This is a genomic window from Prolixibacteraceae bacterium, from assembly GCA_019856515.1.
GTDB lineage: Bacteria > Bacteroidota > Bacteroidia > Bacteroidales > Prolixibacteraceae > Halosquirtibacter > Halosquirtibacter xylanolyticus.
This window is the reverse complement of sequence record CP082230.1, coordinates 1,441,788-1,499,458: the sequence shown is the minus strand read 5'-3', so window position 1 is coordinate 1,499,458 and position 57,671 is coordinate 1,441,788. Positions and strand designations below refer to the sequence as shown.

Below are 57,671 nucleotides of genomic sequence, written 5' to 3'. Positions count from 1 at the left end.
TTATTTCATTATGCATCTTAATTATCCTGCTACCGATGTCTTTCCCTAAGGCGTAAGCATCCATAAAAACAGTCAACCCTTTCTCTGTGGTGGCAAGGCGAACCATAATGGTGCTATCATTCTTAATTTCTGCTGAATAATCAAGATGGGTGGGAAGAACCTTATTCTTGGAGAGGGCTGGAAGAATTTGAAAGTTTCGGGTGGAAATAAGCGTATCATGGATGGCATTAATCGCCTCTATTACTAATTTGTATTTGCCACATTTCCATTTATTGAGATGATCGATTGCCAACGTGTATTTGCTGTCAGAATTTAAATCCTTTTCGTAAATAGGCTCCTCTTTTTGTATATCCCAATGCTGCTCCTCCTTCTTGTACTTATATTGAGGGAAAAGTTTGGTAAACGTCTTTTTCGGAATGGTGACAGTATCAGGAAAACTCCAATGACGTGTAAAATAGACTTTCTCTGCAGTAGGTGCTGGATAAATACGAACGTTTACCTTGGTGTTAATTGGACTCCCATTACTGTTTCTTGTTGCAATATTGAATTTTAGAGGACGGTCCTGGTAATGGTCATTTTTTACGTCGCAGGAAGTGGCAATATCCTTATCGCTAAGAGTGACGCTTTTTGTTTTTTCGTGCGTTTCGCCATTTTGGTCCGTCACTTCGACAGTTACATGGTATGTGTCGTTACTTTTAGATTTTTTAAAGTGATAGGAGGGAGTGGCCAAGAATGCAACAGTAAATTGACCATTTTTATCTGTGGTAGCAGAGCTTGTTGATAATGATTCATCTTCATCCACTGACCAATATGAATATGGTGCAACTCTTTTTATAGAATACTTTACAGAAGCATTGATTATTGGTGTTCCGTTAAGTGATGTAGCAATCCCATTCACTCTTGCCGAATCGTTGGCAGTGACAAACTGTTTTATAGGATTAAATTTAATTTTAAAAGTGGGACGTTTGTAAGATTCAACAGAAAAGGTAACGGTTCGTTCCGTTTGATTATCGTTCAGAAAGTAGCGCCTTTGTTTAGAAGTGTCCTCATCGCTCGATTTTATCGTCAGCCTATATTGTCCATTTTTTCGATTCATAGGGAGCTGAATACTGTCATGAACACTACCAAATTCATTGGTTCTAAGATGTACCGTTTTTACCTTATTTTTTTCCGCATCAGTTAATGTAATGAAAACCGATTCGTTGGCCACAACATGTCTATTTATCTTATCATTATTGCTGTTTTGTGATGCTTTGTGAAGAATTCCCTTGAAATAAACCATCTGTCCAGGACGATATATCGATCTGTCTGTAAATAAGCTCAGCAAGGTCTTGTTTCTATAGTACTTTTCATCTGGATTGGAGATATACCTGTAATTGTTATATTTATTTATAACATCAAGTAGGGTATCTTTCTTATAGGAGGTGCTTAGTTCCGCGGAATAATAACTTCTATCCAACAATAAGTCGCAATACCATAGCCCTTGTTTATTTGTTTTTCCGTTATCTTCTAAGACCTCTTTACCGCCACTTCTTCGCAGCGTTAAATAGAGGGATGCTTTCGAGATAGGGGAGCCATTCTGTCTATCGCATACGCGTATAAATACGCTGTCTTCCTTAGCAATGGTGTGAATAGATAACCTGCTTACCACAAGACGACTATGGTCAAGAATGTTGTCTCGATTTAATGGAGAGGAAGACTTGGAGGTGATGACAAGATGTTTCCCTGGTTCTAGAGCTGGAATGATAAGCTCTGTCGAATTTTCTTCATAGTTTTTCTTGAATGGAAGAGCGTATGTTTTCTTTAGAATTGGCTTCTGAACCATATAATCAACATAGAAAAGGGAGTCCAAATTATCTGTCTTTAGACTTTCGGGAAAAGGGTAGATGGATATCGTGATAGAATCCATATTGCGATATGTTACTTTCGCTAGTGACGGTTGACCAGGATAAACAATACCATCTACTAACAACGAAGCACTGGGTGACGTAATCTCTTCTTTTTTACGGATCGCTTTTAGTGTAATGTCTGTGTTGTTATTATTTGACACAATAGCTTCATATAGTTTCACTATCTTTAAACGATCTATTAGATGATCGTTATAAAAATTTTCCCAGGTCAGTTTATTGGTTAGAGTATATTTAATGTAATCTTGTGAAGGAGTAGAATCATCGTTAACCATCTGTTCTAATATCTCAATATATTCTTCATCGTTATCAAGAATATTATTTGCGAATTGCAGTCTATCGATATCAAGCTTTGTTGTTTGATATTGTGTTATCCTTGGTTGTTTGTAGAGCTTTTGATAAATGATAAATGCTTTTAAAACAGTCGTCTTTTGTGATGCTTTGGTAAACGAAAAATTACAAAAAGTTGTTTTATCTCCCATTAATATCGAATGGTATTCGGATTTAATGGATTGTGTTTTATAATGATCTTTGTAGTAGTCTATGATATGATGGGCAAAAAAACCATAAAGTGTCCTATACGATTTGTTTGAAGCGCCTTCTGTTTTTAGTAGATCGATATATTTATTAAGAGATTGCTGCATCAAAAGATGGGCAGGTTCTAATGAAGCCTCATATTGCTCTTCAATCTTTTTACGAATTAAATCATTAGACCATAAATTGAGATTATCAATTTTACCATCGGTAATATTATCTTTTTTCTTCCTTTTCCAATAATAATGGTCATAGTACTTCTCCAATAAATTACCATACACATAGTGTAAAAGTTGTTTGGTCGGAAAGGAAGCACCTGCTATCTCGATCTCTAAATCTTTTAACACCTCAATGAGGTTTTTGTCATTAACAAGTAATGCAAATTTCGATTTATAGATAAATGCTTTGATAATCTGATCTGGTTGATCATTTGACCTAGCTGAAGTTAAGATCTTTTCAACCAATTGCTCAGCATCTTTAACCTGTCCTTTTAGTTCATATTTCTCTACCTGTTTCCATGTGGCTAAAGTTGAATTTTGTGCATACGAGAACGAGAAATGGAATAAAATGAGTAAGAGTAGAATATGTTTTTTCATATAGATTTGTTTAGTGTCGTTCATGTTAGTAGTTTTCAATCAAGGTATTGAATTAATGCAAATTAAACAATAAAGTTAAAATGTATGTAGATTTGGTGGGGAAATAAAAATTTATTGTAATTGATCGATATGATATTTCTTCACAGGTCACTGCAAATGTTTAAATAAAAGCATCTTAACGATGCTTTTATTGAGGAGTAATTATTCTCTATTACCATTACCATTACCATGATAATGGTAATATAATTACTTCATGTTTTCATATAATCCGTCAATATAGGTTGGAACTGTAGTGTAATCGGATCCGTCGGGTAGTGACTTTAAGTCATAATCATAATCTTTTTGTCTAAAATAATCCTTCTTATTGATGAACAGCTTTTGTGTTGAGATGAGTTTGTTTGCTACATAGTTTGCAGCAGCAGGAAAACCATACCTGCCTGGTTTGGCATCATACTTTGTGCCAACAGGCTGTACTCTTCCTGTAGAACACCAATTCGAATTATGTCCAAAACCCAAACAATGACCTATTTCATGTGCAAATAGAGCCATCGGTCCCTTCTCATAATAGTAGTCTGGTAGAAAATAAACATCCTCATTCAAAATCTTATCTCCATATTTTAAGGTCTCATAAGGGACACCAACAAACTCACATCGGTGGAATCTTCGAATCGAATTAGCCCACAAACTCAGAGGTCCTCCTTTACCTGCACCTCCACCATATGATGCACCTCCTCGTGCAATACCAAGATCAAGGTGAAAGTCATTACGAAGGTTCTTAAGTACCGCATCCACTGCTTCATGATCATCTTGGTATGTTGTGCCCATATATTTTGTTCCCCAAGTAAAACCACTCCCTTTGTATACATAGGCATTCTCAGCTTGGTCTTTATCATATACAGGATTTCCATCTGTACAGTAATAATACCGTTGCTTTTTAAGAATATCTTCAAACTCTTGTTGCGAAAAGATATAAGCTGTATTCATAATGGCACTAAGCCATAACCGAAATTGAACTGGACGAGCACTGCAAACACCATTCTCCTCTGCCAACTCAATGGTTTTACCAAATTTACGATGCAGATTAATTCTCCAATCACAAGTTATATTTTTAAGAATATTCATCTTCTCATTATCAGGTTCTCCTATAAATGAGAAATTATAGAAGGATTGGTTCTCATGAGATGTCATCTTAAAATTATCTGGCAAGGTGACAACCTTAAAATCTAAATTATAGAACTTACGTTTTCCATCTGCCATCGGATATTCGACAACTGTTTCCGATAATCCTGGTAAGTTCTTTATCCGGCCTAATATTATTTGAGTTTTGTATATATTCATTGTGATATATACATTCTCCATCTCCATAGGGATCATATTCGTAATCTTAAAATGGCCTTGATCAAGATGGTTAACAAAAATAGATTCTGAGATCCTAAAATTATAATTGGATGCGATATCCCATGTTTCTCCATCATTAATAATGTGGTGAAAAGGAGCTGATTTAAGATCTTCTATTTGTGAATAGTCTTTGGGTGTCTCTTGTGGCTCTGATTGACATCCTGCCAGTAAAAGAGTTATTATAATAATTTGATATAGTCTGTTGCACATAATAGCTATAATGTATATTTTTTAGATTCAGAGTGGTCTCTCACAAGGCTTTAGTGCCTTCTACATCGTCTCAACCACCCATTGAAGTTATTATTGGGTTTTAATTGTCATTCTATATTCTGAGATATCGTAGATATTTACTCCTCCCTCATTGTCATTCACAATAAGTTGATTTTCAAATATTGATGGGGATATGTTTTTATTGGGATCAATCAACGAGTTCGACTTCTCCTCACAATAGAATACAGGTAATGACGATCCGTTGGTGATATTCTTGGGATCGAAGAAAATAAGATAGTGCTTTCCACTATCTTTCAAACGCATGAAAGCATGATTCTCATTAGTGAGTCCAAAATCAAACGAAGTTGGTGATATTGGTAACTCTAATGATTTACCACTACTGTATACCTTTGTGATAGTATTAACTAAAGTGAGATTCTTATCATACACATTTATCTTGTACTTATCGGCAATTAATAGATAATTACCCATTACTTCTATCTTATGTGGCTCACAGAATAGATTTGATTTTTTATTGTCGATGGGATCATACATACTGTTTTTTACCCCTAGTTGCCCTTGTGCTACCATAAGGTCTCCATCTTCTTGGGGTTGTGTGAAGTCAGTGGTCTTAAAAATAAGAACACGATGTTCCTCTGGTATTATGGAAAAGACCTTATCTTCGAAAATCGCTACTCCTCTACTGTCTTGTAGTGACGCTTCTTCTCCAGATACATCAACATATTTTCCTTTTATTACTTTAACTAAAGAAAGGGTATTACTGTCCAGTATCCTTATATATGAATATCCACTAAAAGTGGCGATAACACTGTTTTGATAAAAATCTAGATCGTAAAAAGTACTCCAACTACTCATCTGGTTCATGATCACGATTTTTCCTGTCTCTGCATCTATCTTAAGAAGTTGACAATCTTTCCCTTTGCTTTCCAACTCATTGTAATTGGTTCCGTAATAATAGTAGCCTCCATTATAATAGAATTTATTCTTAAACCCTTTAGGGCCTAGTTCTTCTCCATTGTATGTGGTTGATATTTTGAGATTCTGTTGAAACTGAATGTCAATAAAATGTTGTGCGCTTGAATCATTATCAGGAGTACTGTCTGTACATCCCGAAATAATTCCTGCGAGGCTAAGGAGTACGAGGTAACGCAACTTGCTCAATGTTCTTTTTTTCATGAAAAATATTTTACTGTTTGACGAATACTTGAATGGGGATAAGAGTAGACGTTTTAAGTAATACCACTTCAATTTTTAAATGAGAGATAAATCATTTCCAAGACATCTTGTCTGGGTATTGTAAAAGCATCACCTATTGTGGGAGATTTTTTACAATATTGTTTAACTAAGATAGTACTTGAAAAATGTGGCTTATCTGAATACCGTATTGATGCAATATGTTAATTAAAAATATGACTTGAATGATTAGAATGCAATAGCATATTAGCTGATGGGGTATTTGAAATTTATTTATGATAAATTATTGCTATATGTAAACTGTTTTTAATGAATAGGATAGTTTTATTATTTATCGCATTTTTTGTTCTTGCATTTAGTATTAATTAACTGATGCCGTTACTTTATCAGAGTATTTGTATATTTGAAAAGTGAACCAATAGTGATAAAAGATTACTATAACGAATAGTAATCTTTAGCAAAAAGCGTTAAACCGATTTTTGTCTCAAATTTTAATTGGTATCATTACATGGATCAAATTATTCTTTGGCGTTTGAATAATTGATTTTTTTGGTTTTATACCTTCGAACATATCTTAAGATAGTTTGTTGTTATATTTGATTAAGAAACCATACCTTTTTACAGTAAGAAGGATGCCACTCTTTTATGGATTGTTGTTGTTTGTATTTTGTAGCTTCTGTTGAAGTTGGCTTATAAGAGTGTTGGGATGAGATCTTTTCTGTTGGTATGGTTTCCTTTTTTTATTTTAAAATTGACATGAATACCATTGCATGATTGGTATACTTCCCTTTTTGTCTCTTCCTTCTCTTCGTAAACCCTATTATTGCAAGCAATATCATTATCTTATATGAACTGATCGACACTTTTATTCTATGTGAATCGAATATAGAGCTGTGTTTAATATCAATAATTTATGATGGATTTATATCTAGTTTTGTGCTAGTCGTATTTCTTTTGTATTTTCAATGTGCAATAAAACTTAAATAACTATGAAGCAACTTTTTTTATTGATATTACTATTCTCAACTTTGACCTCTGTAATAAAGGCCCAAACACTTGAGGAGTTTAAAAAGCAACAGAGACAAGAGTTGAATAAATTTGCGAAAAAAGAGCAACAAGGAATCCAATCAGAACAAGATAAATATCTTCAATATAAGATGGAAGCATCAGCGGCTTTTACAAAATATTTAGAAGAGGAATGGAAAGCTTTCAATACTTTTAAAGCAAACCCTATACCTGAGAGTGTTGAGCCTGAACAGATTCCTGTTGCCCCAAAAAGACAACGAAAAAAGAGAACGATACACAGAGAACATGTCGATAAAATATTAACCCCTCTTACAACACTCAAAGCGCATAAGGAAGAGGTTATTCTAACTCTCCCTTTATCACAGGGTGTTGACAAGGAAGGGATGGCTATCAGTGAAATCCCAACATATCGATTCTCTTTTTATGGGGCTGATCTGCAGATCCAGATCCCTAATGAGTGGCGGAATGTCAAAATAGATGCCCCTTTCTCTTCGAAAATGATCTCTAACTGTTACAGTAAATGGAGTCGTCTCGACATCGAGGCGATAAAGGATCAAATGGAAGCTTTTCGTTTTCAATATAACCTGAACGATTGGGCATACTATATGCTGCTATCTAAGGTTGCTGCCACTCTGTTTGAGAACCAACCGAACATGACTGCAATGTGGACGTGGTTTGTGTTGTTAAACCAAGAGTATGATGTGCGCATTGCATACGACCATAAGGTCGTCACTCTTTTGATACACACAGATGTGGAAGCCTACCGTCTACCTTATATGATGTTAGATAACAAGCGCTATTATGTTACAGCCAATAAAAATGGGGAGTGGTATACCTACAATAAACAATACGATGGGGCTAAGAATGCGATCAACCTGACCTTCTCACAGCCTGTAAATCTGAATCAAGATATGGTAAATCGTGAAGTGAACTTTAAATACAATCGGAAGCCATATCAGTTTCACTTTGCCTACAACAAGAACTTGATTGATTTCTACAACGACTACCCATCCATAGCCGTTCAGGAATATTTTATCACTCCCACCACCGAACAGATGCAAAAAGAGATGGACAACCAACTAAAACCGATCTTAGATAATATGGATTCCGAACAAGAGAAACTTTCATTCTTACTCTCTTTTGTTCAAGAAGGTTTTCCTTATAAAAGAGATGTCGAACAGTTTGGTAAAGAGAAGTATTTCTATGTGGAGGATATGTTTGCCTACCCTTATAGTGATTGTGAAGATCGTTCCGTTTTGTTATCTTATATGGTTCGCCATTATATGAGAATGCAAACTTTAGGTGTATGGACACCTGGACATATGTTTGTTGCAGTCGGCCTCGACCCATCCAAAGGTGATATCGTATACTATAATACAAAGCAATATACCGTATGCGATCCAACCTATCTTGGGGCAAAGGTCGGACAGGGCATGCCTGATGCTATGAAATCAAAAATGTCACTAATACCTTGCCCTTAATACAAATGAATATTCCCATGGTAAGAAGAGTACCATGGGAATACAGTCTATCTAAGGTATAATAAAATCAGTAGGATACGTTTTTATTAATCCTACCCTTTGGGCTTCACTAAAAAGATACTGTATCGCATCTGAACCTTCTCTTCCTAAGTCTTTAGTAAAATCATTTACATAGAGCTCAATGTGTTTCCTCATTACCGATGGATCCATCTCTTGTGCATGTGCTTTAATAAACGGCATGGTATCTTCTGAATGATCAAATGCATACTGTACACTTCGTGCCATAACACGATCAATCTTTTGTTGCAAATCCAAGTCAAAAGATCGTCGTGTAACAATTCCACCTAATGGTATAGGATGTCCTGATCGTTCTTCCCATAAAGCCCCCAAATCAGCGATCTTATGAAGGCCTCTCTCGTGATAGGTAAAACGATTCTCGTGGATAATTGTTCCCGCCTCGATCTCATCTTGTAATAGTGCATTCTCAATATCAGAGAAGAGCATCTCCTCTTTATTCTGTATCTCGGGATAGGCAATGGTCAACAATAAGTTGGCTGTCGTATACTTGCCAGGTATAGCTACCCTTCCCGTTTTTAAATCTACCGATGATTTGTGTGAGATAAGCAGTGGTCCATTTCCTCTCCCAAGTGCACTTCCTGCTTTCATCAAACGATAAGAGTCTGTTAGGTAACAGAAGGCATGATAACTCAATTTCGTAATGTCTAGTTGGCCTTGGAATGCCAAGTCATTTAACTCTTCTACATCGGCCATATGAACATCAAAAGAGAGTCCTTCTGTATCAATCTTCTGGTGCACCATAGCATCAAATATAAAGGTGTCGTTTGGACACGTGGAGAAGCCTAAAGTAAGTCTCATATCATCTATTTATTTACCCAAAATATCAACGTTGGGATTTAAGTTGTTTAACTAAAGAAAGAAAATGGGTTGCCAGATTTCTCTTCGCTAATGGGATATCCCATTTCGTGAAGTCCCGCTTTTCTACCCTATTAGAGATGGTTCGTAACTCAATATATGGAACCCCTTCTTGTATACATACATACGAAACTGCTGCACCTTCCATCGACTCGATATCTGCCTCCTGTTGTGCCATCACGTTGCGAATAGACGCTGTTGTGCCATGAGAACTATTAGAGGTAATGGAAGAGACCTCCCTTAGCGGGAGTGTAGGAGAGGTGTTGGGGTTTTGTAGCTGCCCATCTGTAAAAGGAAATTGATCTTTATCTTCGAATTTTAACTCAAATACAGATAAAAACCCATGCGGATCAGCAACTCCCCAATCCACAAATGTTTGGGTATTAACGATAACACCATCACCGAGCTTAATGTCATCATTAAAACTACCTGCGATACCTACATTCAATACCCAGTCTGGCTTTGGTAGGGATGATAATACTCTTTTAGTCAGTCGATAGGTTGTTGGATGAATCCCAACTCCAGTAATCAATACTTCAATCGTAAGCCCTGGACATCCATCTATCAGATAATATCCCTTATCTTTAGATCTCTTTAGCCCTTCATATATATACTCAAGCTCCAATGTTGTTGCTGCAACCAGTAGAATATGCATAACTCTAATGTTTATGATAGTTCTTTCTCTTTTCCAAAATCGAAAGTAATAAACTTTCACCATTTCTTTCTTGTATCGACTAAAATATATTGTGCACAACGATCCATGGGAGCATTAATATCTCTTATGTTTCTATATCATCATTTTTACTGATCGTTATAAGATATATTTCTATAACTATTGAAATATTTTTAACTTACCTCTTGATATGAGATATATAGAAGAGTTAATAAAAAAGGCCCAAGTTCTAAAGGCTCCATCTGATAAGGTTTTAGTCATCTCTGGTAGCCCTCGAAAAGGAGGCAATAGTGATATTGTTGCCAAACAAATCATTGAAGGATTAGAGAGTGAAGACATTGACGGTGCACATATCAATTTAGGAGATATTAATTTCTCTGGTTGTATTGGTTGTGAAAAATGCAGAAAAGACAAGGTTTGTTCTAGATTAATAGATGGAATGACAACACTATATCCTGAGATAATGAACTCAAGAGGATTGGTGCTGATCTCCCCAGTCCATAACTATAATGTCACTTCGTGGATGAAAGCTTTTATTGATAGAATGTACTGCTTTTATGAATTTGATAATAAAACCAGACCTCGTGAGTGGAGCTCTCGCTTAGGTGAGCAAAATAGGAAAGCCATCGCGATTGCTATCTGTGAACAAAAAGATATTCATGACATGGGCTTTACATTAGAAGCCATGGAGAGGCCTATGGAAGCATTAGGTTATGAAATCGTGGATTCGTTACCTGTCTTTAAATCTTTCGAGAAAGGCGCTGTGCGTAAACAAAATGAGATCATGGCAAAAGCATATGAATTAGGAGTTAAACTAGGAAAGCAAATGTAATGACCTTTCAGGGAAAGTTGTAACATTATAACAATAAGGTCTGCATTCCATTCCTAACAAAATCTTTAATGAAACAACCACCGAAACCATTTTATTTGACTATCCAACCCTACAACTAGCCCCGAACGGGGTGATTGAACTTAGCCCAATGGCTCATGCTTATGTTGCGCGGTAGCGCAGCATGAGCATGAGCCTTGGGTAAAATACACTCCCACAACCAAGGGCTGAAGGCCTGACCGATTTCATCAATGCGCTCGGCGTGCCTATAAATTGGCATAGACTAAGTAAAATCAACGAAATAAAAATATCCGTTTCATCAGTCTAATCTGTATCACCTGTGTGCCATCCCTTGCACTCCAATCCTTCTTGTCTTTGCGTCTTCGTGGTGATTTTTAAAATTCCGTAAAAATCCGTTTCTGACAATTTCAACCAAGCCCCGAACGGGGTGACCGAACTTAGCCCAATGGTGTAAATCGTATTTTGACCGCAAGGTCAAATATCGGTTGGAGCCTTGGGTAAAAATACACTCCCACAACCAAGGGCTGAAGGCCTGACCGATTTCGTCAATGCGCTCAGCTTGCCTATAAATTGGCACAAACTACGTAAAATCAACGAAATAAAAATATCCGTTTCCGACAATTTCAACTAGCCCCTTGGGTAAAAATACACTCCCACAACCAAGGGCTGAAGGCCTGACCGATTTCATCAATGCGCTCAGCTTGCCTATAAATTGGCACAAACTCTGTAAAATCAACGAAATAAAAATATCCGTTTCATCAGTCTAATCTGTTTCATCTGTGTGCCATCCCTTGCGCTTCATCCCTTCATTCCTTTGCATCTTCGCGGTTCAATTCCCCTTACACCACAACCAAATCCGTCTAATCCGAGGCTATGATATTTTCTTCAACTTATGAGGGGCCAGGCCTTCAGCCTTTGGTTGTAGTTATCGCCGTATTACCCAAGGCTCTAACCTGTATGATGCGCTACTGCGCATCATATGGTTTTCACCATTGGGCTATGTTCGTTTTCCCTTTCAGGGAATGTTGCAGCATAAGAATCCGTGGAAATCAGTCCCATCCGTGCGCATCAACCCTTCGTGTCTTTGCGCCTTAGCGGTTCTTTTAAAATCCGTGGCTATATGTTACCTTACATCAATAAAATAAAATCCGTTTCATCTGTGTGCCATCCCTTGCGCTTCATCCCTTCATCCCTTCATTCTTTCGCATCTTCGCGATTCCCATCTAAATTACTGTATGTGTTTCTGTGGATATTCTGGTGATCAAAATTAATTGTTTAAAAGAAACAATTAATTGATCCATTGGTTAGGTAATATAAGGCTACTTGAAAAAGAGAAATAAGTCGTTTTTACTGCATTTCATTACGTGTTTTTGATAAAAAAGCTCTTAATTTGCAGTCTATTTTTTATTAAGGATATAATTATAAACAAGATAACCATTATGAGTGAGGTGATCAACGGGTATCAGAAGGTGGAAAACTATCCACAAGAAAAAACAGACGCGTTGGCGGATCACTACCAACAGGTTTTAGAACTTCTTGGGGAAGATCCCAAACGTGAGGGGCTTGAGAAAACGCCATTGCGTGTGGCCAAAGCGATGCAATTTTTGTGTCAAGGATACCAACAGAATCCAGCAGAAATACTTACCTCTGCCATGTTCAAGGAGGACTATCGTCAGATGGTTGTAGTGAAAGATATCGAATTCTATTCACTTTGTGAACATCACATGTTACCATTTTTTGGTAAAGCCCACGTGGCATACATCCCTAATGGTACTATTACGGGATTAAGTAAGATTGCTCGTGTGGTGGAGGCTTTCTCTCGTCGTCTTCAAGTTCAAGAGCGTTTAACTACACAAATTAAAGATTGTATCGAACAAACTTTAAATCCTCTAGGGGTTGCTGTGGTCATTGAAGCCAAACATATGTGTATGACAATGAGAGGTATTCAGAAGCAGAATTCGGTGACAACCACTTCTGATTTTACTGGGGCTTTTAAGAAAGAATCTACTCGTGCGGAATTTATTCGACTAATTGGATCACATCTTTCATAAATTCGACTATCTCGAATAGATATGACGAATCCCATGATTTAGAACAAAAAAAGTTGCTGCTTAGTGATAGGATAGTGCAACGAATCATTTACATTTGTTCTAAGTTAAAATAAGAAACTTTACATAAATAACGATAAAGTTCTATAAAACGAATAAAATGAAAGCATTTGTTTTTCCAGGTCAAGGAGCCCAATTTGTAGGAATGGGTAAAGATTTATATGAGAACTCTCCAGAAGCGAAAGCGCTTTTTGAGAAGGCGAACGATATTTTAGGATTTCGTATTACCGACATTATGTTCTCAGGGACGGATGAGGAGCTTAAGCAAACTAAAGTGACACAACCTGCCATCTTTTTACACTCTGTGATCTTGGCTGCAACTCTTGGCAACGATGTAAAGCCTGAGATGGTAGCTGGACACTCTCTTGGTGAATTCTCTGCATTGGTAGTGAATGGCGTATTGAGTTTCGAAGACGGACTAAAACTTGTATCTCAACGTGCACAAGCAATGCAAAAAGCTTGTGAAGTAACTTCATCTACAATGGCTGCTATTGTTGGCCTTTCTGATGATGTGGTTGAAGAGGTATGTGCTCAGATTGATGGTGTAGTTCCTGCGAACTATAACTGTCCAGGTCAGTTGGTGATCTCTGGTGCTGAAGAAGCTATTGATAAAGCTTGTACAGTATTAACAGAGAAAGGCGCACGTCGTGCTTTGAAACTTCCTGTTAGTGGTGGTTTCCACTCTCCATTTATGGAGCCTGCTCGTGTCGAGCTTGAAGCTGCAATTGAAGCAACTTCTTTTGCATCTCCTTCATGCCCTATTTACCAAAATGTGGATGCACTTCCTCAAACGGACCCTGCTGCGATCAAGGCTAATCTTGTAAAGCAGTTGACTGGTGCGGTAAAGTGGACCCAAACTGTTGAGAACATGATTAAAGATGGTGCAACTTCTTTTACTGAAATTGGACCAGGTAAAGTGCTTCAAGGTTTAGTGAAGAAAGTAGACCGTAAGATGGAGACTAATGGTATCAATAGTTTTCAAGGATAATAAAAACCATTAACTTTAGAGTAACAGCTCTTTTTTGTTGCATATCGACAGAACTAAGGGTTACTCTAATACCAACACTATCTTGAGATATCTTTAGGATTATTTCTTGATCGTAATGGCAACCGAATGGTTGATTAAAAAAAAGCGAATCGTTTAACGATTCGCTTTTTTATGTCTATATGAAATAAACTTCAAGAATAGCTTGTGCCTCTTTGGGAAGACACCTTTGGGCACGAAACCACCACCCTTGTGGATCACTGTGGTGCTGTGGTATCAAATTCTTTACCCAATCTTCAAAATAGTGAAACGAAGGAATACCTCTGGTATACAATATCTCTGGATCAATGGTTCTAACACCGGAATAGAATGCCATCAATTGGTTTAACATCACCACCGAAGCTTCGTAATGATTTAATTGATAGAGTCGCTTCCCAAACTGTAGTATCATCTCGCCATAAGATAATGAAAAAGCCATTTGGGGATTATGCGCAGAGGCTATCTGCTCAAAACATTGCATAGAGCGATCGACTTCACCAGCATTCAACAAAGATATAGCCAAACTATAATGATCTTGCTTGTAGTTGGTCAAAGTCGATAGCCGTTCCAAAGATGCTATCGCCAAATCAAATCGCTTTAGTTTGTAGTTGGCCAAACCATGTAGGCGTAAAGCATCTTGTACAATCGATGCATTTGGGTGGTCGATATACTTTTGAGCAATGGACACAGCCCTCTCTCTACGGTCTTGACCATAACACAGCCACCCCTCCTTCAACTTCTTTTGTATCCTCTTTTCTAAAAATTTACGAATCATAATGCATCGATTAAAGAGAGCAGTTCGTTGGATGTGAACCCCGTAATAGGGTTGTTCGACTGGATGAACTTCTCTGCCAATTGCGACTTCTTATCTTTCAGTTTCTGTATCTTCTCTTCAATGGTTCCCTCTGATATAAATCGATAGACAAAAACATTCTTAGTCTGCCCTATGCGGTGTGCTCGATTTATCGCCTGTAACTCTGCAGCTGGATTCCACCATGGATCTAAAATGAAAACATAATCGGCCTCTGTAAGGTTCAATCCCACACCTCCAGCTTTTAATGAAATCAAGAAAATATTGGTCTCATCATCTTGTTGAAACTTCTCAATGATCTCTTGCCTTTGACTCGTCTGACCTGTGAGAATTGCATATTTCCAATCCTCTTTATGAAACTCTTGTTCAAATAGATTTAGATGTTTAACAAAAGAGGAGAACACCAAAATCTTATGTTTCTCTGTACGAAGGATACGTAACATTCGCATCACCTCCTCAAATTTTCCAGAGTTCAATGTGTTATCTTCTTGTATCATTCTAGGATGGTTGGCCCACTGTCTTAAGGTCATCAAACCTTGCAACACAACCAAAGGGGTCTGTTTCTCTCCTTTGGAACTTCCCATCTCCTCATCGAGAATAGCATTTCGAATGGCCGACTTCTCTTTCTCGTACCCTTTATGTTGCTCTTCACTCATGCGTACAAACCTTGTTTGTTCTGAAAGGGCAGGGAGATCCGTTGCAACCTCCTCTTTGGTACGTCTTAGGATAAAAGGTTGAATCAACTTCAGAAGCTTCTTTTGTGCTTCCTCATCTTGCTTCTTCTCTATAGGAGAGATAAAGGTCTTCTTAAACCACCCCTCTGTACCTAATAAACCTCTATTTAGGAAATTTAGTTGTGCCCATAAGTCATGCAGTGAGTTCTCAATAGGAGTTCCCGTAATACTTAGCCTATGTTGAGAATTAAGCTCATTAATGGCCTTATATGTTTTCGAATGAGGGTTCTTAATATTCTGTCCTTCATCCAATATAATATAGTTAAAACGATAATGTTTTAGACTTTCATAGTCATTTCTTATGGTACCATAGGTCGTAAGAATGACATCCGTTTCGTTAATGATCTGACTTAAACGCTCCTCTTTCGGACGATGCGTTCCTATATATTTAAAGCTAGACAGGGTAGGACAGAATTTACGAATCTCATTCTCCCAATTGTAGACCAAAGATGTGGGAAGAATAATCAAACTGGTTGGAAGTGTATCTTTTGTGACATGCTCTGGATGGTCCTTAAGAAAGGCCAATAGCGTAATACATTGTAATGTCTTACCTAGTCCCATGTCGTCGGCCAGACAACCCCCAAACTGATTTTTGTTCAGGTAGTTCATCCAGTGAAATCCTTCCTCCTGATAGTTACGTAAGGTCGCATTAATACTGGTTGGCACCGCAACTTCGATGACCTGATTTGATAACTTCTGTAGTTTATGCTTGATCTTTTGTTTCTCCTTCAGATACAGAGGATCAATAAGAGGGAAATGACTCTTTCGTAGCTTAATATTCTCCTCATCGGTTGTCGCCAAAGAGAAAATCTCTTTAAATTTAGTAAACCACTCTTGTGGAATTAATGCAATCTGACCGTTGGGAAGCTCAAACTCTTGAATGTTATTTAGGATATGATTTTTAAGGTGAGTAAATGGAAACTGATAGCTTCCAAACGTTACAATTCCTTTTAAATCGAACCAATCATCATCTTGCTGTACCGTAAATTCAAGCTCTCTCTTTCCAATAAAATATTGATTCGAACTTGCTACAAATTGATGGGTGATATCAAAAGTAATGTCACTGTCTTCGATAAGATGCAATAGTTCAATAAACGAAGAGGTGCTGTAGTATTTTGACTGGTTCAATAGAATATAGTCATTCTCGATAACAATATTCTGCGACTCTAAAAATGCTAAAAGATGACGGTACTCTGGCTCAGGAAAATCACTCTTGATAAAACAGTACCTTCCTCTCTCTTTCTTATACGATACTATAGATTCATGTTTTGAGAGCGAAGCAGTATGATCATGAAGCGCAAAAAAGATCTTAACCTTCACATTCTCCTCGTCCACATGTTCTGCTTCAAACCACAGCTTGGGTAACTCATGGATATGTTCGATATCAAACCCTCTTCCTTCCACAGGATAACGTTTGATCGTACTCAAGACAAAAGTGGTAAAATATTTATCTTCAATGGACAAAGGTACCGTTACACTATTCTGTGTTAAGAATGGTTTTAGTCTTGTCCCTTGTAGTTCATCAAAAAGATAGATATTGTGCCCAATGAAAAGGGTACATGGATGGTTGGTTAAAACCTTCAGCATTCTATGTGGTAAAGTGATCTTTCGACCACTACACTCCAATGACAGAGAGTACTTGATATGGTCCCTCTCCTTATCAAAAAGAAAAGTAGCATGATTACCCTCTGTATGGATGAAGATCTCATCCTCATCATAGATATTGTTATATTTCTGCCCTTTGGAGAAATATAATTTGGTGCCATTCTCTTTCATCAATCGCAAACACGAAGTCAAATTCAGGTCTATATAAGGCTCAACCCTCTCCAAAAAGTCTTGCTGAGACATGCGATTGTAAAGCTGTTGAAGCCCTCCCTTTTGTCTGAATTTCTTCGCTAGATTTTCATCACTATAACTCTCCGTATGCTTTACGATTCGCTTCTCTAAGGCATTAAACGAATAATCATCATCCTTAAAATTATGTGAACGTATCGGTTTCACTATAGTGTAAAAGGGAGCGCCTTGTCTTTGGGTAATAAGACAAGGTTTGAGTAGTAAACCAAGAACTCTATGTTCCTGAAGTAAAAGAATAAATTTATTCTTCAAGACAGCTTTTATTTTGTGTGGTAAATCAATATGTTATAATTGGCGCAAATTAGATGATCCGCATTAGCCACCAACTCTTTTTGTCTTATAGCCCTCTTTTTCTAATATTGTGATCACTTTATCTCGAAACTCACCTTGAATGAGAATCTCACCATCTTTTGCTGATCCTCCTACACCACATTTTGATTTAAGAACTTTTGCCAAATCCTTCAAATCATCCTCTGTTCCCACAAATCCTTCAATAAGGGTGACAGTCTTTCCTTTTCTTGATTTACGATCCAAGAGAATACGAAGCGTCTGTTGATTCGGTGGAAGTGTCTCCAGCTCATTCTCTTGGTCGTACTCATAACTGTAGTCATCTTTGGTGGAGTAGACTACCCCTCTACGATTATTTTTACCCATAATTTCTATATATAAAGAATTCGGTTTTTACTTTTTGTTATTGACCACAAAAAGCAGGGTTCAAATTTAAATAAAAATGGATATTACGTAGAAATAAATTTGATTAATTTATTCTTCGATACTGTCAAAATGCATATTAATTACTCATTTAAAATTTTTACTTTCGTAGAACAATAGCATGGCGCTCTTGTTAGATTGAAGGTATAAGGTCGAGATATACCGTATTTGTTTATTTTATTGTTATTGTTTACCATTAATAAATCTACAAACGTGAAAGCAATAGTAAAAGCAAAAGCAGAAAAGGGATTGTGGCTTCAAGAAGTCCCTATGCCTAAAGTAGGAGTGAATGATGTACTTTTAAAAGTTAGGAAAAGTGCCATATGTGGTACCGATCTTCATATATATAAATGGGATGCTTGGGCCCAAAAAACAATTAAAACTCCGATGACTATCGGTCATGAATATGTCGGAGAGATTGTGGAGCTTGGTAGCGAAGTACACAGCTTTAAAATTGGTGAACGTGTCACTGCCGAAGGACATATCGCTTGTGGCTTCTGTCGTAACTGTCGTAGAGGACGTAAACATATTTGTGACAATACCGTCGGTATCGGTGTTAATCGTGATGGTGGCTTTGCTGAATATGTCTCTGTACCTGTGGATAATGTGATGAAAATTGATGAGCGTATCCCTGATGAAATTGTCTCTATCATGGACCCTCTAGGTAATGCAACACATACTGCTCTCTCTTTCCCACTTGTGGGAGAAGATGTGATTGTTACAGGTGCTGGTGGCCCTATTGGAGCCATGGCCATCGCTGTGGCTCGTTTTGTTGGAGCCAATAATATTCTAGGTTCGGAAACAAGCGAATATCGAATGAAATTGGCTGAAACGATGGGGGCGACAAAGGTGATCAATCCTCTGAAATCAAGTATCCGCGATGCCATGACCGATATGCATATGGTTTCAGGTTTTGATATTGGACTCGAATGCTCTGGATCACCATACGCCTTCAAAGATATGTTAGGCCATATGTATAATGGAGGTAAGATCTCTCTCCTAGGTCTACTGCCAGAAACAACCCAAGTCGAGTGGGATCGTTTGATATTTAAAGGATTGACGCTTAAAGGTATCTATGGTCGTGAGATGTACGAAACATGGTACCACATGGAGAAAATGCTTCTCTCTGGACTTGATATCTCTCCTGTCATTACCCATAGAATGCACTATACTGACTTCCAAAAAGGTTTTGATATCATGGAAGAAGGAAATTGTGGAAAAGTTATCCTCGATTGGACCGAGTAATTTACAAACTCAAGTTGAGCTAAAAGATGCCAGAAGTATTAACCGCAAAACTATAGAGTAGTAATTTACAAACTCAAGTTGAGCTAAAAGATGCCAGAAGTATTAATCGCAAAACTATAGAGTAGTAATTTACAAAATCAAGTTGTGCTAAAATAGAAGGTCTGGATTAGACAAATCAATATAGCAAGAGAGTGATCAATAATGGTCACTCTCTTCTGCTTTAACCTCTTTTTTTATATGATATCATAGCCATAACCCCTCTCCAACTTGCCCTCTTCAACAAACTACCAATAGATAAAACACCCAATATCGTGGAATTTAAAAAGGAGATAACAGCAGTTTCATAGTGGAATCGAACGGCTTTCAAACGGTCTTCAAACGGTCCTTGTTCATAGTCAGTCCATAGTTCCTCCATACATCGCTCATGTTTAAGCCTAATAATATGAGCGAGTTTCGAAAAAAGTGTTGCCTCGGTTCAAATTAAGACCGTTTCAAACCCGATTCATCCCCGTTTGATTCCCCTATGATCATTCAGTAGTAGCCTGTTGAACCCAAGACACGTCCCTTGCGTTTCAACCCTTCGTGCCTTTGGGCTTCCCTTTATCCGTGTGCTATATTTTAGACGCGAGCATCGCGTCTCTACCAAGTATGGGGCAACAACCTAAAATCCGTCCCATTCGTGAAATCCGTGTCCCATCCCGTGCGTAACAACCATAATAAAATCTGTGTGCTATCCCTTGCGCTTCATCCCTTCGTGTCTTTGCGGCTTCGCGGTTTAATTCCCCTTGCACCACAACCAAATCCGTCTAATCCGAGGCTATGATATTTTCTTCAACTTATGAGGGGCCAGGCCTTCAGCCTTTGGTTGTAGTTATCGCCGTATTACCCAAGGCTCTAACCTGTATGATGCGCTACTGCGCATCATATGGTTTTCACCATTGGGCTATGTTCGTTTTCCCTTTCAGGGAATGTTGCAGTATAAGAATCCGTGGAAATCAGTCCCATCCGTGCGCATCAACCCTTCGTGTCTTTGCGCCTTAGCGGTTCTTTTAAAATCCGTGGCTATATGTTACCTTACATGAATAAAATAAAATCCGTTTCATCTGTGTGCTATCCCTTGCGCTTCATCCCTTCGTGTCTTTGCGGCTTCGCGGTTCAATTCCCCTTGCACCACAACCAAATCCGTCCAATCCGTGGCTATAATTCTTTGTGCTTCTTTTCTCCTTGCGTTTCAACCCTTCGTATCTTAACAGTGTCTTTTCCATTTGTATATCAAATAAGAATATAATCAGTACATATAAAAGGAGGAATTAATTGGAGCTAAAATATTATGTTGTATTTTTGTTTTGTTAACAATAAAGAGTCAAATATGTATCGTATTCTAATATTACTTGCGCTAATGGTCGCGATGTACCTAAACATAACATCTCGTACTTTTCGATTTTCAGGAGGGTTAAACTCTCTTATCGGTACAGGTCTGGGAATATTTTTTGGATGGTCTTTGTGCAACTCTTACCACCATCTTCAATTTCTACGCTATCGAATGAGCTACGGAGTTTATCATTCGAGTCATGGTTTTATTGTAGGTATTGTTGTGGGTGTATTGGTTCTCTTATGGGTTGCGAGTCGTTTTAGAAGACGTTAGTTTATATCGATTGTGATGGTATATCAGAAACAATCCATCTGCGTTAATCTACGGATATATTGTTTTTAGACGCGAGCATCGCGCCGCTACGTAGTCATAAAAAAATCTGTGTTCATCAGTCTGATCTGTATCATCCGTATTTCATCTCGTTCGTTTCAACCAAGCCCCGAAGGGGTAACCGAACCAAGCCCAATGGTGAAATGAATATGTTGCGCGGTAGCGCTGCATAAACATGAACCTTGGGTAATACGGCGATATCTACAACCAAAGGCTGAAGGCCTGACCCATCTTATACATTCAACATCTATCCCCAGCGCTTCGCACTGGGCTATGTTTTATCTCCCCTTCAGAGAATGTTGCAGCATTATCAAAAGAATCCGTGGAAATCAGTCCGATCTGCAACAAGACCCCTTTGTTCTTTAGTCGTTTTTATCTTTAGCACTTCCACGAAAGTTTCTAGCGATAACTTTCTTTTTGATATTATGTTTTTGTGTTTGATCATAATTTATGATATTTAACACTTAAATTATAATGGAATATATATTTGATGAAACGGTATTTGATGATTCTTCTTTTTGCCTCTCTTATTCTTGGATGTAATGAGCCACAGAACAAGAGAGAGCGAGTCTTTGGCGACACTGAAACCTTAATAATGGCGGATGCTGGAGATTATATTGATAAGGCATACACACAGCTTAATGACTCTTTGGAACGAAATGCCGGGTTCTTAGGTTGGCGTAACATACGCGACTATTACGAGATGGGAGATAAGAAGATGCAGCGTCGTGTGAAACGTATCTGGTTTCACTTCTATAAGCCCAGAGTGGTGACTCGGATCATCAAGCATAATTTAGAGGATGCGTTTGTGTCGGTGGGTAAGGATAAGTTACGTGTGAAAGTGAAGAAGATCGATAGCCAGCCAGTGATGGATATCTATTCGCATAAGATTGCTATCTCAGGCATCTTTCTTATTCTAGAGGAGATAGCTGAGTTTATTCTGAAATTGGGGATCGCATCCCTGATGGTTCCACTGATTGTCTTTCTATATGTGACCTTTCAATTTAAATATGGTGGCTGGAAACGTTGGAGCAATAAACGACGAAAGAGAGTGGATGAATTCTCGACAAAAGTATGGAAATGGTCTAAAAGAGTGGCAGGAGTAAGTTTTATTGTAGGCATGTTGTTCTGCGATAATTGGGCACATATGCATATGAAAGCAGAGATTAAGAGAGAGATGATGGGGCAGATACATAAACAGATAGATCTAAATATAAAAGTGTTAGAGAGCGATGGCAAAGATATTTAAGTTACTAACCCTACTACTCCTTTGTTGTTGTTGTAAATCCACCATTAAAGAGAGTTCCCAGTACGTCTCCAAAAGAGAGGTTAAAGCTGTTGGTAAGACGACACGCAAAAAAGTGACCAAGAAAGTGTTAAAGGTCGGAGTGAAGACCTTTGACGACCTGGTTGCCTCAGGAAAATATGTCATCAAAGGGGGAACCAAACGATTTAAGATTCTTACTCCTGATGGAAAAGAGTTGGCTCGAGTGGTTCGTACAAGAAAACAGACGGTAGTCAAAGCACTATGGGTGTCTAAGGGTGCCAATAAGTCGTCGCTCAACTCGCTGTTAAACCTAGAGAATCTACTTCCCAATACCACCTATATGGCCAATGGTGGTAAGTATGTCACCGATGCGATGGCACGCCCTATTGAATCCTCACTACCCGCATTTGCCAAAGCCGATATTGTGCCTCGAAGTGCTAAGATGCAACGGGAAGCAGTAGTGAAAGCTGTCGGTAAGAGCCGAGCCAAACGTTATCAAGGAGGGCATATGATTGCCAACTCATTGGGAGGCATCAGCGAAGGCATCAATATTGTTCCGCAATTCGAAAGGGTCAACAAAGGAACCTTTGCCGAGATTGAGGGGTTGGTGCGTAAAAACCGCAAATATATTAAGAACTATAAGGTGCGGAACATCTATCAAGGTAAATCACGTATCCCCAAAACCCAACGGATCACCTTTGAGTTGAAGGGCAAGAAGCATAGCTATTTTATAGCCAATAAGAGTCGATAGAATAACTGGTTGTGGCGCAAGGGGTCGCACACAGATAAAACAGATTAGACTGATGAAACAGATCTTTTATTGTGGTTGATATTGCATAGTCTGTGCCAATTTATGGACACGGATGTGACGGATCTTTTTTATGACTACGTAGAGGTGTAAGGGAACCGCGAAGCCGCAAAGACACGAAGAGTTGATGCGCACGGATGGGACGGATTTCCACGGATTCTTTTGATAATGCTGCAACATTCCCTGAAAGGGAAAACGAACCTAGCCCAATGGTGAAAACCATATGTTGCGCAGTAGCGCATCATACAGGTTGGAGCCTTGGGTAATACGGTGATAACTACAACCAAAGGCTGAAGGCCTGGCCCCTCATAAATTAAAGAAAATATTATAGCCACGGATTTAACGGATTTCCACGGATTTTTGGTTGTGGTGTAAGGGGAATTGAACCGCGAAGCCGCAAAGACACGAAGGGTTGGAGCGAAGGGGGTGGTACACAGATGAAACAGATTAGACCGATTTCCACGGTTCTTTTGATAATGGTGCAACATTCCCTGAAGGGGAAATATAAAATAGCCCAACGGTGAAAACCATATGATGCGCAGTAGCGCATCATACAGGTTGGAGCCTTGGGTAATACGGTGATAACGACAACCAAAGGCTGAAGGCCTGGCCCCTCATAAATTAAAGAAAATATCATCGCCGCGGATTGGACGGATTTTTGGTTGTGGTGTAAGAGGAATTGAACTGCGAAGCCGCAAAGACACGAAGGGTTGGAGCGAAGGGGGTGGTACACAGATGAAACAGATTAGACTGATTTCCACGGATCTTTTGATGATGTTTCAACATTCCCTGAAGGGGAAATATAACATAGCCCAATGGTGAAAACCATATGTTGCGCAGTAGCGCATCATACAGGTTGGAGCCTTGGGTAATACGGCGATAACTACAACCAAAGGCTGAAGGCCTGGCCCCTCATAAATTAAAGAAAATATCATAGCCACGGATTAGACGGATTTCTGGTTGTGGTGTAAGGGGAATTGAACCGCGAAGCCGCAAAGACACGAAGGGTTGTGGCGCAAGGATGGCACACTGATGAACACAGATTTTTATTATGCTGCAACATGCACTGAAAATCTGATCATATTGGATGATAGTAGAGAAGAGGCGCGAGCATCGCGTCTGTATGAGGTATGGCTGTTTATATGCTGTCTTGGTAAAGGCAGCATTATTTTAGTTGGTCGAAAAATGTAACTATTTTTTGTGCTCCTTTGTGATAATAGTTTAGTTCATCATCCAGAAATTCAAATTCGGTGTCTCTGCCTGTGTATAGACATATCTTGTTAAATGGAGGGTTTCAGTAGCAACGGTATCCTTTTAAGGCTTTGTCTAGTTTTACTTGATTTTCCTTGACGAAAGGATAGAGTTCTTCTGCATCTTTTTGGGTATTTAGGTGAAGGGTGATCAAACCGTACTCATTGGTAATCCAATATCTGGCATCGTAATGATCGGATGAAACGATACGGTCTTCGATTAGAGATAGTTTGATATCTGGGACGAGTGCTTGAAGTTTGGGCAGCCACTGTTTATGCAGGTCGCGATAGTATCTCTTCTTTCCTTCTTTGGTTATGGGTTTTTCTTGCTTTTTCTCCTCCTGAGATGTGATCTGTTTAATCACTTTGGATTGTTTGGTCAGCGTCTCCACCTCTCCTAGACATTCTAAATAGGCTTTCTTGTCGTTTTTTCTTGATAGTTTGATGCCCATCTCGATATTATTCACTTCCGAAAATTCATAAAGGTTCATGGAGCCGATAATGGCCTCATCTTGGTTGATATAACATTTAGCATGGAGGTTCTCTTTGTAATAGATATTACAATGGAGATCCAATAGTAATGTTTTTTGTTTTCGTGTGAGTTCCGTTTTACCATAAATGATCGTCAGCTCCACATTGTCTTCTTTCAGCAGTTGAAGTCTGTCGTATAGCGTCTCCGAGAATTTAAGGTAAGGAGTCACTAAGATTACAAATTTTGTGCCTCGTTTGATCAGTTCTTCCAATTGAAATGAAAGACCTCTAGTCGTATAGAATTCTGCCATAGGTTGTTTGTATTTGTGTAATATGAGTATTAAGGTAATAATTGTTTGCTCTTCAAGTTGAGTTACATTATGTATAAGTCAATATTTAGATTTAACTAGCCTAGAATGTGTTGATTATATAGGATGTAATTGTGTAGATATCATCAATGTAAAATTGGATTAGGTCTTTTTTAATTATTCTAAATTTAAGGTTTGAGAAGTATATATGTATACTGTGATCTTGAGTATAATTCCCCACCCCAATTATTACCCTATTTTTATCATTTACATTTTTACATTTTGAATCATTGTGAATTATATTATTGCGAAGAAGTCTAAAAACATCCACTTTGTTCGTTTCAGGGATATTGTTCGTTTGTATATTTAGCTGGTTTAGAAGATGTTGTGGTATACTGCATCCATTTGGACACCGATTGGTTGGCAAAGATTTTAATTCGCATAAATTTTTTAGGCTGGTTTCATAAAAAGAGTATGAGTCTATAATGATGTTGTGATAATTTCTTGCCTTTTCTTGTGCAATAATATTTTCAAATTCACTTTGAATATATGACTCAAGATAAACGTCTTCATCGATTTTAGACAAAAGATAGTCTTGGATATAACTATTCTCATTTTCTATGTTTTTATTAATGTTTTGAAGTCTTAAATTTAAGATGCCGAGACTAATCTTGATTCTTTTTTCAAATTGTTTTTTGTCTTCCTGATTCATTGTTTCGATCAAAATAGTCTTCATGAATGATAATTCATGAAGACATATTATACTATTGTTCCTTGTTCTATACGCCTCATCTAAGTAACTATTGAGGCTATTAGGTTGAGGCTTACCTTTTGTTGTAACTTAGATTTAGACGGATTCATTTGCATGCGATTGGATTATTTCTTTTATCTTGCTTAAGAGAGGACGAAATATTTCGAACTTATCATTGGAGAGAGTAGGAATAACCTCCTCAGCAAATTTTGTTTTCATACTTTCAATGAACTTTATCTTTTGACCGCCCCCAGCAATTCTTTCGGTTTTAAAATAGTCACGGTGTTCTTCTGAATAGAAAAGATGTTCTATAGACATAAGAGAGTTGCCCTTGAATGTTTCGTTCGTTTGATGATCTTTGATGACTAAATCTTTTATCTCTTGAATATCTGGTACTGGAAGTAGAAATGCATAGCATTGATCACTGAATTGACGCATTAGACCCTTATATGGATCCATTTCGGAAATATGCATCCTTGGATCGTGTTTTGCGATTACTGAATCCCATTGGTTGTATGCTTCATCGAAATCGAAGAGCGCAAAAATTGGTAAATTAGCTAGTTGACCATGAACACGCTCATCTATAATTGTTCTGCGCAGAAAGTCGCATGTAAAAGTCATCATTGGGATAAAAGGAATTTCGGTATCAAAGAGTTTCGACCAAGCTGTTTCTATCATTCTAGGGTCGGTGCTACCTTCTAGAAATAAAATAGGCTTCTTGTCTCTGTTGCAAGTGTAGATCATGGAGATTACATCGTCGACTGTATTTAGACGAAAAGCATTTGTTGCAAGTTGTTTCAATGCAAAATCTCTATTAGCTGGATGACATTTTACTTTTTCGTTAATTACACGAAATAAATTAACTTTTATCCCGTCATAATTAACTAGGGAAGCAGCACTATGACTTGAGATAAGTAAGTGGTTGTTGTTCGTTTGATTGTCAGTGATAGAGTTGAGATCTTGAAAAAACTTAAGTTGCCATTCAGGGTGCATAAAAGCATCTGGTTCGTCTAGAAGAGAAATCGTATTGTATTTACTAAACAACAATTTCATTGCATAAATGTATGTCGTTTGGTATTGACCATCACTAAAATTAGATGTAGCAATTTGTTGATCATTATTAAGAATGAGATTGAATTTAATATCTTCTAGTATTCCGATGGTGTTTAAAGCATCGAGCATCTCGAAAATTTGAAGTGGTGCTGTTTCTTGAAATGTATGCTGAAATGTATCGAGGTTAAAAGGATGGATAAACTGCGTATTATTATTCATCACACCTGTATCGATTACTTCGGTCTCATCAGTCGCACGATAAGAAACACTACATATACTGTCAAGATAAGCTTTGGCTTTTCCTTTCGCTTTCCAGTATCGGGTTTCAGGATCAATAGGGTCAATATTGTATGATTCATTGTTTGCATAATCAGGACGTTTTAGTTTTAAACTGACCTTATTTTCGATAGCTTGTATGCCTAATTTTTCAATAATTATTCTTCTTGCAGGATTAGACGAAGGAAGGAGTAGTATTGTATAGAGCAACAATTTTTTATTATCCTTTGAAATACCCCAGAATCGACGAGAGAAGTCGGTATTTGTATTTCGAATATTTCTTTTAACCTTATTATTAGAATTTTCTGTAATATTTGGAAAGAATTGATTGTGGCCAGAGTAATAAAAGAGAAGGTATTCCGGTTGATCTATTGAAGGTATTGATGCTATTTCATCATCGGCATTATTTTTCCATTTAGAAGCATTGGAATCAAAGGAATATTGGATCTCTCTTCCGTCTAATTGATATTTGATTGTATAGTTATAATCCAAAGAAGATTTTTCCCCCATTATGTGTAGAATTATCTCCGCAATGGCTTCGAAAAAATTAGATTTACCAGATCCATTCTTTCCAACGAAAAGATCGGTTTGAGTATTAGAGAACGTGAAAGAGAAATTATCTAAGTTTTTGTAAGAGTCTATTTTTATGTATAGGAGTTTCATTATTTAGTTTGTGTTGTTGTACCTATAGGGTATCCTAAATTAGATATCCTATAGGTGTGTTGGTTTTATATAGTAATGTGTTTTGATATACTTTTACTCCATTGGTGGTGCAGAGTCTTGGATTTAGCTATATTTTCTTCAAGTTGATCGCATAATGTCAAGAGTTTTTCAACTGTGCTTACGATTTGCTTTTGTTCTTCGAGTGGAGGGAGTGGGCAAATAAAGCAAGATACAATTGCACCTGAAACTTCTTTAAATGTAGTTCCTGTTGCTTTTTCATTTACGTCTTTAACGATTGAATTTAAATAATAATAAATATACTGATTCATCTCTAGAATATAAGGAACACTTGATTTGAACCCTTGATTTGTTGATACCGGATTTTGGGCTATTGCAGTATGTCCTATAGGAGCTCGGCTAGAAAATAAAACTGCTCCTTTAGGCATCAATTGAGCGGAACTTTTAGCTAATCCTAATTCTGAAATATCTTTCTTTCCACGCGATATATATTTAGTTTTAATTCGACCTAGATCTGCAGGAGTAATCCAAGGAATACCTTTTTTAGAGTTCACTGAATAATAATCTAATTCAGTACTTTTTGGGGTCCCTCCCCCATATATCTTTGATATTTCCCCAAGTCGAGTCCATTTCCAAGAATTAGGTATTGCGAAAGGTATTTCCTCTTTTGTAATTTCAGGAAACTTTTTCTCTTTCTTTATTTTCTTCTCTTTTATGAGTCTGAGTTTTTCTTCTTGTATTTCTTGAAATAGAGTTTCCGCAGATTGGGTGTTAGGGTTTTGAGCTCTCCAGTTTTGGGTAAGTTTCCCTTGGATAGCTAGTTGAAGGATTGTGTCACGTAGTTCTTTAACATTTTTAGATTCAGAGAAGAATGTTTTAAAATGGGGAGTCAACATCTTCCAAACTTCAACAGTTTTAGATGAATTGAGTTCATTTAGAGCAGAAGTAACAAAATCTTCCTTCAGTTTGATTCTTTGAACCGTTTTTTCTTGCAGTTGATCCAGTTTATTAAAAAGTTTTTCAACTGTGCTTACGATTTGCTTTTGTTCTTCGAGTGGAGGAAGTGGGCAAATAGCTTCTTTAGCTTTACTCGTACCTAATCGTGGCATTCTCATTCCATGAGTAGATGAATTTGCATATTGTATAAAAAAAGACGATTTAAGAAATAGTCTACAATAAAATGGATTAATGTTTCCATAAGTTTTAATTGGTATTAATTCAGTAGAACAAACTCCATCTTCATTTGCTACAATAACTTTGTCTAGATAAGGACGTAATTTGCCATAAATTATATCATTTTTTGTAAATCTATTTTTAGTGCTTTTAAAATGTCTAGTATGAACTTTTACTTTTTGAATTAATCGAGAAGTTTTTTTTTCAATATCTTCTAATTCTAGAATCCAAGTGTCTTTATCAACATCTTTGGATTCGACTTTTATTGTAGTTCCATAATTTGATATTTCCCCAAGTCGAGTCCATTTCCAAGAATTAGGTATTGCGAAAGGTATTTCCTCTTTTGTAATTTCAGGAAACTTTTTCTCTTTCTTTATTTTCTTCTCGTTTATGAGTCTGAGTTTTTCTTCTTGTATTTCTTGAAATAGAGTTTCCGCAGACTGGGTGTTTGGATTTTGAGTACGCCAGTTTTGGGTAAGTTTTCCTTGGATAGCTAACGTCAATATAAGATCTTTAATCTTATCAATATTTTGAGGAGATGTAGATATATTTTTAAAATGTTGGAGAAGGTGTTTCATTATTGATTTAATGCTTGATTAAGAAAATTGATAATTTGAGACTGAATTGTATCTATTTCCTTCTCACATGAATTAAACTCCTCTAAAATTAGATCAGGTGATTTAATAGTATCGGCTTCCTTATATGGATTTTCAATATCGAGGTTATAGTTTCGTTCGATAATTTTATTGACAGGAACTTTCCAAGCATATTCATTTTCAATACGATTGTTCCACCATTCTTTTTCGAGGTCGAATTCAGAGATATTGATTGGTTTCGATTTGTTGTAGTTTTTAACCCCTTTAGGATAAGGGTGTTTAAAATACCATATATCTTTAGTTGGTTGCCCTTTTTCGAAAAATAATATGTTCGTACTAATATTTGTATAGGGTGCAAATACGCCTTTGGGTAGACGCACAATGGTGTGTAGATTGCATTTTTGTACAAGCTCTTCTTTAATACGAATTTTCACACCTTTGCCAAAAAGTGATCCGTCAGGAAGAACAACGGCACAACGACCTTTGTCTTTTAATAAACGAATAATAAGAGCAAGAAAAAGGTCTGCTGTTTCTTTAGTACGGAATTTTTGAGGGAAATTCGTTTCGGTACCATCCTCCTCTACTCCACCAAAAGGAGGGTTCGTAAGGATAATATCGACTTTATCCTTAGCAGTCCAATCAGAATATGCTTTTTTTAGTAGGTTGTCTCTTCGAATAGCAGGTTTGTCAAAACCATGTAACATGAGATTTGTAGTACATAGCAAAGTAGGAAGAGGTTTTTTCTCGATACCAAGAATTGATTTCTGAAGATTTTGGCGATCGGAAGGCGTGTTGATTTTTTTAGATATGTGATCAATAGAAGAAGTAAGGAAACCACCAGTACCACAAGCTGGATCAAGAATAGAATCCCCCAACTGCGGATTCATAATGTCAACCATGAATTGAGTTACAGCGCGAGGAGTATAGTATTCACCAGAAGAACCCGCAGATTGTAGTTCTTTAAGAATTGTTTCATATATATCATTGAAGAGATGGCTGTTGCTTGAAACAAAATTTATTTTGTTTATTTCATTAATAACTTGACGAAAAAGCGTACCATTTTTCATGTAGTTGTATGTGTCAGAAAATACCGCTTTCACAATTTTAGCCTGTTCACATTTAGTTGTATCAATTTCTTTAAGTTCTGGAAAAAGTTCGTTATTGATGAAACCCATAAGCTTCTGTCCAGTAACACCTTCTTCATTCGCAGCCCATGCGGACCATTTGAATTGAGGTTTAATAGGAGATATGTAACCAGAAATTGTTAATTCCCACTCCTCTTCTTTGTCAGAAAAAATTTTAAGGAATAACATCCATACCATTTGAGATATTCTTTGGGCATCCCCATCGACCCCAGTATCTTTGCGCATGATATCACGAATCGCTTTAATGTTAGCAACAATTTGGCTCATATATATTATTCTTTAGATTTAACGAAATGAAGTTGCAAATATAAGAAAAGCGACCCCTTAAGAAAAGCGATCGCTTAAGTATAATTAAGTTATAATATTGTACTTTTTAGGCAGGCTGATATATTCTCATTTCAAGTTGTTGAATCGCATGGTCGTATTCTGAAGCAGAACCAAATTCGCGTACAATCTCGACAGGAGAACCAATTGTGTTTAATGGGTTTATTGTGAGTATTTCACGATCTTCAATCACTTCGACTCCTTCCTCTATATACTTGTCAAGTATAAGACTAAGAATATTTTGGGCTTTTTCGGAATATTTATGGAAATAAGAATCCTCCAACACTTTCTTTGCTCTTTCTTTTCTAGTAAGTATTGGTTGATCGAAAGCAACATGACAAATAAGATCAAAAGGATCGAGATCTCGACCAATTTGCTCTTTTAACGCTTCGAAAAGTATCCCCTGTTCAGTAAGTTTCGTAATAAGCTCTTTTTTATTTTTTGACAGGTTCCATTGATGTCTAAATATTTCAATTGAGTCAAAGTTTTTGTTTACATTTTTACGAGTATAGTCTTTAAGAGATTCGATAATAAGTTTACCACTAGGGCTTAAGTATTGTACCTGTTCTCTTGTTACGGATACTTCAATATTGTTAATGTAGAATCTTTTTGGGTCATCCATAGACGAACTGGAATAGTTACTCCCTGAATCACTTACGTTTAAAGAATCGTTAGAAGGCTTCTGGTTATTACTATTATTTGATAGCTCAGGATCAATCTCCCCACTTTCATCATTAGAAGGAGGTACCGGAGAATCATTGTTTGTTGGAATGTAAACTTGCACAGGAGTCCCATCGAAGGAGGGATCTGCAAATTTATCAGTATTTCTACGGAAATCTAAAATTGTAAAAAATGTTTTATTATCAGACTCTCTAATACGAGTACCTCTACCAATAATTTGCTTGAATTCAGTCATGGATCCAATAGGCACATCTAGAACGATCACTTTGACCATTTTAGTATCCACACCAGTAGTTAACAACTTTGATGTAGTTGCAATAACTGGACAAGGCTCTTCAATATCAATAAAATTATCAAGTTGATTTTTTCCAAAATCATCGTCACCAGTAATTTTCACAACATAGTTATTGTGTTGAGATAGCATGTCAATGTTACAATTAATGAGAGCCTGTCGCATTCTTGCAGCATGATCGATATCAACACAAAAAATAATTGTTTTTGCAAATCGATCTGTACGAGTTAAGTATTCAGTAACCTTTTGAGCAACGAGTTGCGTTCTTTCATCGATAATAAGAGATCTATCGTAATCTTTAAGGTTGTATATTCTATCGGTAATTTGATTGTCATATTTATCAACCATGCCTTGGGTTGGGCGCCATCCATTATCAATATTTGTATCGATACGGACAACTTTATAAGGTGCTAAAAATCCATCTTCGATACCTTGTTTGAGAGAATAAGTGTATACTGGTTCCCCAAAATAACTCATATTTGAAACATCAATAGTTTCTTTTGGAGTTGCAGTCAGGCCTATATGAATTGCAGAAGAGAAGTAGTCTAGTATCACTCTCCAAGCAGAAGCTTCAGAAGCACTGCCTCGATGACACTCATCTATGATAACGAGGTCAAAAAAAGAAGGAGAGAAATTCAGATAAGCGTCTTCTTGATCTTCATTGCCCACTAGTCCTTGATACAGAGCAAAGTAAATCTCGTATGACTTGTCTATTTGTTTATTTTTAATGATATGCATAATAGAATCGTCGAAAGAAGAGAAATCTCCATTTTTTGTTTGTGAAAGCAAAATATTTCTATCAGCAAGAAAAAGTATTCTGTTCACTTTATTTGCTTTCTTGAGACGATGAGCAATTTGAAAAGCAGTATAAGTTTTACCTGTACCTGTAGCCATAACGAGGAGAATCCTTTTCTGATCTTTCGCCATTGCTTCAATTGTTCTATTTATGGCATTTTGTTGATAATATCGAGGAGACATGCCTGAATCGTCGTTAAAAAAGGGCTGTTCTATGACTTTCTGAGCATCTTTGGTTTCAATGTTTTTATATTTGAGATATTTTTTCCAAAGAGAATCTGGTGAAGGAAACTCGTCTAATGATATTTCGTACTCACGTATAGAATTAGATGTTTTATCGTGAAAAATAAAAGCATCGCCATTTGAGGAAAATACAAAAGGAACTTGACGAATGTCAGCGTATTCTAATGCTTGTTGCATACCGGCCCCTATCGCATGTTTATTATCTTTTGCTTCAATAATTGCAATTGGGATATTGGGTTTATAATATAATATATAGTCTGCAAACTTGCTAGCTCCTCTTGTTGACATATTTCCTTGGACAATTATTCGACCATCAGTGAAGTGTTCTTCTTCACGAATTTGGGTCATAATGTCCCACCCTGCATTTTCAATTGCAGGTGTTATGAATTTGGAGCGAATATCAGCTTCTGAAAGCTTTCTTTTATCTATTTGATTCATCTGGCACGTCTAAATTTCCAATTACTACTCTATCGTGGGTATAAAAATAGTTAATAAGATTGGTAGTATTTAAAATAACGAATATAAAATACCACTTTATTGAGTGTAATCTAGAGGGGATCGAGAAAATTATAGTTGTGTACTAGGATACGTAAATTTAAAATTTTGATTGTCTGTCAGACTTAAATTTTTTTGACTGTAAAACTCATGACTAATACATGAATATGCCGAAATTATTTCCTGAGTTTTGTTTGAGATTGGATTCCCTTCTAAGTTATGAAGTACTTTTCTAAGTTTTTTATTGATGTCAATTATTTGTTGTTGCATCTTTCATTATTGACACAATTTTGGTGGTGTGAATGTAGTGTAGTCATGGAATTAAAAGAATCGCAAAGATAAGAAGGAAGGAGGCGCGATCATCACGCCTGTACGAGGTATCCCTCTCGTGCCAATAAATTGGCACAAACTTGGTCGTATTGGATGCGTTATGTCTGAGATGGGTCAGGCCTTCAGCCTTTGATGATGGGTGGTGTGTTGTACCCAAGGCTCATTCTTATGCAGCGCTACCTCGCAACATATTCATTTCACCGTTGGGCTGTATTCGGTCACCCCGTTCGGGGCTTGGTTGAAATTGTCGGGAACGGATTTTTAAAAATCACCACGAAGACACGAAGAAAAATATGGCCACGGATTGGACGGATTAGACGGATTTTGGTTGACGCATGATGCCGAGCGGAGCGCTGCGTTCCCAGTGGGATGAAGTACAGGAATAAGGAAACCGCTAAGGCGCAAAGACACGAATGGTTGAAGCGCAAGGGAATTATAGCCACGGATTAGACGGATTTTCACGGATTTTTAAAAAGCACTGCGAAGGCGTAAAGGTAGGAAGCATAGAGGCGCGGGGATCGCGCCTCTATGAAGTGGTGATGATGGTTATTTGCGGTGGCGCCCGAAGAGGAAGCACATGACGTAGGCGAGATATTCGGTGAATTTGTTGAGGGTGGGGGTTGGAAGGTCGAGCTTGTGACCAAAGAGACAGGTGAAGAGAATGATCAGAATGACGAGCTCATGGATGTTGCGATCGAGGAATCCTGTGGTTGGGGATTGACTGGCTTGGTCGTTACGGTTGCGTGCATCTTGCTTGTCGGCCGTGGCCGTGTTCTTGATGATACGGTCGGTAAGATGACGTGCTGTACGGGTGATGTGTTTGATGTTTTTCATGATATTGTTTTTTTGGGGTTGATGTAAACATATAGCCTCGGATTTTAAAAGAACCGCTAAGGCGCAAAGGCACGAAGGGTTGAGGCGCAAGGAATTTAGCCACGGATTAGACGGATTAGACGGATTCTCACGGATTTTATTGTGTTTGATGTAAAGTAACATATAGCCTCGGATTTTAAAAGAACCGCTAAGACGCAAAGGCACGAAGGGTTGAGGTGCATGGAATTTAGCCACGGATTAGACGGATTTCCACGGATTTTGGTTGACGCATGATGCCGAGCGGAGCGCTGCGTTCCCAGTGGATGAAGTACATGAATAAGGAAACCGCTAAGACGCAAAGGCACGAAGGGTTGAGGTGCATGGAATTTAACCACGGATCTCCACGGATTTTGGTTGTGGCATGATGCCGAGCGGAGCGCTGCGTTTCCAGTGGGATGAAGTGCAGGGATAAGGGAACCGCTAAGGCGCAAAGACACGAAGGGTTGAGGTGAAGGGGTTGTGACATGGTATGATGTTTTTAGATGCAAGGAGACGAGCTCCTTGCATATGGGTGAATGGTATTAAAGGGTGTTGATGATCTCTTGGACATCGAAATTGGGACAGCTCTTCTTTTTGTTGAAATGGTTGTGACCAAAGATTGCTGTTTTGGGTATGTCAAACTCTTTCATCAACTGGATCAGTAACATGCGTAGACTACAGAACTGATCGGGGGTGAATTTACGGCGACCACTGAGACAGATGCCGATAGAGTCGCGGTTGTGTCCTGCACAGTGGGCTCCAAATGATGCAGGATTGCGACCCCATCGAACTCTTCCATCTTTGGTGATGAAGTAGTGGTAGCCGATATCTTTCCACCCTCGGTTGAGGTGCCATTGACGTACTGTTTGGATGTTGTCATGATCGTGAATATCACTGTCGGAGCAGTGAAGGATAATCTTGTGTATTTTCCTCATGGTGAGATAAATAGATTAAAGTGAATAGAAGTGGTTTCTCTTAGATAGGAACCGTCATTTTTAGTCGCTATATACGGCGCCTCTTTATAGTGGAGTCGTACGTTAGGAAGCCGCTGTGAGGGAATATTGACTTTGAGGTCATGAAATTTAATTCCCAAAAGGGTCATCTCGTATGCCTTTTTGCGGTAGCGGTAGTATTGCATCAGCGATACGTGCAACGCTTTGGCATAGTAGTTGGACGGGATACGAAAATGTCGAGTGACAAAAATACGCCCATAGTTGGGGTGTACCTTGCAATGTGTCATGATCTGCTTTCTTAGATTGGAACATTGGCCTTTGTTTACATATCCTATCTCTCTGAGGATGGAGATATGAAACAGTAAGGCGGTGATCGTAATGATCTTAAACTCCGTAATCTTATAGTGGGGACGCCAGTGTAGTTGTCCTTTGAGATAGATTTCGTACGGAGGCAGTATGTGTTTTTCATCCTGGACGATAAAGGTTAGATACTCGGAGCGATGACGTTTGATGAAGCCTAGTTTGGTCAGTTCGTTGAATCGACGCTGTAGGGTGCTGTAAGATACCTGAAGGGTCTTCATGCAGTATTGATAGGTAGGAGTGTCTAACCGTATCTGCTTCTGGGGCTTCATCAGGTAGTAGAGCTGAAGGGCCTGAAGGATGTTTTTCCGATAGGCGTACTCTATCAATGCGATGGATATGGTTTTGAAATTTGTCATATGTTATATTTGAAATTTTGTCTTTTGTCTTCTCCACTCGGTGTGCGTCGATGGCGATCCAATGGGGAGTGTGGGACAGTACTCGAAAGCACCGTCCTAAAGCGCCCTTAACACTTAAATGACACTCCACTCTAGAGGGTAGGAGGCGAGATCCTACTGTTGCGTTTTTCCGGCAACCTAATGGTGTTTATCCTCTCTATTTGTTGTTTTTTAGGCTTGCGAGGTAGTAGCCATAGTTGTCTTCCAGTAGTTTGTATATATCACTCTCTTTAAAGAGAATGGTTCCACTGAAGGAGGTGAATGGAAGCTCTCCATTAAGTCGCATACCTTGAAGTTTTCTTCTGGAGATATGCAGTAGGTTAAGTACATCTTGTGTATCTATCCATTTGTCGAGCTCCTTTTTGGATGATACTCTTTGTGGTGGTATTTTTGATCTTTGGATCATCTCGATGATCTGGACCATGGTGTCGATAATAAGGTCGTATTTGGTTAGGACTTCTCGAAGGAGCATCTCTATGTTGCGTCGTTTGGGTTGTGCTTCGAGACTTTTCGTAAGATATTTTTTCGATGTCATAAGCTCTATTTTTTTGTTTGAAACAAAGGTAACGGCCTGATGAGCAGTGTCTGTATTTTGATGAAGGGTTACTTCCGTATTTTGTATTGGTGTGACTATGAGGTGAGCCAAGGGATGGGGATGGTATAGCTCTAAAAAAAATATGCTTTTTTTTTAGAGCTTCCGTAAAGGAGAGATTAATGTGAATTACTTCCGTAAGGATACGGAAGTAATTCGTAATATAAGAAACCGTATGGGGCCTAATAAGTCGTAGCTATTTTCATATTATAGTTTCTTTGGCTGTGTTCATTTTATGACATATTTTGTGTATGATATGGTCTTGGTCTACCAAGGTGCATTTACGCAGTTGCTTGGCTTTGATCTTTTGGTACCCTATCTTTTTCGGGTTCTTGATTGATAGCTTGGATGGTTTGAGAAAGAGTTTGGATAACTGCTCCCAATAGGATCTTTTTTTTGGTTTGATGATCTTTAAATCTTGTAGTATCATAATCAATGAGTATAGCTCTTGGTATGTTCCAATCCATATAATCGGTTTTTTTAGTCGGTCGTTGAGAAATAGATCTTTGATCTCGTCTAGCCGATGGTTGGTTAGTCCTGCTTTTTTAAGATCCTTTTGGAGCTCATAGATGCTTTGGTTGTCAATAGGATCTATTTCTTGGAATGGATTCGGATATTTGATCTTTCTTTTAGGAGTGACAACGTTTGGTACCTCTCTCTTTTGTACGGTTTTCGTTGTTTTTTCGATGTTTTGAACATGGTCAGAAGAGGGTACATGATCGACTCCGTTAGAGATGTTTTTCTCCATATTTTGGATGCAATAGTTATACTCATCTTCAAATATCGTAAAGAGTTTGTCTACACTTTCGAGAAAGATCTGATCACACCTGTTCAGTGTGTTGGAAAGGGTCATGCAGGTTAGTAACATTCCATTCACTTTGGCTTTGTGTACCCACATACGATAGAGGGGATTCAGCCGTGTGGTGAAATTATTTTGATGATAGGTTATCCACCTATTGTACTCCTTCATGAGATACTCGGTTGTTATATTCAGCTTTTTATCGGAGCTGAGAGAGAGAAAATATTCGCTCTTGAAGATCTCTCCTAGCTGTTGCATAAGCTGGATGGAGTCTTCAATGGTAGCAGAAAATAGGATGGTATAGCGCCATATTATTAAAGGATTTTTGTGTTTCTCTTTTTTCGTGAAGGTGGTTAGCTCCGAGAGTATCTCGAGCTGCTTGTATACTGAGTGATGCTGTAGGATGCAGTGATCGTCTTGCTCCCCACCACAACAGCGATAGAGGGTGATATAAAAGAAATAGTTTTGAAGCATCTCTAGTTCGATGTCAGGATCATTTAGCATCCGAACAAAAAAGACAAGCTGCGGAATCTGATTCTTCGAATTGTTAAATAGGTAGAGCATATTCGTTTTACGAAAAATAAGTCTACGAGTTTTTCGTAGAATGATGGGCCGGTTGTTCTGTAGACAATACTTGGTTTGGCCGTCCTCTTTTATAAAGGCTTTATGAAAGAGCTCTTTTGCTCGATCTATTTGTTTACTTGCCACTTGTTCTAAGAAGCTGTTAGCGGCGGCTTCATTAAGTGTGAGAGGCATAGGGTAGGTTATTGCCCTAACTGTATTATGCTTCTTTTGCTGATTAGGTTGAGCAGAGCATTGCTCAACAGTCGATACCTCCATAAGAAATATGAGTTTTTAGTTTAAATTATTACAGTAGATAACAAGTGATGTGTTGGATTGGTTGAAATGGTATTGGAGGCTTTTATATAGGCTGGGAACAGGGGTTGCCACGGGATTAAATGAAGTCCAAAGGCACGAAGGGTTGGGACGCAAGGATGGCACACAGATAAAACGGATTTTTTATTGTGGTTGTGGTGCAAGGAAAATATGGCCACGGATTGGACGGATTTGGTTGAGGTGTAAGGGGAATTGAACCGCGAAGCCGCAAAGAATTTATAGCCACGGATTGGACGGATTAGACGGATTTTCACGGATCTTTTTTATGACAAGGTTGGGGCGCAAGGATGGCATACAGATGAAACAGATTAGACCGATGAAACAGATTTTTTATTGTGGTTGTGGTGCAAGGAAAATATGGCCACGGATTGGACGGATTTGGTTGAGGTGTAAGGGAATCGCGAAGACGCAAAGAAATTATAGCCACGGATTGGACGGATTTTCACGGGTCTTTTTTATGACAAGGTTGGGGCGCAAGGATGGCACACAGATGAAACAGATTAGACCGATGAAACAGATTTTTTTATTGTGGTTGATATTGCATAGTCTGTGCCAATTTATAGCCACGGATTAGACGGATGAAACAGATTTTTTATTGTGGTTGAAGTACAAGGAAAATATAGCCACGGATTGGACGGATTTTGGTTGACGCATGATGCCGAGCGGAGCTCAGCGTTCCCAGTGGGATGAAGTACAGGGATAAGGGAACCACCAAGGCACAAAGACACGAAGGGTTGGGGCGCAAGGATGGCACACAGATGAAACAGATTGGACTGATGAACACCGATTTTTTATTGTGGTTGATATTGCATAGTCTGTGCCAATTTATAGCCAGGCTGAGTGCGTTGATGAAATGGGTCAGGCCTTCAGCCCTTGGTAATTGGTGGTGTGTTGTACCCAAGGCTCATTCTTATGCAGCGCTACCGCGCAACATATTCATTTCACCGTTGGGCTAGGTTCGGTCACCCCGTTCGGGGCTTGGTTTAAATTGTCGGGAACGGATTTTTAAAAATCACTACGAAGACGCAAGGGAATTATAGCCACGGATTAGACGGATTTTCACGGATCTTTTTTATGACAAGGTTGAGGTGCAAGGATGAGAATACCACGAAGGCACGAAGGGTTGAGGTGCAAGGATGGCACACAGATGAAACAGATTAGACCGATGAAACAGATTTTTTATTGTGGTTATGGTGCAAGGAAAATATGGCCACGGATTGGACGGATTTGGTTGAGGTGTAAGGGGAATTGAACCGCGAAGCCGCAAAGGCACGAAGAGTTGAGGAGCAAGGAAAATATGGCCACGGATTGGACGGATTGGACTGATGAACACAGATTTGGTTGAGGTGTAAGGGGAGAATATCACAAAGGCACTAAGTTTTTTGTATGCTACGATAGTACCTGTAAGGGAAAACGAACCTAGCCCAATGTGGTAACCTTGGGAAAGAAGGTTGAAGTGTGAGGAATTATAGGTGATTCTAAATAAGGTTTTGGAGGCTATATACCCTTTATATATACTATGAACATTTTTGGTAAATTTATTTAGTCTAAATAGTGAATTTGGTTGAGGATATTCGGTCTTTGTTTTTGTTCTTTTTTACAATCATTTTGGTTTTTGGTGTTATTGAAAAGTTAATATGAGGGCTATTTGCTGTGTAATGGGCGATGAAATGGGGGTTTTTGTTGGTTTTGTGTTTGTAGTTTGTTGGTTTTGAGGGGATAGGGTGGTTTAAGTTAATTTGTTAAAAGGTGATTTTGATTATAAGAAATCTTAACGGAGTTGTTAAAGAACATAATGTTCTCATGTTGGTTTCATAAACTCATGGTTGTGCTGAAGTAGATTTCAGTTGGCATTGGCATGTCATATCGCGTGTAATCAATAAAAAGATAAATATGGGAAGAAGTGTAGTTTTATTGGTGTTCTTTTTTAGTTCGTTTTTTTCTTATGGTCAGCAATCCAGCGTAGTGGAGCCCGAAGTGGGGGATTCATGGAGTGATTTGGTGGTGAACCTAGAAGAGGTAGATCAGATCACCGAATGGTGGAATATTTTTAATGACCCATTGCTGACATCCTTGGTTCAGCAGACGATAAAGAGTAATTACAATGTACAGTCGGGTTTGCAGCGATTAGAGCAGAGTCGCATCATGTATCAACAGAGTCGATCGTATTTAATGCCATCGCTAGAGTATAGTTTGTCCTATGCTACTTCGAATTTAAATCAACCAGTTAATGGGTTGAATGGTTACGGCACGTCTGTACGTTTTAATTGGGAGGTGGATGTTTTTGGGCGGATAAAGGCGCAAACAGAAGCTTCGAAATATAATATTGACGTGGCATCGGAGGATCAAAGATACCTGTTGTTGAGTATTCTATCCGAGGTAACGCAATCATATGTTCGAATGCGCATGTTCCAGAATCAAATTATTGTTTCGGAAGAGAATATTGAGGTTCAGAAGGATTTAGTTCGATTGACACAGTCCGAATTTGAATCTGGATTGAAATCGAAGGTTGATTTTTTGCAGGCAGAAACGATCTTGAATACGACCATGGCGAGTATTAAAGCGATTGAGTCGAAAGTGGCTAATGAGATCAATCTGATCAAAGTGTTGATGGGTAAGATGCCGGAGTCTATCTATCAAGGGTTAGTGCAGAAGCAGTCTCTTCCTGCTTTGCCAGAAAATATTCAAACATTGGTACCACGAGAAGCATTAAGGAATCGTCCAGATGTAAAGCGTGTGGAAAATCAGATCTTAAGTTTAATGGCGACAACCAAGTCGGCTAAAAAAGATCTATTACCTAAGTTAACCCTGTCTGGTAATATTGGTTTCAATTCGGAGAGTGCGGATCAATGGTTCGAACAGAGTGCGATGAATTATTTTGTTGGGCCTACTTTGACATGGAATCTTTTTCAAGGTAAGAGGGCAAAGAATGAGGTGAAATTGCAACAGTCGAAAGTAGATCAGTTTGAGCTGAATTATAAGAACACTCTTTTAACTGCGGTCAAAGAGGTTGAGAATAATTTGGTTAATATCCAGAAGTTAGAAGAGTCGAATGAGTGGTTGGAGCGCGGTGTCAAGAGTTCGAAAGGGGCATTAAAACTATCTATCGATCAGTATAGTCAAGGACTTATAGATTATCAACCGCTATTGAGTTCCCAGCAAACTTTATTGAAGAATCAAAACAGTTTGATTGTATCTCAAGGAAGTTTATTGATTGAAATTGTACTTCTCTATCAATCGTTAGGAGGGGATAAATCGGAGTGATGATAAGCCATCATTATGTGGATATGTTGGGTCTGTTTTTGGGTGTTATATCCAAAGATGTGGGAGTTGAATGCTTCTGATAATGATCTTCCATACCTCACAAAGGGCGGTCTATATAGTTTAAGAGGTCGTAAAAGTATATTAATTTATAAAAAGATTTTTGATGAGATATTTATTCGTTTTATTGGTATCTGGTGCGTTGTTTTTTTCGTGTGACAATACTGTTAAGAAGTCACAACAACCCCTGCCAAATATAGAGTTAGGTCATCCTGTGGTAGAAGATATTACGGTATACCATGATTTTTCTGGGTATACAGATGCAAAAGCTGCGGTGGATATTTTTCCTCGGGTACAGGGTTTGTTAGAGAAGATATATTTTAAACCAGGGGCATTCGTACATAAAGGTGAGCGTCTTTTTGGTTTAGAGAGAGAGCCTTATTATTCAAAGATGAAAGAGGCTTCTTCTGCTGTTGCCTCCTCTAAAGCGCAGCTGGAGTTGAGTCGAATGGTTTTAGATCGATTGGTGAAGGCGAAGAGATCGAATGCTGTGAGTGAGGTTCAGCTTTTGACAGCACAGACGCAAGTGGATTTGGACAGGGCATCCTATGAACAGAATAAGGCTTTGTTGTCTGTTTCGAAGACAAACTATAGTTACACGACCATTGTCTCTCCTATTGATGGATATATCTCTGATTATTATGTCGATCGTGGAAATTTGATGGATCCTAATGGGAAGCAGAAGTTGGCATCTATTGTCGGTGATCGTTTGATGGATATCTATTTTACGGTCAATTCTAGTGAGCTTCAATTGTTGAGAAAAGAGTTAGAGAGCGATTTGGGTCTTTCAGTTCAAATTTATGATGAGTCGGGAGAGATGATGTTGGTGGAGGCAAAAGTCAAATATTTTGATCCATCGGTAGATCTTTCTACAGGTAATATAACATTGAAAGCTACTGTCGATAATGAAGATCGTAAGTTGTTGGCAGGTACCTATCTGAGAATCAAAGTGCCACTACAGAAGATTGAGAAGGCATTGTTGGTTCCACAGAGTGCTATTTCAAGAGATCAAGAGGGTGCATATGTTTATGAGGTCATCGATTCGAAATCGGTTGTGAAGCGAATAGAGTTGATGGGCAGCTATGAGAAGATGTCGATTGTCAAAGGAGGTCTAAAGCATGATGATCAAATTGTGATCAAAGGAACCAATAAGTTACATCATATGATGGTGGTTGAGTGATAAAAGAGATAAAATACCAATTATATGTATAAATGAGCTATATCCGAATATTCTATTTGTCTATCCTATATTAAAAAATAGACCTTAGTGAAAGGCTATGGTTCTGTTTTTAGGATCTGTATAGACAAAATATAGCTTATTCATTCATCGAATTGGTATTCCATAGGGAATAAAAAAAGAGCATTTATGATTTCAAAATATTTTATACAACGACCGATCTTATCAACGGTAGTGTCGTTGATCATTGTGATTTTAGGAGGGGTATCCTTGCTTAAGCTCCCAGTCAATCAATATCCTAATATAACCCCAACGAATGTGTCTGTTAACGCGACTTATCCTGGGGCAAGTTCTGAGATTATTGCCAATACCGTAGGTGCACCTTTAGAACAGGCTATTAATGGTGTGGAGGGAATGACTTATATGTCCTCGGTGAGTAATAACGATGGATCGTATCAGTTGACAGTCACTTTTGAAGTGGGAACAGATGTGAATATGGCAACTGTTTTGGTACAGAATAAAGTGAATCAAGCACTTCCTAAACTACCGGAGATCGTTCAGACTTTGGGGGTAACCACTGACAAGAAGTCTACAGACATGGTTTCGATCATGGGTTTAAATTCGAAAGATCCGACGGTACCTTTATCGTTTCTAACCAACTATGCATCCACTTATATTGTAGATGAGCTGAAGCGTATTCCTGGAGTGGCTTCGATTACTGTTTTTGGTGCCGGGGATTATAGTATTCGACTGTGGTTAGATCCTGTGAAACTGAAGAACCGTAATTTGACTCCTGCCGATGTAAGAAGGGCTATTAAGAATCAAAACTTGCAGGTGGCATCAGGTCAACTGGGTGCTAGTCCTACTGCTTCGAATCAGCAGATGCAACTGTCTCTGATCGTGAGTCCAGGACGAATGACTAAAGAGTCTGAATTCGAGAATATCGTGATAAAGACCGACGCCAATGGTAATACTATTTATCTCAAAGATATTGCAAAAGTGGAGTTGGGGAGTAAAAGTTACAGGCGAACGGTTAAACGAGATGGAAGGCGAGTTTCGGCTGCTATTGCTGTGTATCAGTTGCCTGGAGGTAATGCATTAGATATTCACGAAGCGATCAATAATAAATTTGATGAGTTGAGTCAATCTTTTCCTCCTGATTTTGAATATTCAGAGATCACCAATACCACCGATTTTGTGAAGGCCTCTATTCATGAGGTCACCTTAACGTTATTTATCGCTTTTGTGCTGGTCTGTTTGGTGTTGTTAATCTTCTTACAAGATTGGCGTGCCACTTTAGTTCCAGTGATCACTATCCCAGTCTCTATTATCGGTACTTTTGGAGCCTTGGCAGCCTTTGGTTTTTCTATTAACTTGTTGACACTGTTTGCGATGGTTCTGGCCATTGGTATTGTTGTGGATGATGCTATTGTTGTTGTGGAGAATACTGCACGACATATTGATTTAGGAGAGAGCCCCAAAAGGGCAGCTATTATCGCTATGTCAGAGGTTACAGGGCCGATTATTGCAACGACGTTGGTTTTGATGTCGGTCTTTCTTCCACCTGCATTTATGGGTGGTATTACAGGCGAGTTGTATAAGCAGTTTGCATTGACTATTGCTGCATCTACCTTGTTGAGTGCCATCAATGCCTTGACGTTAAGTCCAGCGCTGTCTGCAATGTTTTTGCGTAAGACGAAAGAGGGAGAGAAGAAAGGTTTTGTGTACCGTAAGTTTAATCAGTTTTTTGACCGTCTGACCTCTTCGTATAGTAATCTATTAGGGCGTATTGCAAGAAAGTCTGTGATCTCGTTGGTTATGTTTGCAATCATCGGAGTGGTGAGCTTGGTGGTGTTTAAGTCTCTTTCGACCTCATTTATACCTAATGAAGATCAAGGTCGTATTTTTGTGGAGATCTCTCTGCCCAATGCTGCATCGGATAATAGAACTGCTGAAGTATTGGCTGAAGTAGATAAGCAGTTACAGACCATCGATGGTATTCATACTTTTATGACGGTAAAAGGATATTCGATTATTGATCAAGCTACTTTATCTAACAAAGCTACCATCTTTGTTACATTGGTACCTTGGGATGAACGCCTTCCTAAAGGTATTACGGACCAGAAGGTTTTGGCTGAGATAAGACAAAAGACTTCAGGTATTAGTGATGCAAGAATACGAATGTTTACACCTCCTGCAATTAGTGGTATTGGCTCAACAGGTGGTCAGAAGATGGTTCTTCAAGATTTATTGGGCGGCGACTATGTTGGATTAGATCGTGTTTCTCGATCGATGTCTCAATATGCGCAGCAAGATCCTGTGTTGGGTAATGTGTTCTCAAATTTTAATGTAAATGTGCCTTATTATGATCTTCGTATCGATATGGAAAAGGCGAAGATGATGAATGTGGCTTTGCCTGATATTTATGATGCTTTGTCGTCATATCTAGGGGCGAGTTATGTGAATGACTTCACCAAATGGGGACGAACTTTTCAGGTGTATATGCAAGGAGATGCTAAAGATAGGCGAACGATCCAAGATATACGAGCCTTGCAGGTGAGAAATGGAGATAATAAATTGGTCTCTCTCGGATCTTTGGTTAAGCTAGAGGAGAAGGTGGGACCGGATTTGATTACGCGTTATAATCTATATAGCGCAGCGATGATTAATGGGGTACCACAGGCAGGAGCCAGTTCTGGAGATGCGATTGAGGCGATGAATCAAATGGCATCAAAAACAATAACCAATACCATGAAGACCGATTGGACAGGGTTTACATTTGAGGAGTTGAAAGCAGCGTCACAAGTGTCACTGATCTTTTTGTTGGCTATTGTACTTGTGTTTTTGGTGTTGGCAGGATTATATGAGAGTTGGATAGACCCTTTGATCGTTATTATGGTTATCCCAATGTCTATCGTTGGAGCGGTATTAGGGGCTTATTTTAGACATCTGTCTAACGATATATATATGCAGATTGGTCTTATTCTACTTGTTGCACTGTCTTGTAAGAATGCAATTTTGATTGTCGAATTTATTAGAGATTTGAAGAAGGAGATGAGTGTCTCTAAGGCATTGTTAGAAGCGGGACGTATACGTTTTAGGCCTATTTTGATGACATCATTAACTTTTATCTTAGGTGTTTTGCCATTGGTTATTGCCAATGGTGTAGGGGCAAATAGTCGTCATTCTTTAGGAACTACGGTATTCTTTGGGATGATCACAGGAACTGTTTTTGCTGTTTTGCTTATTCCACCGTTGTATGGATTAATACATCGATGGATACATAAAGATTAAAATATATAGAAGGGGAGCATAAGGGCTCCCTTTTCTGTGTCAAAGATTTAGGGCTTTGGATTGGGTGGTTGAAGCTCAAAGGGTTGTGGTGCAAGGGGAAATGAACGACTAAGGAGTTGTTGCGCACGGATGGCACACAGATGAAACAGATTAGACTGATGAAACAGATTTTTTTTGAGGTATTGTGCTTGATAGAGACGCGATGCTCGCGTCTAAAATATAGTCGCGAATTTGGTTGTTACGCAAGGAAATTATAGCCACGGATTTAACGGATTAGACGGATTTGGTTGTGGTGCAAGAGGAAATGAACGACTAAGGAGTTGTTGCGCACGGATGGCACACAGATGAAACAGATTAGACTGATGAAACAGATTTTTTTTGAGGTATTGTGCTTGGTAGAGATGGGATGCTTGTGTCTAAAATATAGTCGCGAATTTGGTTGTTACGCAAGGAAATTATAGCCACGGATTTCCACGGATTTGGTTGAGGTACAAGGGAAAATGAACCGCTAAGGCACGAAGACACGAAGAGATATGGCCACGGATTTAACGGATCGGACGGATTTGTTTGTGGTGCAAGGGGGAATGAACTGCTAAGACACGAAGACACGAAGGGTTGAGGTGCAAGTGAAATGAATCGCTAAGGCACGAAGAGATATGGCCACGGATTTAGTTGAAGGCCTGTTTCGAGAATGTATGGTTAAATAGCTCCTTTTATGATTTATTCGGGATAAGAAGGACTTTGTTCAAACAAAAATTAATCAATCATGTTCATCTTAATGGTTGACAATAAATCATAATAAACGCATAGCGGATTATTGTTATCAGAACAAAACTTTATATTTAGAATGGTATAATAAATAATTGATATAATGACAGCAATCAAGAAGAGGAGCCATACTCAAGGCAGTGCAAAGACTGCAGATCAACCAACAGTTATTGTTGCAGTAGAACAACATTTTCCAAAGTCACAAAGAATTGTTGAGGATGATTTAGCTTCTCATCTTTTTTCGGGGGTGAATAAACTTTGGATTACGCTATCAAAGATTCCTTTTATACGTAACTTTTTTGTGAAGATAAATGAGTCGTCTTTCACTGGAGGGTGGAGTGGCTTCCTTGTACGAAAACGTTATATTGACGCACGTCTTAAAGAGACCGTCTTATATAATAATATTGAACAGATTGTTAATGTCGGAGCAGGATGGGATACTCGTTTGTGTCGTCTTGATGAGGTTAAACATATCCCTTCATGGGAGTTGGATCAAGCGATAAATATCTCATCCAAAAAAGAAGCAATAGAGCAAGCACTGGGTACCTTCCCTAAACATATTAAACAAGTTTGTATTGATCTGAATACAGAAGATCCTGGTTCTGCACTGGAAGCACATTATTTTGAGGTCTCAAAACCCACATTCTTTATAATGGAAGCCGTTCTACAATACCTTGAGCAAGGCGCTGTAGATAGAATTTTTGAATCTTTAGTGAAATCTCCTGTTGGGAGTTATGTGGCATTTACCTACGTGGTCGACGATTTCATTCAAGGCAAGAATATCTTTGGTCAGCATATGATGTATAAGATGACTGTTAAGAGTGGTTTATGGAAAACAGGTTTTACTCCCAAAAGTATTCATCTATACCTAGAGAAATATGGATGGGATATTGTTGAAGAGACTGGATATGATCGATTGAATGATCGCTATGTAAAACCTACAGGAAGAAAACTTGGTGTTATGCCCTTAGAGAGAATGGTTTTCGCAAGAAAGTGATAGTCTCTATTACATATCTAAATGAACGATATTTTCTTGTTCAATCTTTCAAATATTGGAGGGCGTCATTTAATTGGTGTGATGATAAAATTCCAATATCTGGATGGTTTTATCCATTCAAATATTGGAACATTATTTGCGCTATAGTTTCATCTTCCGATGACTATTTCAATTGAAATTTAACAACTTTTGTTGTTCCATTTTTTAGTTGGACTTTAAGTAGATATAGCCCTGTAGGATAACCAGTCATGTTGAATTGATCTTTATGGAAAATTGCTAAAGAGTTGCCCATTAGATTAAATAATTCAGCTTGGGCAATGGTTTCAAGAGATTGAATCGACAGCATATTTACTACAGGGTTTGGACTTATTGAGATCTCAATATCTGTCTTAACAGGGATGTCTTCTATTGCAGTACTGACTTTTTCATACACCGCTTCGATCTTACTGTTTTTGCTCATTCTTATTGTAGTTGGGTTGGATGAATTGTTTTTATCTCCTTCCCATCGTACAAAGCGATATCCAGTTTTTGGCTTGGCCGTGAGTTTGACAACTGTTCCTCCTTTAAACACTTTGCTGTTTGGGCTGGGACTTGTCTGTACTTGACCATTCTCAGAGTCTATTTCAAGGTTAAACTCATTGTTTTTACATTCTTCAAAACGAACCCATTGGTTAGAGTAGTTCTTATTTATTGTAAGTTCCATCGGGTTGTTTCTGCTATTTAGTTCATTATAGAAGACTAAAAACTTTTGGCCATTCGCAGGAAAAGCTTCAATTTTCACTTTCTCTCCTTTTCTAAATACATTGCGATTGTCTGTTGTTACCACTTTGTTTCGGCTTCCATCTTCAAAGAAGGTTATGTGAAATAATTGGGTTCCTCCTGAATGAAATACCGTTTTATCGTCCACAATCCAGGCCGTTACAAAGAAAATAAAGCCAGTTTGAATTCTAGGAATGTAATTGGGATCGATCTCAATCTTTGTTAAATTATTATTTCGAGTATCTACCCCTTTAAGCTTTTTATTGTTTCCGTTTCTTAAGTCCAAAGAAGTCATTTCATTACCAGTGCACGACAGGTCTGTTAGGTTACTATTATTTGCTAAGTTTAAAGAAGCTATTGAGTTGTTGCCACATTTTAATGTCTTTAGAAGTGTGTTATGACGTAGATCTAGTGTCTGGAGTTGGTTGTCTCGACAGATAAAATAGGATAATTTTTTATTTTTAGAAACATCAATTTCACTTATTTTATTGGAAGTAATCGTCAAGCTTTCTAAGTTGATGTTTTTAGATAAGTCAATGGAGCTAAGAGAGTTGTTACTTACATTTACAGACTCTAATCTAGTATGGTTAGAAATATCGAAACGAGAAATTTTAGATCCATAACAGTTAAATTTCTTGAGACTATTAGAGTTGGGAAGTGTGAGGTTGGCTAGCTTATCATTATTCTGAAGTACAAGTTCCGTCAAACTCCTATTCTTAGAGAAATCCAATGATGTGAGATTGTTACAACTCCATACCGTTAGCTTCGTAAGTTTTTCATTTGGTGATAAATCTAGCGATCTTAAGTTGGCATTGATGTTTAGTCCAGTCATATTTGTGAAATGTTCTAGCCCACTAATATTATCTACTTTATCAGATGATATTCTGATGCTCCCATCAAATCTTTGAGCCTCTGAGATCTGGATAGCACCATCACGATTCCTATCTAGTTTCCTCACTCGAAGAAGTATTTTTTTTAATTCACTATTTTTAAAATTGATCACTGCATCTTGTCCTTTAGCGCAAAGAGTAATGAATAAGAGTGATAGTACTAAAATTTTTTGGCTCTTTCCGAAACTTAGTGGGTATGCTACATGTTTAATTTCTATATAATAACTTCTAAAATAAGACATCATGTACGATTTATTAGCCTCAGCCTTACATATTGAATCTCCCTATTTTATTGATGGTATTAACTTAGACAAGGAATCCCAACGTTTAGATGTTTATATCGATTTTAAGAGAGGTTCTCGTTTTAGTCACAATGGAGAGGATAACCTACAGGTGCATGATACACGAAAGAAAACATGGCAGCATTTAAGCTTCTTTGAGTATAAGTGTTATTTAACTGCACGTGTTCCCCGTGTTATAAAGGGAGATGGTAATGTTGCTATTCTTGATATGCCTTGGGAAGGTGAACTACCTGGTTTTACACTGTTGTTTGAAGCATTATTAATGTCCTTAATTTCTTATATGCCAGTTCATCAGGTTGCACAAATGACAGGTGTTTATGATGATAAGCTATGGAAGTTGGCAACTTTGTATGTCGATACAGCAAAGGCCGAAGAAGACCATTCTGATATTGAGATGATAGGGGTTGATGAGACTTCTTGTAAAAAAGGGCATAATTATGTTACTTTGTTTGTAGACCTAAAAGAACGCAAGACAGTACATGTTACTGAAGGAAAAGGGGCAGAAACTATTGCTTCTTTTTGTAAGGTTATTCCACATTATCACGACCAAAATAAAGTGATCAAATCAAGTAAAATAAGTCATGTCAGTTGTGATATGTCTCCTTCATTCATTAGTGGCATAGCAACACACCTTCCAGATGCTTCCATTACATTTGACAAGTTTCATATTATGAAGATAATCAATGAAGCAGTAGATAAGGTTAGACGATCTGAAGCAAAAGATGAAGAGTGTCTAAAGGGGAACAGGTATTTATTCTTAAAGAACAAGACAAACTTCACCTTAAAGCAACAGCAAGCCTTTAAGGATCTTTCTATATCAAACAGTAAATTAAAGGTAACTACTCAGGTTCTTCAGATAGGTTTTAACCGACAAAAACTTCAAACACGTTGATTTGGTGTACAATGTTGATAAATAACAATGTATTTGTTGATTACTTTTAGTTGTTATCTTTTCTATTTTGACCATAAGAATAGATCTTTGCAGGCATGAACAAAGTTGATCGTTTAGAAAAAGAAAACAAGGCATTAAAAGAGCAAGTACAATCTTTACTGGCAAAATTAGACATTGTTATGTCGGAGGTAAGAGCTTTGTCAGAAGAAAATGCGATGCTTCATGCTAAGGTTAAGACTCTTGAAGATCAACTATCACGTAGTAAGAAAAATAGTGGTAATAGCAGTTTTCCTCCATCTAGAGATTTATCGACAGTAAAGAAGAATCAATCTCTTCGCAAGAAATCTAATAAAAAATCAGGAGGTCAACTTGGTCATAAAGGCATGACTTTATTTCAAGATGCCACACCGACCGATATCGAATCTCATCATCCTTTAGCTAAGTGTAGTTGTGGAAATAGATTGAATCCTGAGGATGCTAAGTTGCTATGCAAGCGTCAAGTTTTTGATATCCCCCCTGTTATTGAACCTATATGTATTGAGCATCGTCTTTATGAGAATAGATGCAGTTGTGGACAAATCCATAAAGGAGCTATGCCATCCAATGTTAATGCACCAGTTCAATATGGTCCCAACATACGTTCGCTAATTCTTAGTCTGCATATAGAGCACTATATCCCTTTAAATCGTATTAGTTCGCTAGTAGAAGAGCTGACTTCATATAAAATAGGAGATGGAACTATTGACAATATTTTAAAACATGCAGAAAAGGTATTCACTCCTCTATATGAATCACTACGTCAATCTATTGAAGATGCCAATATAGTTGGATCTGATGAAACAGGTTGTAAAATAGATGGCAGTAAAGGATGGATGTGGGTTTGGCAAAATTATGAACTAACTTTTATTAGAGCACATAGATCTAGAGGGTATAAAGTTGTGGAAGAAAATTTCAAAGATGGATTTACTAATGCTACTTTAGTAAGTGACTGCTATGCCTCTCAACTAAAGACCCCTGCCAAACATTATCAACTATGTCTAGCTCACTTACAACGCGAATTAATCTACATAAAGCAACAGACCAATAATAGATGGGCACAAGATATATTAGATCTCTTTTCAGAAGCCATGAAATTAAAACGGGAAGCTGAAGAAAAAGATTTCCCACTAGATAAGGAAGCATCATTTAAGACCAAATTATTAGAACTTCTGAATATCGACATAAATGACGATCAGCTCGATGAAATAAGAACATTACGACAACGATTAATAAAGAAAATCGATAGTGTGTTTACTTTCTTAAATCATTATGAAGTACCGTTTGATAATAATGCTTCGGAAAGAGCAATGCGTAACATCAAGGTAAAACAGAATGTGTCTAAGGGATATCGCACAGAAGAAGGGGCGCAGAGGTATGCCATGTTGCGATCTATAACCGACACATTAAAGAAACAAGGAAAGAGTGTTCTAAACATGATCGCATATTGGCTATCATGCAATAATGTTAACTTAAGCTGGGAATAGATAATTTTGAAAGTTATCTTCTTGAAGCTCTATTTAAAATCTAATAGAGGCTAAACTATAATACTACCTGAGTAGTTACAATTAAAGAGTTTCAGAGCACTCCGAATACGTGAAAGCTTTCAGGATATTTACACATACGCTAACACGGCAGAAGAGTTTGTGTGCTTATTAAAACAATGGTATTATTGGGCAACTCACTCTAGGATGGAGCCTATCATCAAGGCTGCCAATACAATTAAAAGACATTGGGATGGCGTTGTGCAATGGATGGAAACAAAGATAAATAATGGAATATTAGAAGGTCTTAATTCTGTGGTTCAAACAGTAAAAAGAAGAGCTAAAGGATTTAGGGACACTAAAAATTTCATCACAATGATATATCTTGTTACGGGTAAATTAGATTTTAGAAAGGTGAATAAGCATTGTTCTTTTTAATATGATTACCCATCAAATCTTGGAAAGAGCCAATTTTTTTCATAATGTGTTAAAGTTGTTGTTGTAATAAACAAAATTATATAAGACAACCATTTGGGTTTTGCTCCAAGTGTTTAGTTCTCAGATTATTCCCTTTGTGGGATAAACTGATGACTAATTGGATTGTCACTCAATAGTTTAAATTAATATTCTAATGAAATAGATATGTATGGGGATATGTTCCACCCAGGCATGGGTTGGAAAATTTTAGTTAAGTTGATCGTACTCTGTTGCTTAATTACGATAAACTTAATCTAAAGTTAAATTTGGAACTCAGAACTGAACCAATTCAAATTATTCTGTAATTCTTAAAGAATGAGATTTTAATATTCTACTCGAATTAGAGAGGTCGAAAATAAACATAATTTTATGATATAACATAATAATATCATAAGTTATCTGTGATAATTGATGATTTTAGGTTTATCTATTTGTATTTCAGTGTTTTGTTGTCTTGGGTGTGTTTGGTTTTTATTTGTGTATTATTCGTTTGTGATTATCTTGGAGTGATTATAGGTGTTTTGATTGGTGTTTCTGTGGTGAGAATAATGGATAGCGCTGTTCTCCATCTCTTTGTTTTGTGTAAAGAATTGTTGTCTAATGGTTATTACTGTGCTAAGTTCGGTTGTCATTAGGTCTATTTATGCGTGTTGACTAGTGGAGTCTTTGTTAAGCTCACGAGCTACTTCTTGGGGATTTTGTGATACGTCTTTAGCGATTATCACCATTAAAATCCCTATTTATTGGTCTAAAGAACGAACTCATTTGTTTCGAGCTCATGTTACAATAAACATGAGCTCGAAGAAATGATTTATTTGTTCAGATCAATAAATTGAGTTTTTAATAGTAATAAATACTGACTATAACTAAAAGGTTGTTGCACTAGGCTAGAAAATTTATCGCTTTCAGCGCACCTTTGGAGCAAAAGCAGAAAGACTGTTTTTGAATAATTATACCTACTCAGAGTAGTCTTGCAAGTCACTTTTAATGATGTTAATGGATCATTTCTGATTACACTACAATAATATAAAATTTACTCCACTAGATTGGTATCTCTTTTGTTGTTGTTTATGTTGATTTTTCGTGGCGTTTTTCGTAGAATAGGAATCCAGCAAGTCCGATCAGAAACGAAATGACAATATGTATGAGGCTTTTAAGGTCATCGAGTCTTTGTTGTTGCCCCTTGAGTTCAGCATGAATACGGCTCTCCAACGCATCTATTTTTAAGGTTAGAAGAGGAGATAGGTTATAGGCATTTTCTGTTGGAGTTTGTTGTGGTTTTACCTCTTGAGTTTTTGCAAATGCATATTGCATTAGGTGGTTTTTCTTAAGTGGTTGCTGTGGATATAATCCTAGGCAGCAACAGAGCATGATAATCTTTTTCATAACGATATGTTTTTATTTTCATCCGATGTTAATGAGGTGTATCCTTCTATTTTCTTCTCTCCTCTAAACAACGAATATCTGAAACAATTGAAGGTTCAATTTTAAATAGAGTCTCTTTTATTGTAATGATAACGATTAATTGAGGGGGTGGGTTGTTAGGTCAGTATGCGAAAAATTGTGCAATATCACGCAGAACCGCGAATAATCACGTAAGCTCGCATGATTTCATTGTATGCCCTTTGTTTTTCTCATAAGTTTGATTTGAAAATTTAGTATTAATCTAATTATTAAAATGTTATGGGATCAATTAGAAAAGGAGTCCTTGGTGGATTTATGGGGAAAGTTGGAAGTGTTGTTGGTTCGAAATGGAAAGGCACCTATCTGTTGCGATCATTGCCAGAGGTCATTAAACGTAAGAATATTTCGTTGAAGTGTTTGCAACAACGAGCTCGTTTTACACAGACAAATCGTTTTATCTCGGATGCTCGTCATTTAGTTCGTTTGGGTTTTCGACCTGTTTCTAAAAATCGAACAACTTTTAATGCGGCTTATGATGCAAATGATACTTTCTTTCAATTTGAGAACGATCATGTAGTGGCGGATTTTCCAAACTTACAATTGTCAAAAGGAGGGTTATCTAAATTAGAGAATGTTCATCTTACGTTGGATGAGACAGGTGTGTTGCAGATTCGTTGGGGTACCGTTGATATTATCCAGGTGGATGGTGAAGAGTGTATGGTACACTTGTTTGTTTATCGTGATGATATGCAGTATTCAAAATCTTATATTGATTTGGCTAAAGCATCAGATATGTCAGCTGAGGTAATGCTTACCGATTCGATGAAAGGGCATAAATTGCATCTATATGCTTTTTATTGTACTGCAAGTGCATTGACCAAAGATTATGTGTCAAAAACCTCTTATGCAGAGATTTCTGCATCGTAAGTAGAGTGTCTATACCTGTTAAATCATAGCGTGAGCTATTTCTCTGTGTCCTATATTGTTTATGCATCGTTAAAAAATACGCCTGTAGGGAAACGACGCTTCCACTATTGTGGCTTGTCTAAGCAAATATATTCGCAAGATTTTTAGGTCATTTCATAATTCGATGGGTATTACTGGTGGTCCCCATAGTTGGGGATCACCAATCATATTTCTCATTTTTTGTAATTTAATTTATTGTCGATATGGCACGAATAGATGGAAAATATTTTACTGGAACGATTGGTAATTTGGTGTTGGTTAAGATTGGGAATAAGCAGTATGTACGTTCAAAACCAGAGCCTTCGAAAAAGCCCGCATCGGAGAAACAGAAGTGTCAGAGACTTCGAATGAAGTTGGCTTCTAGCTTTTTGTCCAATTTTAAGGATGTGATTCGTGTTTCGTATCGAAAGAGATCTCAGACGATAGCCAAAGCAATTTGCTCGGCAAGGTCACATGTGATAATGGATGCCATTGGTGGAGAATACCCTAATTTATATATTGACTGTTCGAAGGTGAGGATGAGCATTCGAGATGACACAACATTTGGTGTAGATGCAGTATGGTATGATGGATTACATCTTACGGTGAATGTGGATGTTGAGCATAATTCTATTCGAGATGGCTATCTTGTGATATTAAGATATGGTACTGCTGGAGGAGATATCTCAGATATGGTGAAATTAAGGCATCGGGAGGAAGGGGCTCAATCAGATTGGCAACCCTATAGTATAAAATGGAATAATTGCATGGATGCAGAGGAGATTCATTTTTGGGCGATGATATACGATCCACTGCATGAAAAATATAGTAGAAGTTGTTATTTCTCCTTTTATCTGGCCCCAGAATATTGATATTTAGAATATTATGAAGAGTTTAAAGTCTCTGTTCTATCAAGCTTAATTAGGATAGTGTAAAAGTCATTCAAGGAAATTTGCGATATTTATAAACTCTCTCCCTTGTCAAAACGAAATTGTTGGTATGGCTTTATATCATTGATTTGGAGATTATTGAGAGCTAAAAACTTATAATAACGGAAAGGGCACAACGTAATTAAAATGTTGTGCCCTAAGTGTTTTAAGGGGGGCTCTCATAATTATTTAACTGATATTTAACATATTACATTGTAATTCTTATACTAAAAAAGTGATCTTTATAAATATGAACTACAAGAATATCACTAACGATTCATTATTTGATGACGTTTTTAGGCTAGAGAAGCTTCAAGAAATGGGAGATCCTTTATATCGTTTAAATCAGGTTATCGATTGGGAGTTATTTCTCCCCATCTTAGAAAAGGTATATGAAAAAGATCGCAAAAGTAATGCTGGTGCTCCAGCTTACTGTCCTATTATGATGTTTAAGATTTTGATACTACAACGCTATTATAATCTTAGTGATTTTCAAACAGAATATCAGATTATTGATAGGCATTCATTTAGTCAATTCTTAGGTTTAGTTCGGAGTAGTTCTATACCAGACGAAAAAACAATTTGGCGATTTAGAGAAAGACTTTCAGTTCTAGATTTAGAAAGAGAACTTTTTGAACAGTTTCATCATGTATTAAATAATGAGGGTTTGCTTGTTTCTGAAGGTAAAATTGTTGATGCTAGTTTTGTGGAAGTTCCAAGACAAAGAAATAGCAAAAAAGAGAATGAATATATCAAAGAAAACAACTGTGCTCCAAAGGAATGGCATTCAAATAAGAATAAACTTCGTCAGAAAGATGTAAATGCACGTTGGGCGAAAAAACGTAATGAAAAACATTTTGGCTATAAGAATCATATCAAAATAGACAGTGATAGTAAATTGATTACAGATTATACTTCTTCAAGTGCTGAAGTTCATGACTCAAAAGCATTAGATTTACTCATTGGAGATGATACAGATCAAGATTGTAAATTCTATGCTGATAGTGCTTATACAGGAGAACGATGTGATAAGCTTATAGACGAAAGTAAAATGGAGAATAATGTAAATGAGAAAGGAGTAAGAAATAAACCTTTAACTGACCAGCAAAAGGAAAATAATAAAGAAAAATCAAAAACAAGAGCAAGAGTTGAGCATGTGTTTGGTTTTATGGAAAATAGTATGGGAAATTTGCA

General features: G+C 37.7%; 40 protein-coding genes (2 of these 40 cut by a window edge). 18 read left to right on the top strand and 22 right to left on the bottom strand.

Going from position 1 to position 57,671, the window contains the following annotated elements; translation table 11 throughout:
• From K5X82_05110 to K5X82_05100, 3 genes are all read right to left on the bottom strand, one after another.
• Positions 1 to 3,037, bottom strand: the start of a protein-coding gene (locus K5X82_05110) for a hypothetical protein (GenBank protein ID QZT38283.1). It extends 3,527 nt beyond the left edge of the window; only the first 3,037 of its 6,564 coding nucleotides appear in the window; it begins with the start codon at positions 3,035 to 3,037; the stop codon falls past the left edge of the window.
• 246 nt (positions 3,038 to 3,283) lie between these two features.
• Positions 3,284 to 4,645 carry a hypothetical protein gene (locus K5X82_05105; protein QZT38282.1) on the bottom strand — a complete coding sequence of 454 codons (1,362 nt, stop codon included), beginning with the start codon at positions 4,643 to 4,645 and terminating at the stop codon, positions 3,284 to 3,286.
• 90 nt (positions 4,646 to 4,735) lie between these two features.
• Entirely contained in the window at positions 4,736 to 5,842 is a 1,107-nt protein-coding gene (locus tag K5X82_05100) for a hypothetical protein (protein ID QZT38281.1), read from the bottom strand.
• Positions 5,843 to 6,849: 1,007 nt separating this feature from the next.
• Here K5X82_05100 and K5X82_05095 point away from each other — a divergent pair.
• On the top strand, positions 6,850 to 8,367 hold the full coding sequence (locus tag K5X82_05095; protein QZT38280.1) for a hypothetical protein: 1,518 nt from the start codon (positions 6,850 to 6,852) through the stop codon (positions 8,365 to 8,367).
• Positions 8,368 to 8,418: 51 nt separating this feature from the next.
• Here K5X82_05095 and K5X82_05090 read toward each other — a convergent pair whose 3' ends face one another.
• Positions 8,419 to 9,243, bottom strand: coding sequence for a 1,4-dihydroxy-6-naphthoate synthase (locus K5X82_05090; protein QZT38279.1), 825 nt, complete (start codon positions 9,241 to 9,243; stop codon positions 8,419 to 8,421).
• Between the two features lie 25 nt (positions 9,244 to 9,268).
• Positions 9,269 to 9,955, bottom strand: a complete 687-nt coding sequence (mqnB, locus tag K5X82_05085; GenBank protein QZT38278.1) for a futalosine hydrolase — start codon at positions 9,953 to 9,955, stop codon at positions 9,269 to 9,271.
• A 208-nt stretch (positions 9,956 to 10,163) separates the two neighbouring features.
• On the opposite strand from mqnB, the gene K5X82_05080 reads away from it, so the two are divergent.
• From K5X82_05080 to fabD, 3 genes are all read left to right on the top strand, one after another.
• Entirely contained in the window at positions 10,164 to 10,805 is a 642-nt protein-coding gene (locus K5X82_05080; protein ID QZT38277.1) for a flavodoxin family protein, read from the top strand.
• 1,457 nt (positions 10,806 to 12,262) lie between these two features.
• Complete coding sequence (folE, locus tag K5X82_05075; protein QZT38276.1) at positions 12,263 to 12,874, top strand: GTP cyclohydrolase I FolE; 612 nt, start codon at positions 12,263 to 12,265, stop codon at positions 12,872 to 12,874.
• Positions 12,875 to 13,031: 157 nt separating this feature from the next.
• Positions 13,032 to 13,919, top strand: a complete 888-nt coding sequence (gene fabD, locus K5X82_05070) for an ACP S-malonyltransferase (protein ID QZT38275.1) — start codon at positions 13,032 to 13,034, stop codon at positions 13,917 to 13,919.
• A gap of 175 nt (positions 13,920 to 14,094) precedes the next feature.
• Here fabD and K5X82_05065 read toward each other — a convergent pair whose 3' ends face one another.
• From K5X82_05065 to K5X82_05055, 3 genes are all read right to left on the bottom strand, one after another.
• Positions 14,095 to 14,730 (bottom strand): hypothetical protein, encoded by a 636-nt coding sequence (locus K5X82_05065; GenBank protein QZT38274.1) that lies wholly within the window; start codon positions 14,728 to 14,730, stop codon positions 14,095 to 14,097.
• A complete protein-coding gene (locus K5X82_05060) occupies positions 14,727 to 17,606 on the bottom strand; it encodes a DEAD/DEAH box helicase (GenBank protein ID QZT38273.1) in 2,880 nt (959 codons plus the stop codon). The genes K5X82_05065 and K5X82_05060 overlap by 4 nt, the downstream gene beginning before the upstream one ends.
• A 63-nt stretch (positions 17,607 to 17,669) precedes the next feature.
• The gene (locus K5X82_05055) at positions 17,670 to 18,008 is read right to left on the bottom strand and encodes a translation initiation factor (protein ID QZT38272.1); all 339 of its coding nucleotides are present in this window, start codon (positions 18,006 to 18,008) and stop codon (positions 17,670 to 17,672) included.
• 270 nt (positions 18,009 to 18,278) lie between these two features.
• Between K5X82_05055 and tdh the strand changes: the two genes are divergently transcribed.
• A complete protein-coding gene (tdh, locus tag K5X82_05050) occupies positions 18,279 to 19,310 on the top strand; it encodes an L-threonine 3-dehydrogenase (protein QZT38271.1) in 1,032 nt (343 codons plus the stop codon).
• Between the two features lie 220 nt (positions 19,311 to 19,530).
• Here the strand turns inward: tdh and K5X82_05045 are convergent, their stop codons facing one another.
• Entirely contained in the window at positions 19,531 to 19,725 is a 195-nt protein-coding gene (locus K5X82_05045; protein ID QZT38270.1) for a hypothetical protein, read from the bottom strand.
• A gap of 954 nt (positions 19,726 to 20,679) precedes the next feature.
• Between K5X82_05045 and K5X82_05040 the strand changes: the two genes are divergently transcribed.
• The 3 genes from K5X82_05040 (at position 20,680) to K5X82_05030 (ending at position 23,030) form a co-directional block, all read left to right on the top strand.
• A complete protein-coding gene (locus tag K5X82_05040; GenBank protein ID QZT38269.1) occupies positions 20,680 to 20,955 on the top strand; it encodes a hypothetical protein in 276 nt (91 codons plus the stop codon).
• 547 nt (positions 20,956 to 21,502) lie between these two features.
• Complete coding sequence (locus tag K5X82_05035) at positions 21,503 to 22,261, top strand: hypothetical protein (protein ID QZT38268.1); 759 nt, start codon at positions 21,503 to 21,505, stop codon at positions 22,259 to 22,261.
• Positions 22,245 to 23,030, top strand: coding sequence for a DNA/RNA non-specific endonuclease (locus tag K5X82_05030; protein ID QZT38267.1), 786 nt, complete (start codon positions 22,245 to 22,247; stop codon positions 23,028 to 23,030). Before K5X82_05035 ends, K5X82_05030 begins: the two co-directional genes overlap by 17 nt.
• A gap of 1,351 nt (positions 23,031 to 24,381) precedes the next feature.
• Here the strand turns inward: K5X82_05030 and K5X82_05025 are convergent.
• The 11 genes from K5X82_05025 to K5X82_04975 all read right to left on the bottom strand — a co-directional run bounded on the left by K5X82_05025 (position 24,382) and on the right by K5X82_04975 (position 38,745).
• Complete coding sequence (locus tag K5X82_05025) at positions 24,382 to 25,119, bottom strand: phospholipase D family protein (GenBank protein QZT38266.1); 738 nt, start codon at positions 25,117 to 25,119, stop codon at positions 24,382 to 24,384.
• A 100-nt stretch (positions 25,120 to 25,219) separates the two neighbouring features.
• Positions 25,220 to 25,852, bottom strand: coding sequence for a hypothetical protein (locus tag K5X82_05020; protein ID QZT38265.1), 633 nt, complete (start codon positions 25,850 to 25,852; stop codon positions 25,220 to 25,222).
• A gap of 111 nt (positions 25,853 to 25,963) precedes the next feature.
• Complete coding sequence (locus K5X82_05015) at positions 25,964 to 27,859, bottom strand: AAA family ATPase (GenBank protein ID QZT38264.1); 1,896 nt, start codon at positions 27,857 to 27,859, stop codon at positions 25,964 to 25,966.
• Between the two features lie 65 nt (positions 27,860 to 27,924).
• Complete coding sequence (locus K5X82_05010; GenBank protein QZT38263.1) at positions 27,925 to 29,628, bottom strand: restriction endonuclease subunit S; 1,704 nt, start codon at positions 29,626 to 29,628, stop codon at positions 27,925 to 27,927.
• On the bottom strand, positions 29,628 to 31,058 hold the full coding sequence (locus tag K5X82_05005; GenBank protein QZT38262.1) for a type I restriction-modification system subunit M: 1,431 nt from the start codon (positions 31,056 to 31,058) through the stop codon (positions 29,628 to 29,630). Before K5X82_05005 ends, K5X82_05010 begins: the two co-directional genes overlap by 1 nt.
• Positions 31,059 to 31,164: 106 nt before the next feature.
• The gene (locus tag K5X82_05000; protein QZT38261.1) at positions 31,165 to 33,564 is read right to left on the bottom strand and encodes a DEAD/DEAH box helicase family protein; all 2,400 of its coding nucleotides are present in this window, start codon (positions 33,562 to 33,564) and stop codon (positions 31,165 to 31,167) included.
• A gap of 933 nt (positions 33,565 to 34,497) precedes the next feature.
• Positions 34,498 to 34,785, bottom strand: a complete 288-nt coding sequence (locus K5X82_04995; protein QZT38260.1) for a hypothetical protein — start codon at positions 34,783 to 34,785, stop codon at positions 34,498 to 34,500.
• Between the two features lie 560 nt (positions 34,786 to 35,345).
• On the bottom strand, positions 35,346 to 35,738 hold the full coding sequence (locus K5X82_04990; GenBank protein ID QZT38259.1) for an N-acetylmuramoyl-L-alanine amidase: 393 nt from the start codon (positions 35,736 to 35,738) through the stop codon (positions 35,346 to 35,348).
• Positions 35,735 to 36,475 carry a hypothetical protein gene (locus K5X82_04985; GenBank protein ID QZT38258.1) on the bottom strand — a complete coding sequence of 247 codons (741 nt, stop codon included), beginning with the start codon at positions 36,473 to 36,475 and terminating at the stop codon, positions 35,735 to 35,737. The genes K5X82_04990 and K5X82_04985 overlap by 4 nt, the downstream gene beginning before the upstream one ends.
• Positions 36,476 to 36,671: 196 nt before the next feature.
• Positions 36,672 to 37,049, bottom strand: a complete 378-nt coding sequence (locus K5X82_04980) for a helix-turn-helix domain-containing protein (protein QZT38257.1) — start codon at positions 37,047 to 37,049, stop codon at positions 36,672 to 36,674.
• Between the two features lie 259 nt (positions 37,050 to 37,308).
• The gene (locus tag K5X82_04975; protein QZT38256.1) at positions 37,309 to 38,745 is read right to left on the bottom strand and encodes a hypothetical protein; all 1,437 of its coding nucleotides are present in this window, start codon (positions 38,743 to 38,745) and stop codon (positions 37,309 to 37,311) included.
• 1,950 nt (positions 38,746 to 40,695) lie between these two features.
• Between K5X82_04975 and K5X82_04970 the strand changes: the two genes are divergently transcribed.
• The 4 genes from K5X82_04970 to K5X82_04955 all read left to right on the top strand — a co-directional run bounded on the left by K5X82_04970 (position 40,696) and on the right by K5X82_04955 (position 48,359).
• Positions 40,696 to 42,066: an efflux transporter outer membrane subunit gene (locus K5X82_04970; protein QZT38255.1), complete on the top strand. Its 1,371-nt coding sequence runs from the start codon at positions 40,696 to 40,698 to the stop codon at positions 42,064 to 42,066.
• A 163-nt stretch (positions 42,067 to 42,229) separates the two neighbouring features.
• Positions 42,230 to 43,303 carry an efflux RND transporter periplasmic adaptor subunit gene (locus tag K5X82_04965; GenBank protein QZT38254.1) on the top strand — a complete coding sequence of 358 codons (1,074 nt, stop codon included), beginning with the start codon at positions 42,230 to 42,232 and terminating at the stop codon, positions 43,301 to 43,303.
• Between the two features lie 186 nt (positions 43,304 to 43,489).
• Entirely contained in the window at positions 43,490 to 46,594 is a 3,105-nt protein-coding gene (locus tag K5X82_04960; protein ID QZT38253.1) for an efflux RND transporter permease subunit, read from the top strand.
• 871 nt (positions 46,595 to 47,465) lie between these two features.
• Positions 47,466 to 48,359 (top strand): SAM-dependent methyltransferase, encoded by an 894-nt coding sequence (locus K5X82_04955; protein ID QZT38252.1) that lies wholly within the window; start codon positions 47,466 to 47,468, stop codon positions 48,357 to 48,359.
• A gap of 163 nt (positions 48,360 to 48,522) precedes the next feature.
• Here K5X82_04955 and K5X82_04950 read toward each other — a convergent pair whose 3' ends face one another.
• Complete coding sequence (locus K5X82_04950) at positions 48,523 to 50,076, bottom strand: T9SS type A sorting domain-containing protein (GenBank protein ID QZT38251.1); 1,554 nt, start codon at positions 50,074 to 50,076, stop codon at positions 48,523 to 48,525.
• 175 nt (positions 50,077 to 50,251) lie between these two features.
• Between K5X82_04950 and K5X82_04945 the strand changes: the two genes are divergently transcribed.
• The 3 genes from K5X82_04945 to K5X82_04935 all read left to right on the top strand — a co-directional run bounded on the left by K5X82_04945 (position 50,252) and on the right by K5X82_04935 (position 53,160).
• Positions 50,252 to 51,202: an ISL3 family transposase gene (locus K5X82_04945; GenBank protein ID QZT38250.1), complete on the top strand. Its 951-nt coding sequence runs from the start codon at positions 50,252 to 50,254 to the stop codon at positions 51,200 to 51,202.
• Positions 51,203 to 51,297: 95 nt separating this feature from the next.
• Positions 51,298 to 52,725 carry an IS66 family transposase gene (locus tag K5X82_04940; GenBank protein QZT38249.1) on the top strand — a complete coding sequence of 476 codons (1,428 nt, stop codon included), beginning with the start codon at positions 51,298 to 51,300 and terminating at the stop codon, positions 52,723 to 52,725.
• Positions 52,726 to 52,830: 105 nt separating this feature from the next.
• Positions 52,831 to 53,160 (top strand): transposase, encoded by a 330-nt coding sequence (locus K5X82_04935; protein QZT39084.1) that lies wholly within the window; start codon positions 52,831 to 52,833, stop codon positions 53,158 to 53,160.
• Between the two features lie 1,107 nt (positions 53,161 to 54,267).
• Here K5X82_04935 and K5X82_04930 read toward each other — a convergent pair.
• Positions 54,268 to 54,585, bottom strand: coding sequence for a hypothetical protein (locus K5X82_04930; GenBank protein ID QZT38248.1), 318 nt, complete (start codon positions 54,583 to 54,585; stop codon positions 54,268 to 54,270).
• A gap of 297 nt (positions 54,586 to 54,882) precedes the next feature.
• On the opposite strand from K5X82_04930, the gene K5X82_04925 reads away from it, so the two are divergent.
• The 3 genes from K5X82_04925 to K5X82_04915 all read left to right on the top strand — a co-directional run.
• Complete coding sequence (locus K5X82_04925) at positions 54,883 to 55,530, top strand: DUF6266 family protein (GenBank protein QZT38247.1); 648 nt, start codon at positions 54,883 to 54,885, stop codon at positions 55,528 to 55,530.
• Positions 55,531 to 55,772: 242 nt separating this feature from the next.
• Positions 55,773 to 56,420, top strand: coding sequence for a DUF6266 family protein (locus K5X82_04920; protein QZT38246.1), 648 nt, complete (start codon positions 55,773 to 55,775; stop codon positions 56,418 to 56,420).
• A gap of 307 nt (positions 56,421 to 56,727) precedes the next feature.
• A protein-coding gene (locus K5X82_04915; GenBank protein ID QZT38245.1) for an IS5 family transposase crosses the window boundary here: on the top strand, positions 56,728 to 57,671 show its 5' portion. Its footprint extends 112 nt past the window's final position; only the first 944 of its 1,056 coding nucleotides appear in the window; the start codon lies at positions 56,728 to 56,730; its stop codon lies off the right edge, out of view.

Bases quoted from the DNA above. Each gene is read 5' to 3' on its own strand.
- K5X82_05105 (QZT38282.1), bottom strand. From the start codon at position 4,645: ATGTGCAACAGACTATATCAAATTATTATAATAACTCTTTTACTGGCA.
- K5X82_05100 (QZT38281.1), bottom strand. From the start codon at position 5,842: ATGAAAAAAAGAACATTGAGCAAGTTGCGTTACCTCGTACTCCTTAGC.
- K5X82_05095 (QZT38280.1), top strand. From the start codon at position 6,850: ATGAAGCAACTTTTTTTATTGATATTACTATTCTCAACTTTGACCTCT.
- K5X82_05090 (QZT38279.1), bottom strand. From the start codon at position 9,243: ATGAGACTTACTTTAGGCTTCTCCACGTGTCCAAACGACACCTTTATA.
- mqnB (QZT38278.1), bottom strand. From the start codon at position 9,955: ATGCATATTCTACTGGTTGCAGCAACAACATTGGAGCTTGAGTATATA.
- K5X82_05080 (QZT38277.1), top strand. From the start codon at position 10,164: ATGAGATATATAGAAGAGTTAATAAAAAAGGCCCAAGTTCTAAAGGCT.
- folE (QZT38276.1), top strand. From the start codon at position 12,263: ATGAGTGAGGTGATCAACGGGTATCAGAAGGTGGAAAACTATCCACAA.
- fabD (QZT38275.1), top strand. From the start codon at position 13,032: ATGAAAGCATTTGTTTTTCCAGGTCAAGGAGCCCAATTTGTAGGAATG.
- K5X82_05065 (QZT38274.1), bottom strand. From the start codon at position 14,730: ATGATTCGTAAATTTTTAGAAAAGAGGATACAAAAGAAGTTGAAGGAG.
- K5X82_05055 (QZT38272.1), bottom strand. From the start codon at position 18,008: ATGGGTAAAAATAATCGTAGAGGGGTAGTCTACTCCACCAAAGATGAC.
- K5X82_05045 (QZT38270.1), bottom strand. From the start codon at position 19,725: ATGGAGGAACTATGGACTGACTATGAACAAGGACCGTTTGAAGACCGT.
- K5X82_05040 (QZT38269.1), top strand. From the start codon at position 20,680: ATGTATCGTATTCTAATATTACTTGCGCTAATGGTCGCGATGTACCTA.
- K5X82_05035 (QZT38268.1), top strand. From the start codon at position 21,503: ATGAAACGGTATTTGATGATTCTTCTTTTTGCCTCTCTTATTCTTGGA.
- K5X82_05030 (QZT38267.1), top strand. From the start codon at position 22,245: ATGGCAAAGATATTTAAGTTACTAACCCTACTACTCCTTTGTTGTTGT.
- K5X82_05025 (QZT38266.1), bottom strand. From the start codon at position 25,119: ATGGCAGAATTCTATACGACTAGAGGTCTTTCATTTCAATTGGAAGAA.
- K5X82_05020 (QZT38265.1), bottom strand. From the start codon at position 25,852: ATGAAGACTATTTTGATCGAAACAATGAATCAGGAAGACAAAAAACAA.
- K5X82_05015 (QZT38264.1), bottom strand. From the start codon at position 27,859: ATGAAACTCCTATACATAAAAATAGACTCTTACAAAAACTTAGATAAT.
- K5X82_05010 (QZT38263.1), bottom strand. From the start codon at position 29,628: ATGAAACACCTTCTCCAACATTTTAAAAATATATCTACATCTCCTCAA.
- K5X82_05005 (QZT38262.1), bottom strand. From the start codon at position 31,058: ATGAGCCAAATTGTTGCTAACATTAAAGCGATTCGTGATATCATGCGC.
- K5X82_05000 (QZT38261.1), bottom strand. From the start codon at position 33,564: ATGAATCAAATAGATAAAAGAAAGCTTTCAGAAGCTGATATTCGCTCC.
- K5X82_04995 (QZT38260.1), bottom strand. From the start codon at position 34,785: ATGAAAAACATCAAACACATCACCCGTACAGCACGTCATCTTACCGAC.
- K5X82_04990 (QZT38259.1), bottom strand. From the start codon at position 35,738: ATGAGGAAAATACACAAGATTATCCTTCACTGCTCCGACAGTGATATT.
- K5X82_04985 (QZT38258.1), bottom strand. From the start codon at position 36,475: ATGACAAATTTCAAAACCATATCCATCGCATTGATAGAGTACGCCTAT.
- K5X82_04980 (QZT38257.1), bottom strand. From the start codon at position 37,049: ATGACATCGAAAAAATATCTTACGAAAAGTCTCGAAGCACAACCCAAA.
- K5X82_04975 (QZT38256.1), bottom strand. From the start codon at position 38,745: ATGGAGGTATCGACTGTTGAGCAATGCTCTGCTCAACCTAATCAGCAA.
- K5X82_04970 (QZT38255.1), top strand. From the start codon at position 40,696: ATGGGAAGAAGTGTAGTTTTATTGGTGTTCTTTTTTAGTTCGTTTTTT.
- K5X82_04965 (QZT38254.1), top strand. From the start codon at position 42,230: ATGAGATATTTATTCGTTTTATTGGTATCTGGTGCGTTGTTTTTTTCG.
- K5X82_04960 (QZT38253.1), top strand. From the start codon at position 43,490: ATGATTTCAAAATATTTTATACAACGACCGATCTTATCAACGGTAGTG.
- K5X82_04955 (QZT38252.1), top strand. From the start codon at position 47,466: ATGACAGCAATCAAGAAGAGGAGCCATACTCAAGGCAGTGCAAAGACT.
- K5X82_04945 (QZT38250.1), top strand. From the start codon at position 50,252: ATGTACGATTTATTAGCCTCAGCCTTACATATTGAATCTCCCTATTTT.
- K5X82_04940 (QZT38249.1), top strand. From the start codon at position 51,298: ATGAACAAAGTTGATCGTTTAGAAAAAGAAAACAAGGCATTAAAAGAG.
- K5X82_04930 (QZT38248.1), bottom strand. From the start codon at position 54,585: ATGAAAAAGATTATCATGCTCTGTTGCTGCCTAGGATTATATCCACAG.
- K5X82_04925 (QZT38247.1), top strand. From the start codon at position 54,883: ATGGGATCAATTAGAAAAGGAGTCCTTGGTGGATTTATGGGGAAAGTT.
- K5X82_04920 (QZT38246.1), top strand. From the start codon at position 55,773: ATGGCACGAATAGATGGAAAATATTTTACTGGAACGATTGGTAATTTG.